General features: G+C 40.5%; 56 protein-coding genes, 1 tRNA gene and 2 pseudogenes (1 of these 59 cut by a window edge). 28 read left to right on the plus strand and 31 right to left on the minus strand.

All coding sequences use genetic code 11. The features are described 5' to 3' along the window. Nucleotides 1-1,610 carry the 5' portion of a sensor histidine kinase gene (locus tag NIES592_RS17445; protein ID WP_073556420.1) on the minus strand. It extends 385 nt beyond the left edge of the window, so only the first 1,610 of its 1,995 coding nucleotides appear in the window; its start codon is at nucleotides 1,608-1,610; the stop codon falls past the left edge of the window. A 291-nt stretch (nucleotides 1,611-1,901) separates the two neighbouring features. On the opposite strand from NIES592_RS17445, the gene NIES592_RS17455 reads away from it, so the two are divergent. From NIES592_RS17455 to NIES592_RS17465, 3 genes are all read left to right on the plus strand, one after another. Next, entirely contained in the window at nucleotides 1,902-2,585 is a 684-nt protein-coding gene (locus tag NIES592_RS17455) for a RibD family protein (protein WP_073556421.1), read from the plus strand. A gap of 246 nt (nucleotides 2,586-2,831) precedes the next feature. After that, on the plus strand, nucleotides 2,832-4,013 hold the full coding sequence (locus tag NIES592_RS17460) for a GNAT family N-acetyltransferase (RefSeq protein WP_073556422.1): 1,182 nt from the start codon (nucleotides 2,832-2,834) through the stop codon (nucleotides 4,011-4,013). A gap of 100 nt (nucleotides 4,014-4,113) precedes the next feature. Beyond that, nucleotides 4,114-4,497, plus strand: coding sequence for a DUF4346 domain-containing protein (locus NIES592_RS17465; RefSeq protein ID WP_009457998.1), 384 nt, complete (start codon nucleotides 4,114-4,116; stop codon nucleotides 4,495-4,497). Between the two features lie 69 nt (nucleotides 4,498-4,566). Here the strand turns inward: NIES592_RS17465 and psb32 are convergent, their stop codons facing one another. Next, the gene (psb32, locus tag NIES592_RS17470; protein ID WP_062245310.1) at nucleotides 4,567-5,331 is read right to left on the minus strand and encodes a photosystem II repair protein Psb32; all 765 of its coding nucleotides are present in this window, start codon (nucleotides 5,329-5,331) and stop codon (nucleotides 4,567-4,569) included. A gap of 1,067 nt (nucleotides 5,332-6,398) precedes the next feature. Between psb32 and NIES592_RS17475 the strand changes: the two genes are divergently transcribed. Then, nucleotides 6,399-7,499, plus strand: coding sequence for a hybrid sensor histidine kinase/response regulator (locus NIES592_RS17475; RefSeq protein ID WP_062245307.1), 1,101 nt, complete (start codon nucleotides 6,399-6,401; stop codon nucleotides 7,497-7,499). Between the two features lie 501 nt (nucleotides 7,500-8,000). After that, nucleotides 8,001-9,386, plus strand: a complete 1,386-nt coding sequence (locus NIES592_RS17480) for an aldehyde dehydrogenase (protein ID WP_073556423.1) — start codon at nucleotides 8,001-8,003, stop codon at nucleotides 9,384-9,386. A 3-nt stretch (nucleotides 9,387-9,389) separates the two neighbouring features. Here the strand turns inward: NIES592_RS17480 and NIES592_RS17485 are convergent, their stop codons facing one another. The 4 genes from NIES592_RS17485 to NIES592_RS17500 form a co-directional block, all read right to left on the minus strand. Then, complete coding sequence (locus tag NIES592_RS17485; RefSeq protein ID WP_009457990.1) at nucleotides 9,390-9,929, minus strand: GAF domain-containing protein; 540 nt, start codon at nucleotides 9,927-9,929, stop codon at nucleotides 9,390-9,392. A 295-nt stretch (nucleotides 9,930-10,224) separates the two neighbouring features. Beyond that, nucleotides 10,225-10,821, minus strand: coding sequence for a sulfite oxidase-like oxidoreductase (locus NIES592_RS17490; protein WP_062245298.1), 597 nt, complete (start codon nucleotides 10,819-10,821; stop codon nucleotides 10,225-10,227). A gap of 130 nt (nucleotides 10,822-10,951) precedes the next feature. Beyond that, nucleotides 10,952-11,128 (minus strand): 50S ribosomal protein L32, encoded by a 177-nt coding sequence (rpmF, locus tag NIES592_RS17495; RefSeq protein WP_009457986.1) that lies wholly within the window; start codon nucleotides 11,126-11,128, stop codon nucleotides 10,952-10,954. 195 nt (nucleotides 11,129-11,323) lie between these two features. Next, entirely contained in the window at nucleotides 11,324-11,764 is a 441-nt protein-coding gene (locus tag NIES592_RS17500) for a hypothetical protein (protein ID WP_073556424.1), read from the minus strand. Between the two features lie 338 nt (nucleotides 11,765-12,102). On the opposite strand from NIES592_RS17500, the gene NIES592_RS17505 reads away from it, so the two are divergent. Next, on the plus strand, nucleotides 12,103-13,947 hold the full coding sequence (locus tag NIES592_RS17505) for a caspase family protein (protein WP_073556425.1): 1,845 nt from the start codon (nucleotides 12,103-12,105) through the stop codon (nucleotides 13,945-13,947). Nucleotides 13,948-14,014: 67 nt separating this feature from the next. Here the strand turns inward: NIES592_RS17505 and NIES592_RS17510 are convergent, their stop codons facing one another. After that, entirely contained in the window at nucleotides 14,015-14,392 is a 378-nt protein-coding gene (locus NIES592_RS17510) for a Mo-dependent nitrogenase C-terminal domain-containing protein (RefSeq protein ID WP_062245288.1), read from the minus strand. A gap of 489 nt (nucleotides 14,393-14,881) precedes the next feature. Here NIES592_RS17510 and NIES592_RS17515 point away from each other — a divergent pair, with 489 nt between their 5' ends. Further along, nucleotides 14,882-16,084 carry an anion transporter gene (locus NIES592_RS17515; protein ID WP_073556426.1) on the plus strand — a complete coding sequence of 401 codons (1,203 nt, stop codon included), beginning with the start codon at nucleotides 14,882-14,884 and terminating at the stop codon, nucleotides 16,082-16,084. Beyond that, the gene (locus NIES592_RS25320; protein ID WP_178379576.1) at nucleotides 16,072-16,209 is read left to right on the plus strand and encodes a hypothetical protein; all 138 of its coding nucleotides are present in this window, start codon (nucleotides 16,072-16,074) and stop codon (nucleotides 16,207-16,209) included. Before NIES592_RS17515 ends, NIES592_RS25320 begins: the two co-directional genes overlap by 13 nt. Before the next feature lie 154 nt (nucleotides 16,210-16,363). Here NIES592_RS25320 and NIES592_RS17520 read toward each other — a convergent pair whose 3' ends face one another. The 3 genes from NIES592_RS17520 to NIES592_RS17530 form a co-directional block, all read right to left on the minus strand. Further along, nucleotides 16,364-18,136 (minus strand): ribonuclease J, encoded by a 1,773-nt coding sequence (locus NIES592_RS17520; RefSeq protein ID WP_073556427.1) that lies wholly within the window; start codon nucleotides 18,134-18,136, stop codon nucleotides 16,364-16,366. A 389-nt stretch (nucleotides 18,137-18,525) separates the two neighbouring features. Continuing rightward, nucleotides 18,526-19,410, minus strand: a complete 885-nt coding sequence (gene dapA / locus NIES592_RS17525; protein WP_073556428.1) for a 4-hydroxy-tetrahydrodipicolinate synthase — start codon at nucleotides 19,408-19,410, stop codon at nucleotides 18,526-18,528. 139 nt (nucleotides 19,411-19,549) lie between these two features. Further along, nucleotides 19,550-20,593 (minus strand): aspartate-semialdehyde dehydrogenase, encoded by a 1,044-nt coding sequence (locus tag NIES592_RS17530; RefSeq protein ID WP_073556429.1) that lies wholly within the window; start codon nucleotides 20,591-20,593, stop codon nucleotides 19,550-19,552. 609 nt (nucleotides 20,594-21,202) lie between these two features. On the opposite strand from NIES592_RS17530, the gene tig reads away from it, so the two are divergent. The 4 genes from tig to NIES592_RS17550 all read left to right on the plus strand — a co-directional run bounded on the left by tig (nucleotide 21,203) and on the right by NIES592_RS17550 (nucleotide 25,922). Next, nucleotides 21,203-22,624, plus strand: a complete 1,422-nt coding sequence (tig, locus tag NIES592_RS17535) for a trigger factor (protein WP_073556430.1) — start codon at nucleotides 21,203-21,205, stop codon at nucleotides 22,622-22,624. 220 nt (nucleotides 22,625-22,844) lie between these two features. Beyond that, entirely contained in the window at nucleotides 22,845-23,540 is a 696-nt protein-coding gene (clpP, locus tag NIES592_RS17540; protein ID WP_009457966.1) for an ATP-dependent Clp endopeptidase proteolytic subunit ClpP, read from the plus strand. A gap of 9 nt (nucleotides 23,541-23,549) precedes the next feature. After that, on the plus strand, nucleotides 23,550-24,890 hold the full coding sequence (gene clpX / locus NIES592_RS17545) for an ATP-dependent protease ATP-binding subunit ClpX (RefSeq protein WP_062245271.1): 1,341 nt from the start codon (nucleotides 23,550-23,552) through the stop codon (nucleotides 24,888-24,890). Nucleotides 24,891-25,010: 120 nt separating this feature from the next. Continuing rightward, nucleotides 25,011-25,922, plus strand: coding sequence for an alpha/beta fold hydrolase (locus NIES592_RS17550; RefSeq protein ID WP_073556448.1), 912 nt, complete (start codon nucleotides 25,011-25,013; stop codon nucleotides 25,920-25,922). 73 nt (nucleotides 25,923-25,995) lie between these two features. Here the strand turns inward: NIES592_RS17550 and NIES592_RS17555 are convergent, their stop codons facing one another. Beyond that, on the minus strand, nucleotides 25,996-26,982 hold the full coding sequence (locus NIES592_RS17555; RefSeq protein ID WP_009457963.1) for a GntR family transcriptional regulator: 987 nt from the start codon (nucleotides 26,980-26,982) through the stop codon (nucleotides 25,996-25,998). Between the two features lie 310 nt (nucleotides 26,983-27,292). Between NIES592_RS17555 and NIES592_RS17560 the strand changes: the two genes are divergently transcribed. Beyond that, nucleotides 27,293-28,039 (plus strand): dienelactone hydrolase family protein, encoded by a 747-nt coding sequence (locus NIES592_RS17560; RefSeq protein ID WP_073556431.1) that lies wholly within the window; start codon nucleotides 27,293-27,295, stop codon nucleotides 28,037-28,039. 106 nt (nucleotides 28,040-28,145) lie between these two features. Continuing rightward, the gene (locus NIES592_RS17565; protein WP_062245261.1) at nucleotides 28,146-29,048 is read left to right on the plus strand and encodes a S1 RNA-binding domain-containing protein; all 903 of its coding nucleotides are present in this window, start codon (nucleotides 28,146-28,148) and stop codon (nucleotides 29,046-29,048) included. 112 nt (nucleotides 29,049-29,160) lie between these two features. On the opposite strand, the gene NIES592_RS17570 is transcribed toward NIES592_RS17565, so the two are convergent. Then, a complete protein-coding gene (locus NIES592_RS17570) occupies nucleotides 29,161-29,637 on the minus strand; it encodes a hypothetical protein (protein ID WP_062245258.1) in 477 nt (158 codons plus the stop codon). A 198-nt stretch (nucleotides 29,638-29,835) separates the two neighbouring features. Here NIES592_RS17570 and NIES592_RS17575 point away from each other — a divergent pair, with 198 nt between their 5' ends. The 6 genes and pseudogenes from NIES592_RS17575 to NIES592_RS17595 form a co-directional block, all read left to right on the plus strand. Continuing rightward, nucleotides 29,836-30,048 carry a helix-turn-helix domain-containing protein gene (locus NIES592_RS17575; RefSeq protein ID WP_009457959.1) on the plus strand — a complete coding sequence of 71 codons (213 nt, stop codon included), beginning with the start codon at nucleotides 29,836-29,838 and terminating at the stop codon, nucleotides 30,046-30,048. A gap of 11 nt (nucleotides 30,049-30,059) precedes the next feature. After that, nucleotides 30,060-30,269, plus strand: coding sequence for a hypothetical protein (locus tag NIES592_RS26310; RefSeq protein ID WP_371915106.1), 210 nt, complete (start codon nucleotides 30,060-30,062; stop codon nucleotides 30,267-30,269). Continuing rightward, nucleotides 30,244-30,735 (plus strand): phosphatase PAP2 family protein, encoded by a 492-nt coding sequence (locus NIES592_RS17580; protein WP_371915107.1) that lies wholly within the window; start codon nucleotides 30,244-30,246, stop codon nucleotides 30,733-30,735. Before NIES592_RS26310 ends, NIES592_RS17580 begins: the two co-directional genes overlap by 26 nt. 80 nt (nucleotides 30,736-30,815) lie before the next feature. After that, nucleotides 30,816-31,061, plus strand: coding sequence for a hypothetical protein (locus NIES592_RS17585; RefSeq protein ID WP_062245254.1), 246 nt, complete (start codon nucleotides 30,816-30,818; stop codon nucleotides 31,059-31,061). Nucleotides 31,062-31,080: 19 nt separating this feature from the next. Further along, nucleotides 31,081-31,410: a type II toxin-antitoxin system PemK/MazF family toxin gene (locus NIES592_RS17590; protein ID WP_062245251.1), complete on the plus strand. Its 330-nt coding sequence runs from the start codon at nucleotides 31,081-31,083 to the stop codon at nucleotides 31,408-31,410. A gap of 237 nt (nucleotides 31,411-31,647) precedes the next feature. After that, nucleotides 31,648-31,863: pseudogene (locus NIES592_RS17595) on the plus strand (four helix bundle protein); the annotation flags it as partial. A gap of 310 nt (nucleotides 31,864-32,173) precedes the next feature. Here the strand turns inward: NIES592_RS17595 and NIES592_RS17600 are convergent. From NIES592_RS17600 to NIES592_RS17615, 4 genes and pseudogenes are all read right to left on the minus strand, one after another. Continuing rightward, nucleotides 32,174-32,258: transfer RNA gene (locus NIES592_RS17600), tRNA-Ser, on the minus strand. Between the two features lie 73 nt (nucleotides 32,259-32,331). Next, on the minus strand, nucleotides 32,332-33,288 hold the full coding sequence (locus NIES592_RS17605) for a TIGR04168 family protein (protein WP_073556432.1): 957 nt from the start codon (nucleotides 33,286-33,288) through the stop codon (nucleotides 32,332-32,334). Nucleotides 33,289-33,363: 75 nt separating this feature from the next. Beyond that, nucleotides 33,364-34,104 (minus strand): annotated as a pseudogene (locus tag NIES592_RS17610) (hypothetical protein); the annotation flags it as partial. Nucleotides 34,105-34,234: 130 nt separating this feature from the next. Beyond that, the gene (locus tag NIES592_RS17615) at nucleotides 34,235-35,809 is read right to left on the minus strand and encodes a phytoene desaturase family protein (protein WP_073556433.1); all 1,575 of its coding nucleotides are present in this window, start codon (nucleotides 35,807-35,809) and stop codon (nucleotides 34,235-34,237) included. 97 nt (nucleotides 35,810-35,906) lie between these two features. On the opposite strand from NIES592_RS17615, the gene NIES592_RS17620 reads away from it, so the two are divergent. Continuing rightward, nucleotides 35,907-36,695, plus strand: coding sequence for an ABC transporter ATP-binding protein (locus NIES592_RS17620; RefSeq protein ID WP_062245240.1), 789 nt, complete (start codon nucleotides 35,907-35,909; stop codon nucleotides 36,693-36,695). Between the two features lie 260 nt (nucleotides 36,696-36,955). Next, nucleotides 36,956-38,380, plus strand: coding sequence for an MlaD family protein (locus tag NIES592_RS17625; RefSeq protein ID WP_062245236.1), 1,425 nt, complete (start codon nucleotides 36,956-36,958; stop codon nucleotides 38,378-38,380). Nucleotides 38,381-38,390: 10 nt separating this feature from the next. On the opposite strand, the gene NIES592_RS17630 is transcribed toward NIES592_RS17625, so the two are convergent. After that, nucleotides 38,391-38,999, minus strand: a complete 609-nt coding sequence (locus NIES592_RS17630) for a YdcF family protein (protein ID WP_062245233.1) — start codon at nucleotides 38,997-38,999, stop codon at nucleotides 38,391-38,393. A gap of 372 nt (nucleotides 39,000-39,371) precedes the next feature. Here NIES592_RS17630 and yidD point away from each other — a divergent pair, with 372 nt between their 5' ends. Together yidD and NIES592_RS17640 are read left to right on the plus strand one after the other, a co-directional pair. Next, nucleotides 39,372-39,962 (plus strand): membrane protein insertion efficiency factor YidD, encoded by a 591-nt coding sequence (gene yidD, locus NIES592_RS17635; RefSeq protein ID WP_073556434.1) that lies wholly within the window; start codon nucleotides 39,372-39,374, stop codon nucleotides 39,960-39,962. A gap of 187 nt (nucleotides 39,963-40,149) precedes the next feature. Further along, nucleotides 40,150-41,166, plus strand: coding sequence for a sulfate/molybdate ABC transporter ATP-binding protein (locus NIES592_RS17640; protein WP_062245227.1), 1,017 nt, complete (start codon nucleotides 40,150-40,152; stop codon nucleotides 41,164-41,166). Nucleotides 41,167-41,244: 78 nt separating this feature from the next. Here NIES592_RS17640 and purT read toward each other — a convergent pair whose 3' ends face one another. Genes purT through NIES592_RS17655 form a run of 3 tightly spaced genes read right to left on the minus strand, consistent with a single transcriptional unit; the run spans nucleotide 41,245 to nucleotide 42,918 of the window. Continuing rightward, the gene (gene purT, locus NIES592_RS17645; protein WP_073556435.1) at nucleotides 41,245-42,444 is read right to left on the minus strand and encodes a formate-dependent phosphoribosylglycinamide formyltransferase; all 1,200 of its coding nucleotides are present in this window, start codon (nucleotides 42,442-42,444) and stop codon (nucleotides 41,245-41,247) included. Between the two features lie 42 nt (nucleotides 42,445-42,486). After that, on the minus strand, nucleotides 42,487-42,690 hold the full coding sequence (locus NIES592_RS17650) for a pentapeptide repeat-containing protein (RefSeq protein ID WP_073556436.1): 204 nt from the start codon (nucleotides 42,688-42,690) through the stop codon (nucleotides 42,487-42,489). Nucleotides 42,691-42,702: 12 nt separating this feature from the next. After that, nucleotides 42,703-42,918 carry a hypothetical protein gene (locus NIES592_RS17655; protein ID WP_073556437.1) on the minus strand — a complete coding sequence of 72 codons (216 nt, stop codon included), beginning with the start codon at nucleotides 42,916-42,918 and terminating at the stop codon, nucleotides 42,703-42,705. A gap of 234 nt (nucleotides 42,919-43,152) precedes the next feature. On the opposite strand from NIES592_RS17655, the gene NIES592_RS17660 reads away from it, so the two are divergent. Beyond that, the gene (locus NIES592_RS17660; RefSeq protein ID WP_073556438.1) at nucleotides 43,153-43,716 is read left to right on the plus strand and encodes a hypothetical protein; all 564 of its coding nucleotides are present in this window, start codon (nucleotides 43,153-43,155) and stop codon (nucleotides 43,714-43,716) included. 100 nt (nucleotides 43,717-43,816) lie between these two features. Here NIES592_RS17660 and NIES592_RS17665 read toward each other — a convergent pair whose 3' ends face one another. The 3 genes from NIES592_RS17665 to NIES592_RS17680 all read right to left on the minus strand — a co-directional run bounded on the left by NIES592_RS17665 (nucleotide 43,817) and on the right by NIES592_RS17680 (nucleotide 48,430). Then, on the minus strand, nucleotides 43,817-45,394 hold the full coding sequence (locus NIES592_RS17665; protein WP_062245215.1) for a hybrid sensor histidine kinase/response regulator: 1,578 nt from the start codon (nucleotides 45,392-45,394) through the stop codon (nucleotides 43,817-43,819). Nucleotides 45,395-45,672: 278 nt separating this feature from the next. After that, the gene (locus NIES592_RS17675; protein ID WP_009457938.1) at nucleotides 45,673-46,116 is read right to left on the minus strand and encodes a response regulator; all 444 of its coding nucleotides are present in this window, start codon (nucleotides 46,114-46,116) and stop codon (nucleotides 45,673-45,675) included. Nucleotides 46,117-46,180: 64 nt separating this feature from the next. Further along, nucleotides 46,181-48,430 (minus strand): ATP-binding protein, encoded by a 2,250-nt coding sequence (locus tag NIES592_RS17680; protein WP_073556440.1) that lies wholly within the window; start codon nucleotides 48,428-48,430, stop codon nucleotides 46,181-46,183. Between the two features lie 1,147 nt (nucleotides 48,431-49,577). Between NIES592_RS17680 and NIES592_RS17690 the strand changes: the two genes are divergently transcribed. Further along, on the plus strand, nucleotides 49,578-49,796 hold the full coding sequence (locus NIES592_RS17690) for a Nif11-like leader peptide family natural product precursor (RefSeq protein ID WP_062245210.1): 219 nt from the start codon (nucleotides 49,578-49,580) through the stop codon (nucleotides 49,794-49,796). Between the two features lie 16 nt (nucleotides 49,797-49,812). Here NIES592_RS17690 and NIES592_RS17695 read toward each other — a convergent pair whose 3' ends face one another. The 5 genes from NIES592_RS17695 to NIES592_RS17715 all read right to left on the minus strand — a co-directional run bounded on the left by NIES592_RS17695 (nucleotide 49,813) and on the right by NIES592_RS17715 (nucleotide 53,915). Then, nucleotides 49,813-50,967, minus strand: coding sequence for a CapA family protein (locus NIES592_RS17695; RefSeq protein WP_073556441.1), 1,155 nt, complete (start codon nucleotides 50,965-50,967; stop codon nucleotides 49,813-49,815). Between the two features lie 108 nt (nucleotides 50,968-51,075). After that, entirely contained in the window at nucleotides 51,076-52,047 is a 972-nt protein-coding gene (locus NIES592_RS17700; protein ID WP_073556442.1) for a glutathione S-transferase family protein, read from the minus strand. A 185-nt stretch (nucleotides 52,048-52,232) separates the two neighbouring features. Beyond that, nucleotides 52,233-52,523, minus strand: a complete 291-nt coding sequence (gene gatC, locus NIES592_RS17705) for an Asp-tRNA(Asn)/Glu-tRNA(Gln) amidotransferase subunit GatC (RefSeq protein WP_009457928.1) — start codon at nucleotides 52,521-52,523, stop codon at nucleotides 52,233-52,235. A gap of 82 nt (nucleotides 52,524-52,605) precedes the next feature. After that, entirely contained in the window at nucleotides 52,606-53,127 is a 522-nt protein-coding gene (locus NIES592_RS17710) for a photosystem I assembly protein Ycf3 (protein WP_009457927.1), read from the minus strand. Between the two features lie 113 nt (nucleotides 53,128-53,240). Beyond that, a complete protein-coding gene (locus tag NIES592_RS17715) occupies nucleotides 53,241-53,915 on the minus strand; it encodes an SOS response-associated peptidase (protein WP_073556443.1) in 675 nt (224 codons plus the stop codon). Between the two features lie 203 nt (nucleotides 53,916-54,118). Here NIES592_RS17715 and NIES592_RS17720 point away from each other — a divergent pair, with 203 nt between their 5' ends. Further along, nucleotides 54,119-54,739, plus strand: coding sequence for a glutathione S-transferase family protein (locus NIES592_RS17720; protein ID WP_062245198.1), 621 nt, complete (start codon nucleotides 54,119-54,121; stop codon nucleotides 54,737-54,739). A 244-nt stretch (nucleotides 54,740-54,983) separates the two neighbouring features. Here the strand turns inward: NIES592_RS17720 and NIES592_RS17725 are convergent, their stop codons facing one another. The 3 genes from NIES592_RS17725 to NIES592_RS17735 form a co-directional block, all read right to left on the minus strand. Continuing rightward, nucleotides 54,984-55,211: a DUF167 domain-containing protein gene (locus NIES592_RS17725; protein ID WP_073556444.1), complete on the minus strand. Its 228-nt coding sequence runs from the start codon at nucleotides 55,209-55,211 to the stop codon at nucleotides 54,984-54,986. Further along, nucleotides 55,189-55,602: a ribosomal maturation YjgA family protein gene (locus tag NIES592_RS17730; RefSeq protein WP_062245194.1), complete on the minus strand. Its 414-nt coding sequence runs from the start codon at nucleotides 55,600-55,602 to the stop codon at nucleotides 55,189-55,191. Before NIES592_RS17730 ends, NIES592_RS17725 begins: the two co-directional genes overlap by 23 nt. Nucleotides 55,603-55,792: 190 nt before the next feature. Then, nucleotides 55,793-56,338 carry a DUF2231 domain-containing protein gene (locus NIES592_RS17735; protein WP_062245190.1) on the minus strand — a complete coding sequence of 182 codons (546 nt, stop codon included), beginning with the start codon at nucleotides 56,336-56,338 and terminating at the stop codon, nucleotides 55,793-55,795. A gap of 266 nt (nucleotides 56,339-56,604) precedes the next feature. On the opposite strand from NIES592_RS17735, the gene NIES592_RS17740 reads away from it, so the two are divergent. Further along, the gene (locus NIES592_RS17740) at nucleotides 56,605-57,639 is read left to right on the plus strand and encodes a hemerythrin domain-containing protein (RefSeq protein WP_073556445.1); all 1,035 of its coding nucleotides are present in this window, start codon (nucleotides 56,605-56,607) and stop codon (nucleotides 57,637-57,639) included. The last annotated feature ends 32 nt before the right edge of the window (nucleotides 57,640-57,671 follow it).

Below are 57,671 nucleotides of genomic sequence, written 5' to 3' on the forward strand. Positions count from 1 at the left end.
GATTTACCATCAATTTCTTGAATTTCTGTTGTGATTGTAATGCTGCCCTCATCAGTAAATTTAGTAGCATTACCGAGAATATTAATTAATACCTGCTTCAGTTTGGCTGAATCAGCATTCACCACTATCAACTCGCTCATCTGTTGAGGAATATTTAACTGCAAGCCTTTTTGTTGAATATTCACAGATTGCAAATTGATGACCTCTTTGAGTAATTTTTGCAGGTCAATTGGTTCTAAAGATACAGAGAGTTTACCAGCTTCTATTTTGGAAATATCAAGCAGTTCATTAATAATACCTAGTAAGTGAATTGCTGTGTCATCAGCACGCTTGAGGAACTCGAGTTCTTCTTCTCGGTCATCACACAAGTCATCTCGAACTAGGCGAATACAATTAATAATAATGTGTAATGGATTTCTCAATTCATGAGAAGTTGCTGCCAAAAACTGACTTTTACTCTGGTTAGCGGTTTTTGCTTCTTTCCAAGCTATTTCTACTTCTTCTGCCCAAGCTTTGAGACGTTCTAGCATCTGATCCAATGCTTGAGCCAGTTGATTGAATTCTCGGATTTTTAAGTTGCGCGGGACTGGTACTGTACTATGGTGACTGTGGAGATTCAGAGCATAGTCGCGCAATTCTTCTACAGGAAGAGCCAAGCAACGAGCTAAATATAAAGCTGCCAAAACACTGGCACCAATTAAGCCAAATGTCAAAACAATCAAAATTAGTTTGATTTGTCCTAAATCATACAAAGCATTGTCCAGACTAGTAACCGCTAAAATCACCCACTTTTGCTGTTTTCCTTGGATGATTGGACTGTCAATCGCAGTGTAACCAGCGAGTAATTCTTCTCCCTCTTTATCAAAAAATAAATGCAGAGTATCTTGCTTACCAGCAATGGCATTTTTCACGATCATTTGCAGACGTGAAGCATCTATATGCTGGGCAATATTAGTACCAATTCGACTAGCAATTGGATGTGCTAAAATTATTCCATTTTCGGCAATAACTACTGTTGATCCTGTCAGTAAGCCAGGTTTATTTTTGATTTTTTCGCGTAGAACCGTTGATTTGAAGACTAAATTGTAGCGCCATTGACCAGCAAGATCATAAACTGGTGCTGATAATAGTAACTTTAGTTTACTTTGTTCATCTTTATTTCCGGTAGTGTTCAATTTTGGTGATAATAACTTTACTTCTAATTCCTGATCAGAAAAAGAAGAATTTAATTGACTTATTGGTTCTTTACCGCACGTACTAGCACTAATCGTATCGCGATTAGAATCTACTAATTGTATGCATTCAATTTGCCGTGGTTGCTGTTGTGCTAGCTGATGCAAAAACTCTTCTATTTGGGGAAGTGTACCTGATTGAATTACCTGGGTTTTAGTAGCACTGAGCAAATTTGCTTTTAAAGCAGCGAATGTATCTGCAATCTTTTCTCCCTTGAGAACGGCACTTGCGGTTAAATTTTGACGGGCAGTTTCTAGCAGACTATAACGTGCTTTTTGATAGGCAACTATTTCACCTATCAATAATACTGGAACAGACAGGAGCAAAATCTTTGATACTAAAATCCTTCTAAAGGAGGATTGACGCTGCTTAGCCATCGGCACTCTCACTTGGCATTTGCAAACCACAACAGCAACCAAATGCAATTAGATTAACTAATATTATTAAGCAATGAATATTGGTTGTTGCCAAAAATTTTAAACCATCATATGACTGGATAGCAAAAAAATACATCTTACACAAACACTGAAAGCAACTAGTTGTGATTGCAACTTTAATTTTATGCAAATAAAGCAGTGAAATTAGTTGTAAACAGGAATGTGCCAGTATCATTATTTTTGAGAATCAAAAGTCAAAAATATTAGAGAAAAAATATACAAAAAAAATCAATGATCAAATATCGACCTTATACTACGGTGGTTTTAGCCATGAGTGCAGATGGCAAGATAGCTGATGTTATGCGATCGCCTGCTCGCTTTGGCTCCAATAGCGATAAAGCACATCTAGAAAGCAAAATCGCTGCTGCTGATGCAGTCTTATTTGGTGCTGATACTCTCCGCGCTTACGGCACAACACTGACAGTAACGAATCCACAACTGCTGCAAAATCGAACACAAGGGGGTAAACCCCTTCAACCAGTACAGATAGTAATTACACACACTGCCAACCTAAATCCGGAAATTCGCTTTTTTCAGCAGTCGATTAAACGTTGGTTGCTCACCACAACCACAGGGGCGGTTTTTTGGCATAAACGACCTGAATTTGAGCAGATTTTGGTATTTGAAACAGAAGAGGGAAAAATTGACATTGCAGCAGCCCTAGAGCATCTAGCAAAATTAGGTGTAGCACGATTAGCAATACTAGGTGGTGGTGAATTAGTCGCCTCTATGGTGGAATTAGATTTAATAGATGAACTCTGGCTGACCATTTGTCCCTTAATTTTAGGTGGTACTGGTGCGCCTACACCTGTAGGAGGCAAAGGATTTTCACCAAAATTAGCTCCCCAGCTAAAACTTCTAGAAGTTAATACTGTAGGACAAGAGGTTTTTCTTCATTATCAAGTTGTTCGTTAGTTAATGGTTGATAGTTGGTTGTTGGTAGTTAGTAGTTAGTGGTTAGTGGTTAGTGGTTAGTGGTTATTCCCACACTCCTCACACCCCACCCTTACGGGAAGCCGCTACGCGTCTACACACTCCTCACACCCCACCCTTACGGGAAGCCGCTACGCGTCTACACACCCCTCACACCCCATCTCCCCACCCCCAATCCCTCATCAATAGTTGTAAGATAATTATTAATTTTTGTATCGGAAGCTCGCGATGGTGGAACAACTAAAGCCTCGCTACTCTGTTGCTTGGATCAATAAAATTGCCGAAGTTCCCCAATCGATTTGGGATGCTTTAGCACTACCACTGACAACCCCATTTTTAGAGTGGAACTGGCTGAACAATTTGGAAACTTCAGGTAGCGCTACAGCTAAAACCGGTTGGTTACCTAATCACCTCACCTTGTGGCGAGACAGAACACTCATTGCTGCTGCTCCACTTTACTTAAAGGGACACAGTTATGGCGAATTTGTGTTTGATCACCAATGGGCTGATTTGGCGCAACGTATAGGTGTAGAATATTACCCAAAAATGTTGGGTATGTCACCGTTTACCCCTGCGGAAGGTTATCGATTTTTAATTGCGCCTGGGGAAGATGAAGATGAGATTACAGCAATTATGGTGCATGAAATTGATGCTTTTTGCTCAAAACATCGTATTTCTGGTTGCCATTTTCTCTATGTAGATCCCCAATGGCGTCCTGTTTTAGAACGCTGCGGTTTTACTGCTTGGCTGCATCATAGCTATATTTGGCAGAATCTTAGCTTTCAAACTTTTGATGATTATCTAGCAGTATTTAACGCTAACCAGCGCCGCAATATCAAGCGAGAACGCAAAGCGGTAGAGAAGGCTGGTTTGCGACTACAACCTTTGTGTGGAGAAGAAATTCCCAAGTCTTTATTTGGGTTAATGTACGAGTTTTATGCAGATACTTGCGATAAATTTGGCTGGTGGGGTAGTAAATATCTAACCAAGCGGTTTTTTGAGCAGCTACATGATAATTATCGCGATCGCGTTTTATTTTTCGCTGCATATAACGAACAAAATCAGCATCAACCAATGGGGATGTCTTTTTGTTTGTTCAAGGGCGATAGGATGTATGGGCGCTACTGGGGTAGCTTTCAAGAAATAGATTGTCTACATTTTAATGCTTGTTATTATGCCCCAATTGAATGGGCGATCGCTAACGGTATCCAAATTTTTGACCCTGGTGCAGGCGGACGCCACAAAAAACGCCGTGGTTTTCCAGCAATGGCAAACTATAGTTTGCATCGTTTTTACAACAATCGTTTGCGACAAATTTTGTGTTCTTACATCGCTGAAGTAAATGAACTCGAACAAGAAGAAATTGAAGCAATCAATGCAGAATTACCATTTTCTCAAAAATATAATTGAAGCCTAAAATTCTCAAATAACAGACTACTTAGAGGAAGATAAGAACTAAACTTGAGAAAGGGTAAAAAATCCTTGAGTCAAGTTTAGTTTTACGATACCTATGGGTTTGAAATTGGAAGATTTAGCGCAAATAGATGATAAACTTTCTCAGCGTCATATTGATCTTGATCCTGGTGGATATTTCATTATTTACTTAGAGCGAGAAACAGGGCTGATTTGTGCCAAGCATTTCACTAATGTAATTGATGAGCATGGTTTAGCAGTAGATCCAGAAACGGGAAAAGTAATTCCGGCACGAGGAAAAGTAGAACGAACTCACACAACAGTATTTACAGGGAGGACAGCAAAAGAATTATGTGTGCAAATATTTGAACAAACAAAGCCCTGTCCCGTGACTCAGCTAAACCATGCAGCTTATTTAGGTCGAGAATTTGTTCGTGCTGAGATTGCTTTGGTGACAGGACAAGAGTATGTTCAAGATTAGTTGGAATTTGTTAGTAGTTGGTAGTTAGTAGATAGTAGTTAATCACCACTAACCACTAACCACTAACCACTAACCATTACCATCAGAAGATGATGGTTGGACAGCTAGGTAAATGTAATAAGTCGCCATTGGGATGACAGTGGCAGCAATTAAAAGCCCCACTACCCAGGCGATCGCATTGCCTTTATCGGCTGCTTCTGTTTTCCCAAAGGTGCCTTCTACCTGCACTTTTTCCACTATTTGGGGTGGACCAGGATCCGGTTCACCAGAAAGTACAGCGACTAAGCGATCGCTAGCATCTAAAAATGCTTGATTATATTTGTCACCATCTCGCAAAGGTGCCATTAGGGTTTCATCTGCCACACTTTTGGCAATTTCGTCTGTCAGTAAAGACTTGACGCGATCGCCACTGATAATAGCAGCACCGTTAGTAACGGTATCAATCATTAATAAGGTTTGATTGGCTTGTGCTTCTGTTGTCGGAAACCATTTTTCAAATAATGCTTTCGTAAAGCTTTCCGGGGTTTCACCATAATCTAAACGACGTACGGTAACAAATCTGACTTCATTTCCAGTTTTCTTGGCTAAATCCTCTAAGGCACTACTAATTTTGCCTTCATTTACACGACTAAGGACTTCAGCTTGGTCTACAACCCAAGTATTGGGCGTGAAATTGGGCATTTCATATACACCTGTAGCAAAAGCTGGTGTAGCAAAAAATGCAGAAACCATAAGCAGAAGGCAGAAGGTAGAAATTCTCAATCCTTCTGATTTTGACATTATCCATTGGATATGTTTTTTCCAATTCAATAATTGGCAGAGGAGCTGTTTCATTGGAGTAATGTATGTATAAAGACGGGCTTTCACCAAAAATACTACATAACTATAGGACAAGTCTCATCTTTTGCCAGAGTCTTTAGCAGTTAGTAGTTATCAGTTATCTGGGAAAACACCACACCAATTGCTGTCAGGCTTTATGGGTAATGAGTCTGACCGCTTCCCCTTTAACCAAACCTCTCTATTTTCCTAAAGTTTGCCAAGACAAATGCGATCGCTTTGATTATTTTTACCCATAAAACCTGATTTAGTCACATATTGTATGACTTTTCAACTTGATTGTATTCATTTTCTGGGTGTGCGATCACTGCCGTTAGATCACAACTTGCTATCGTTCAATCACAAGATGATGTCGTTAGATCGCAACTTGCTGCTATTAAGAATACAGTTTGAGTCAGAATAAGATTGACCGCCAATCTAAGCTAAAATAAACTTCAGCATTGCATGAGGATTGTTAAATTACCCAAAAAATCCTTGAGCTAATGCCTTAGGGTTATGCGATTGAAAATCATTACGTTATGTTGCTTTACCAATATTAAAAAGTATGCAATTTATATCTTCAATTAAAGTTGAGTGAGTGGCTACATATAATCAAGTAAAGATAAACATTTCGATGCAAATTTATGGGCAGCAAAATTATCTTGTTCTCAAAGCTGTGTATAAATATTGGTCAGATGCCAGTTCATATAGGTAGGACAAATAGCTGGTAAACTACTAATTACTTGACTTTATATTAATATGTGGTTTTTGTTTCCTCTTCATTTGTTATAAATAGATAGACGTGGCCAAAAATATAATTTTATGTGAGCATAAATGATAGTTGTTTATTGCTTGATAAAAAACAGTAATTAGTATTTTTATTTTATGGACTTGATTTCTAACAATTTCTTGCATCAGCATACAAAAATATTTGCATTTTCGTGATTCATTGGCAAAATCATTTTATTATCGATCTATAAAAGTAATAAGAGAGCAAGTGAGAAAAAAGTAGTAAATTATAGATATCATTAATACTAATAAATTATTAAATATTAATTCAACATTACTCAAATTCCTAAAGGCCAATGATTACGCAATCTTGTAACTCAGACAATATTCTGGTAGTTGATGATTCACCTGATAACGTGTTTTTAATCAAAACCATTTTAGAAGAAGAAGGCTACACAGTTACTACAGCAGAAAATGGTGTTTCTGCATTGGCAAAAATTTCTGAAGCTAATTTTGATTTAGTGTTGCTAGATCTGATGATGCCAGGGATGGATGGTTATGAAGTAACTAAGCGGATGAGAGAAAATAGGAGTTTGCCATTTATCCCGATTTTACTGATTACAGCCCACGATTCACCCAATGTCGCCCAAGGTTTAGATTTAGGTGCTGATGATTTTATCCGTAAACCTGTGACAGTGGATGAGTTATTAGCAAGAGTGCGATCACTGCTGCGATTAAAGCATAGTATAGATGAAAGAGATGAAATTGCGCGCCAAAGAGAAGATTTTGTTTCTCGTCTCACCCACGACTTACGCACACCTCTAGTTGCAGCAGAACGAATGCTGACACTGCTTTCGGAAGGTGCGCTAGGGAGTTTATCAGCACCGATGCAGGAAGTGATCACCATCATGGCTCGTAGTAATACTAACCTGCTAGCGATGGTGAATACCTTATTGGAAGTATATCGTTTTGAAGCAGGTCGCAAAACCCTAGCCTTTCAACCAGTTAATTTAGAGCAATTACTCAAAGAAGTTGCAGGCGAACTAACTCCTTTGGCTCAAGCCAAGCAACTGGCAATAAATTTAGATATTGATCAGGATTCTAGTAAAAGTACAATTGTAGGCGATCGCTTAGAACTACATCGCCTATTCACCAACTTGATCGGTAACGCCATCAAGTTTACCGATAAAGGTTTTGTCACCATAAGTCTTGTACCAATTACCAGTAATGATGGCAGTATTACGATCAAAATAGCAGATACAGGACCTGGTATTCCTCCTGAAGAACAAGCAACTTTATTTGAACGATTTCGCCAAGGTAGTCACAAACGTTCTGGTAGTGGTTTAGGACTGTATCTTTCTCGCCGAATAGTAGAAGCACACAAAGGAAGTATTGAAGTAAGTTCAGAGGTAGGAAAAGGCAGCATATTTATTGTTAATTTACCCATCAAACAGTAATTTTATAATTTACATTTGATGTGAATTCGAGGTGCAAAAGATTTATTTTTTAGAAACCAAACACCGATGCACACGGATAACTTATCTGTGTTCATCTGTGTTCATCTGTGTTCGATATTCACCGATTTTTTTGTAGCTTGAATTCATCTCATCGTCCGATAATGTTTGGGAAGACGAACACCGATACACACCGATGCACACGGATAACTTATCTGTGTTCATCTGTGTTCATCTGTGTTCAATATTCACCGATTTTTTTGTAGCTTGAATTCATCTCATCGTCCGATAATGTTTGGGAAGACGAACACCGATACACACCGATGCACGCTGATGGATGCAGATAAATTACTCGTTAACAACAGCAGTGAATACACATTAGATATAAGTTATCCATTAAATTGAGATACATCTATTTATAACCAAAATGTATTAAAATTTACGAATGTGGGGATTTTCCCGTTATACTCATTTAAATTAAAATATATTTATTTGAGAGATTAAATGATTTCTGAAACGTCAATTCATGAAATTCTTGATCAACAACGAGTTTTTTTTCAATCTGGTAAAACTCAATCACTATCTTTTCGTATTTTCCAACTCAAACTTTTACAACAAAGCGTTAAGGAAAACGAAACAGTAATTTGTCAGGCTTTAAAAGCAGATTTAAATAAACCAGAATTTGAGGCTTTTTCTTCAGAAATAATATTAGTTATCAAAGAAATTGAATATTGTATCAAAAATCTTAAAAACTGGACTAAGCCTCAAAAAGCAAAAGTCCCTTGGCAATTACTTCCTGCTTCAGCAAAAATTTATCCAGAACCGTTAGGAGTTGTTTTAATTATTGGTAGTTGGAACTATCCTTTTCAGTTAGTAATCACACCATTGATCGGAGCGATCGCTGCTGGAAATTGTACTATTATTAAACCATCAGAATTAGCTCCGCATACATCCAGTGTTATTTCTAAGCTCATAGCTAAATATTTCCAGCCAGAATACATTACAGTTATTGAAGGAGGTGTGGAAACAAGTCAAAAATTATTGTCAGAAAAGTTTGATCACATATTTTTCACTGGCGGTACTGCTGTAGCTAAAATTATTATGGAAGCCGCAGCCAAAAATCTTACACCTGTGACCTTAGAATTGGGTGGCAAAAATCCTTGTATTGTTGATACAGATATTCATATTACACATACTGCTAGACGCATTACTTGGGGTAAGTTTATTAATGCTGGACAAACTTGCTTGGCACCAGATTATTTATTAGTACATACTAACATTAAAAAAAATTTAATATGTGCAGTTCAAAAATGTATCCAAGACTTTTATGGCAATAACCCTGCCATCAGTCCTGATTATGGCAGAATTATCAATCAAAAACAATTTGATAGAATCATAAGTCTTTTAAAGGGAAATAAAATTATTTTTGGTGGAGAGACAAACAGAGAACAACTTTATATTGCTCCTACATTAATAGAGAATGTTTCCTTGACAGATTCTATTATGCAAGAGGAAATTTTTGGGCCAGTTTTACCAATTATCGAATACACAGATATATCAGAAGCGATCGCTTTGATCAATTCCCTACCTAAAGCTTTAGCTTTATACTTATTTTCTAATAATAAAAATCTTCAACAAAGAGTTTTACAGACAACTTCATCAGGGACTGTGTGTCTCAATGAAACAGTCATGCATATTGGAGTCTCATCCTTACCATTTGGTGGCGTAGGTGATAGCGGTATCGGCAGTTATCACGGTAAATTTAGTTTTGACACATTTTCTCACTATAAAAGTGTATTACACAATCCCTTTTGGTTGGATTTAAAATGGCGATATGCTCCCTACACAAAGGGTAAATTATCTTTTTTAAAAAGATTGATTGGATACTAGTCCTTAACTCTCCCGAATACAAGGCGCTGCTGCTAGAACTTGCGCCTCTGTTTGCATCAGTTCAATATCTGATGACAACCACTGACGAGGTGCTTGACAGTGGTGAGCCACTAATAGTCCCCATAATCCTTTGGGAGTCAAGACTGGTACAACCAGGTTGGCGCGAACCTGCAATTGGCGCAGAAAATCTCGGTGACAAGTAGCAATTGCTTCTGATTCAATATCGGGGATTGCGCGTACCCGTCCTGCCAAATACATGGCAGCATACTCATCATTAAAACAATCATCAGGCCCTGTTGAACCTAAGATAGAAAATTCTTCAGAACTCAAGGCTTCAAATGTTACTTGTCCTTGCCATTGATAGTAAAAGTAATACAAAACCACGCGATCCACTTGCAACGTTTCTCTGAGACGGTTTGTTGTTTGTATGACTAAAGCGTCTCGTTCCATTGTTCCGATCAGGCGTTCAAGCACTTTTTGCAAACCGCGATCGCGATGCGCTGTGACACTAGGATTAAATTCTGGGTTGGGATGACTTTGCACTGGTCTGCAATAACGACTGATTGACAGTTATCCTTCCATGCTACACATGGCAGGTGATTCTCTTAACTTACCGTTATAAATTCCTGACTCGACAAGATGTTTTAAATTTTTAAGAATCTATCTAAGTACCATTTCACAAAATTATTGATACAAATTCTCTCCCTTATCCTCTTTGTCGCCCTTGTCCCTCTGGCTGCCAAATGCATCAAACTTATAGTGAAATGGGATAAGTAGCCGTCATGAGGTGCGAACCTCACCCCCTCCCTTCTCTTGACTGGGTGAGGTTTTCAAATCATTAAAAATTACTATAACGCTCCTCTGCCCAAGGTTCCCCTCTATGGTGATAACCATTGCGTTCCCAAAAGCCCAATTCTTCATTTTGGAGAAATTCTAAGCCATTTATCCACTTAGCGCTTTTCCAAGCATAAAGGTGAGGAACTACCAGTCGCATTGGTCCACCGTGTTCTGCTGGTAATGGTTCACCAAATAATTTAAAAGCAAAGAAATTTTCTTCTTTGAGAAAATCTTCCATAGAAATATTAGTGGTGTAACCGCCGTAACAGTGTTCCATCACATAGACTGCTTTGGGATCAACTTCAATTTGCTTCATGAAGTCTGTCACCTTAATACCAGTCCATTTAACATCGAGTTTAGACCAACGGGTTACACAGTGGAAGTCAGCAGTGAACTCGTGCTGGGGTAACGCCATGAAATCTGACCAAGTAAAAGACTTGGGTGTCACCAAACCCCATACCCGAAATTCCCATTCATCTGTGTTGACTTGGGGAGTATCACCATAGGTTAAGACAGGAAAACCCTTAGTCAAATATTGACCGGGTGGAACCCGTTCTTTTTCTTCCTGCGCCGGTTTATGAAAAAAATTTCCTAGCATGGCTACCAGAAAAATAGGTCTTCTGAAGACACTTTAATTTTGATATGAGTATTTGGTAATCGGTCATAGGTAATGGGTAATAGATAATGTATTGTCTCAATTACCAATTACCAATTACCAGTTAGCAGTTTTATGATTCCTCTTCTTCCTCTTCTTCCGCAGACGGGTAGACAAAGGTAGAGCGTCCAGTCAAAATCGACTTACCAAGGGAGAGAGCTTTTTGTGCTTCCAGGCTAGCTTTACGTCTCCAGGTAGCTCGACGCTTATCACGTTTGGATTTAGATGTTTTCTTCTTTGGAACAGCCATATTAGCGGATAACGCAATTTTTGACAACCTTATTATTCTAAGCCATCAAGGCATAATTGGTTGTTGGTTGTTAGTAGTTAGTAGTTAGTAGTTGGTTATTTACTAATTACCTCACCCCTCACACTCCTCACACTCCTCACACTCCCCCCACCTCCCCACCTCCCCATCCTCCCCACCTCCCCATTACCCCCCCTCCTAGTTCCCAGCTTGATTATTCGTTGCAGGAGCAGGGGTTGTGAAGTTGTCTCCAAAATATAGAAGCGATCGCGCTGTTTTGAAGTATTTTGCCCAGCGTCGTGGATCGGGACGCTGACGCCACTGGGGGCGAGTCACTGCTAATTCTAAAACTGGTGCGATCGCTCCATTGTTTTGTACGGAGACAAATATGGAAACATCTGTTACTAAGATATCTTGATCAAAACTACGTTGAGCAGCCGCTCTGGCAGCGGCTTCTGCTCTTTGCAGTAGGGTTTCGTAGTTTTCTTCTGGTAAGCGATCAATAAACAGGTCTACTCTGGCGGTGTAAGCTCGCACAATTTCGGGTGCGAGCGCGCCCATTGTCAGCCAAATCGGAACCGCAGTACCCAGCAAAACTACTGCCTGAGCTATCCGGATTCTCTTAGCAATTAATGGCATAAGTTGAATAAGTCTCCCAGGAATAATTCTATTTCCAAAGAGAATTCTGCATGATGACTGATGACTGTAACTCTTCATAACCTGTATACTCCTGACTATGAAAATTTTTGGTGAATCCAAGCACAGTATAATTTCGGTTAAGCAAGTAAGAAAAAATACATTTTTGTATTCTGTGTCTAAATGAAAATCAACCGGAATTGGGAATTCTGAACAGCGAACTCCCAACTCGCAATTGTTTTAGTCACCCAGACTATCAATAAAACACTAGGTTAGCTTTGTTTTTTCAGCAAAGACAACCGCGATTTTAAGTAAGCAAAACATAACCGGCAGAAAGTGCGATGGCAAATAACTGGGCGATCGCTATTGGCGTAAATCAATATCAATTCTTTCAACCGTTAGGATGTGCTCAAGCCGATGCCGAGGCGTTAAAAGATTTCTTGGTAGTAGAAGCAGGTTTTTTACAACAACAGTGTCTCTTAATGACAGACACTTCACCACCTCTCGGTGATAGATCTACTTATCCCACCAAGGAAAACATTCTGCTTTTATTAGAAGATTTAGCTGCGGCATGTTGGCAGCCCCAAGACAGACTGTGGTTTTTCTTTAGTGGTTATGGCATCAATCACAACGGACAAGATTACCTGATGCCTATAGAAGCAAACCCTGCTCACATTGAAGAAACTGGCATAGAATTGCGGGCGTTAATGCAAAATCTGCAACTTGCTAGGCTTGACACATTGATATTGCTGGACATCAACCGTGCTTATGCTAGTCAGGCTAATACTCTCATTGGTCAAGAAGCAATTGAATTAGCACAAGAATTACAAATTCCTACTATTATTTCTTGCCAACCAGAACAATTTTCTCACGAAAGTACCGAACTCGGTCATGGATTCTTTACAGCAGCAGTATTGGAAGCTTTGCGTTCTGGCAATGGCAAGACTTTGGATGATTTAGAAAGATACTTGAGTCTGCGCACTCCAGAACTATGTCAACACTACTGGCGTCCAACGCAAAATCCTGTTACTATCATTCCCTCCAGGCAACAAGGAATCTTACCGACATCACAAACAAATCATCGCATCAAAAATACAACTGCCCTCAGTTCTAAAGAAATCTTAGCTGCTGCTGTGCCCACACCTTCGCTGCATTCTAATTCCCATCAATTAACAGCACATACCACTACCTGGAATGGAGTGGGGGAAGTAGGGGGAATGGAGGAAGAAATTTCCAATTATTCATCACTTTCACCCCCAGCAACAACAAACTACTCACAAGCAAAACAAATAGCCACAGCCAGCACCTCTATTTGGAAACCACTGCTGTGGTGGGGTGTAAGTACAATGATGGTTATTGGCTTGCTGGCAGTGGTTTTTCTTCGCAATCAGGCAGGTTTTAGAGCTGTAGAGATTTCCCCAGCTGCCACTAAAACTGCTACTGATGACAGTGACACAGAAATTCTGCCTGTACTACCAGAGGTTGCTAGAAATAACAAGATTGTCAAGATTTTGCCAACTGTTCCACCACCTCTACAAAATAATCAAATCAAACCACCGACTGTTCCTCTATCAGAATCAGCTAAGCGTCAGCAAGCGCTGTCGGACTTAGCGAAAATGTCACTGCAACCGAATCAAGCAAGCCATCTCAGCTTGGCGATCGCTAAAGCAAAAAAAATCAAACCTGGAACTCAAGGTTACGAACAAGCACAAACAAATATTAAAATTTGGAGTGGCATGATCTTAGACTTAGCTAAAAATCGTGCCAAACAGAGAAAGTATGCTACAGCTGTAGCTGCTGCTGAGTTAATTAATCAAGATCAGCCAAATTATCCACAAGCACAAGCAGCAATTCAACAGTGGCGTCAACAAGCCAAGCAATATGTGGCTAACACAACCCTTTTAGATGCTGCAAATGGCTTAATTCAGCCAGGACAAGCTTCTACTTACAACCGTGCGATCGAAGTCGCTAAGAAAGTTTCACCAGGAGAACCAGGTTCCGATCAAGCGCGAAAATCTATAAATAAGTGGAGCGAAATTATTTTGCAACTGGCTATGCGCCGTGCTTCTAGAGGAGAAACCAAAGCAGCAATTGCGACGGCTTCTTTAGTGCCAGAGGGAACATCAGCCTATAACAAGGCTCAGCAAGCCATTGAAAAGTGGCACAACAGAAAGCCGCAAAAGTGAGGTAAGGAGGACGCGGGAGACATGGGGGGGAATAAACACCAATTCCCAATCCCCGATCTCCGATTCCCTAGCAATACTGGGAAACATCCTCGCCGCATTCATCGGCTAGATAGCAAAGCGCTCGGAAACGTAAGCTCATAACTTCTTCGTATAAGGGGTTCAGCTTACACATTGGTGGGATGTGAAATAAGGTTTTACCAAATAGCTTAACATCGCGCTCAAAGGGACATTGAGCAGGAATTAGATGACACAAGCGATGTGCGAATTGGCGATCGCTTACTTTAACGTGGTCTAGCCACCGACGTAGAGGCTGGAGAATATCCAAATCAGGTTTAGAGGCTGGATGATGTGAGTGAATAGCGCTGGTATTGCTGGCTTCGGTTGGAGTTAGTGCTACCCAGCTAGCCAAAAAAATCTTTTTTGTGGTATTGTCAAATACCTTCATTACCTACTCCTCTTTTTGCTTGAGGGTCTTCACCACTTCGATGAAGATATACAATGTAACAATTGCATTTCCCGGAAAATTCTTGTCCCGACACACATGCTACTCGCTATTTCAGTAGTCACTTTGCTCAGAACTGTTCTAACTACGTCAAGTTAATCTCAATTTCCTGGGGATCGGAAGTGGGATTGTGATATTTTCTTAATAACTTGACATAGTTAAAATTTTAATAAATCATCTGTCTAAAGACAGATATTAATGTAGCATTTACGAAGTTTTTTTGCAGAAAATTTCTCACTAGAATTTTGCCCAAGTACATGTCTAGTGTGAAAGAAGACTTAGCATCCAGAAATGACTTTTTTGTCATCAGTTGCGATGCTTTTCACGCCGCACTGACTGGGGTTATGAGTCTTCTGGTCGCTGTTTATCGTTTTTTGACCCTGATTCAACAATTGTGCATTCCTAATTCAGAATTAGGATAACCAGCAAAAGATGCTAACACATATATTGAAATTTGCCACCTATATTTTTTTAGGGTTGACCTATTTAGGGTTAGCATTAGGCTACCTGCCTGGTTTACGCATGAATCGTGCTGCGATCGCCTTGGCAGGTTCTGCCTTTTTAATTGCTTTGGGTGTAGTAAATTTGCAGGAGGCTTGGCAAGCAATTGATCCCACCACGATTGTGTTTTTGTTGAGCATGATGGTGGTAAACGCTAACTTAACCTACGCAGGATTTTTCCCTGAAGCATTGTCGCTGCTTTTACGTTTTACTCGCAGTCCTTTAGGGATATTGATCGCTTTAACCTTTGGTAGTGGTATTCTTTCCGCTTTTTTTTTGAATGATACCTTGGCGCTAATTTTTACACCACTTGTCTTGAGCCTTACTCAAGCTTTGAGATTGAATCCCATACCCTACTTATTAGCGATCGCAGGTGCAACAAACATTGGTTCTGTCGCTACCTTGAGCGGTAATCCTCAAAACATCCTGATTGGCTCCTTTTCAGGTATCCATTACTTGGATTTTATGAGGGTGATGACTCCAATTGCTGTAACAGGGTTAGCAATTCAAGTAATTCTACTGTGTTTACTTTACCCAAATGTACGCTCAATTGTCCCCTGCGAACACTTACCCACAGGGAAAAAGCGCATCTTTAGACCTTTGTATAACAAAACCTTAATAATAACCACCGGATTGTTAATCGCTTTTGCTGTTGGTTTACCTTTAGCAGAGTCAGCTTTAGTAGCTGCTAGCTTATTACTTATCACTAGGCGAGTCAAACCACAACGCATTCTGCAAAAAGTAGATTGGAATCTATTGGTGATGTTCTCTGGACTATTTATATTGACTAAAGCGGCTCAAAAACTGAATTTACTACAACCCTTCACCTATGCAGTGAACTCTGCTGCTAGTTTACTGGGAGTGACAGCTATTTTGTCGAACTTAATTTCTAATGTTCCTGCGGTACTTCTGTTACATCCCCTGATTGCGAAAGATGATACCCAATCTTGGCTGTTGCTAGCAGCAGCATCAACTTTGGCAGGTAATTTGACTTTGTTTGGTGCAGTCGCCAACTTGATTGTCGTAGAAGCGACTGCGGAGTTGGGTTATAAGTTAACCTTTTGGGAGCATCTACGTTTTGGTGTGCCGGTGACGGTGTTAACTTTACTTGTGGTTTATTTGTGGATTCACTAGGTTTCTGGCAAAAAGTTTATAGCGATCGCTTAGGTCGCACAGGAGAGGGGGTATTTGGACTAACTGAAGACTTAGAAAATTATCCTGAATTTCTTGAGCGTGTTGGCAACAGTTCGGAACTATAAGATACCGCCCTCTAAGTTTGATTAATAAAAATCGAACACAGATACACACAGATACACACAGATGGATTATCCGTGTGTATTTATGTGTCTGTTGGTGTTCGCTTACTCAAAAGCAATTTAGAATTTTGCCAACAGATAGGCGATTTTCAATTTCCTACGATGCTACCTGAGCAGCTGTGCGAGTCCGCCGTCTTCTACCATCGGCAACTTTTACAGGCGGTTCATCAGGAATTTGCATCAGCAATGTCAGTGATGGTTGACATTGCAATTCACGACGAATGGAACGTGCTAGTTCCCGTTCTAATACTTCTTGCAATCCACCCCAGTCTACTTCTGGTTGATCACTCTCGAAACCTTGGGCAAATTCTGACCAACGCACACTGAGGATTTCTTCAATTCGCTGTTTTACCCATTTTTGGAGGAGCGATCGCTCGATACTTGTGACTACACCGCGTAGGTGAATTTCTGGTTTTACCATCAGTTTGCCAGTCCAATCTATTGCTGCGGCAATGGTAACAATACCTTCTTCTGCCATTTTCTGCCGTTCTTGCAAGACTTTGGCGCTGACCATACCAGAACTAGAAGTATCCACTAGTTCTAAACCAGATGGGACTTTTCCGACAGCACGAATTGATTCTTCTGTCAACTCTACAATATCACCATTCTGGATAATCACCATGTTCTCGGCAGGAAGACCCATACTCTGGGCTGTTTCGGCGTGCTTCACCAACATCCGATGTTCACCATGAACTGGTAAGAAGAACTTGGGACGAGTTAAGGCTAGCATGAGTTTTTGGTCTTCTTGACAACCGTGACCGGAAACGTGAATGCCTTTTTCCCGCCCGTAGACTACATTTGCGCCCTGCATCATCAATTTATCGATGACGTTGACAACAGCGATCGTATTCCCAGGAATCGGGTTGGCAGAAAATACGACTGTGTCCCCTGGACGAATTTTGATATGGGGGTGTTCTTTGTTAGCAATGCGTGTCATGGCTGACATCGGTTCGCCTTGAGAACCTGTTGTCAGAATCAAGACGTTTTCATCGGGCAGATTGCGGATGGAATTTAAAGGCTGAAGCAAGTCGTCGTTACACTTGATATAACCCAGATTGCGGGCATGGGCAATCAAATTCAGCATCGAACGTCCAACGACTGTAACGACACGGTTATGCTTCTGTGCTAACTGCAAAATTATGTTGATGCGGTGGACGCTAGAAGCAAAGGTTGTCACAAACAGTCGTCCTGGTGCTTGGGAAAAAACCCGATCTAGATTAGGAAAAACTGAGCTTTCTGAAGGCGTGAATCCAGGTACCTCAGAATTAGTCGAATCACTCATCAAACACAGAACGCCTTTTTCCCCATGTTCGGCTAAGCGTTGGATATCAAACCGTTCACCATCTACGGGTGTGTGGTCAAATTTAAAGTCTCCTGTGTGGATCAGGACACCGAGGGGGGTATGGATAGCAACGGTGAAACTGTCAGCAATGGAGTGGGTGTTGCGAATATATTCCACAAAAAAGTGTTTACCAATTCGCACGACGTCGCGGGGAAGGACACTTCTTAATTCTGTGCGATCGCGTACTCCTGCTTCTTCCAATTTACCCTCTAGCATGGCCATGGCTAAGCGAGGGCCATAAATCACAGGAATTTCAAATTGTTTCAGGTGAAAGGCTATACCACCGATATGGTCTTCATGACCGTGGGTAACAATCATGCCTTTGATTTTATGGCGATTTTCCCGCACGTAGGTCATGTCTGGCAGAACAATATTGACTCCGTGCATTCCATCTGTGGGAAATGCCAAACCTGCATCTAAGAGGACAATTTCATCTTCGTACTCAAAAACGCAAGTGTTTTTACCAATTTCATGTAAGCCACCCAATGGAATAATTTTGAGGGCGGAATTAGTTTGGTTTTTAGTCATTTTCTCCTGAGATTATTTTGTCGTTAGAATATGAGAATTTATCGGTCTTTGAAGACAGTTCAAAGTATCTGTCTATTAAAAGTTCAGCGAGAAGGTGATTGAGTATGGCAGAAAAAATAAGTAACAAATTGATAATTTTTAATGTTTTATGAAATTAACTTTTTTCCTCCAACATAGTCATCTTCTGCTTTCTTGTAGTCCTGTTTTTATGAGCTTGTTTATTGCTTAGATATTTTTGATAAAAATAACTCTACACCAAAGAATTTATTAGTAATTTTTCTGTGGTAACATAGGCTTTTTGTATGCCACACTTTCAAAATTACTGAGAATTATTATTAAATTCTTCTAATGTATCTTTGAGTGCCAAAGTAGGTTAGATGCCAGTTTTATTAGATAAGATTAAGTTCCTTCATCACAACTTCCAACTTCTGAGTAACTTTTGCGTCAGCTTCGCACAAAGGCGGACGCGTTGAACCAACTTGCCAGTTTTGAAGTTGTAATGCTTTTTTAACTGGAATGGGATTTGTGGTTACAAACAAAGCTTTAAATATTGGAAAAAGCCGCAGATGAATGTCTATAGCGACCTTCATTTGACCCGAATTAAAGGCCTGAATCATCTGTTGTAGTTCATTACCTACAAGATGAGAAGCTACACTAACAACACCCTTAGCGCCAACTGCTAACAGTGGCAATGTTAAAGAATCATCTCCAGAGTAAATCTGAAATTCTGTTGGTGTCAAGCGACGGATTTCACTTGCTTGATCCAGATTTCCACTTGCTTCTTTTATACCAACAATGTTTTTAATTTCAGCTAACCGAGCAACTGTTTCCGAACTGAGGTTTTGAGCTGTACGACCCGGTACATTGTATAACAAAATCGGCAAGTCACCAGCTGCTTGAGCTATGGCTTGAAAATGTTGGTAAAGTCCCTCTTGTGGTGGCTTATTGTAGTACGGAACAACTTGTAAAGCACCGTGTACTCCTATTTTAGCTGCTTTTTGAGTAGCGGCGATCGCTTCTTTGGTGGAATTGGAACCGCATCCTGCTATTACAAGTGCTTTTCCTGCTACCGCTTCTAACACAACGGAAAATAGCTGATATTCTTCCTCCCAACTTAATGTAGGAGATTCTCCAGTTGTGCCACACACCACCACTGTATCAGTACCGTTATTTGCTAGATGCTCTGCTAGTTTCGCTGCTACATCATAGTTAACACTGCCGTCTTCTTTAAACGGCGTAATCATTGCGGTTAAAACTCTACCAAAATCTACCACCCTATTTTTACTCCTGATTTTTTGTTTTTGTGTTTTGGTGGTTCTTTATTGTAATAACCTATTTGCAAATTACTTTCAAGGGTAGATTATTGTTTGTTGGTTGTCGGTTGGTTACCAATTACCAATTACGAATTACCCGTTACCCATTCACCAATGAAGGAATTGGTTTAAGTAAACTTTTTTCTACTAATAATTCCGCAATTTGTACAGCATTCAATGCAGCTCCTTTGCGGATTTGATCACCACATAACCACAGTTCCAAACCGCAAGCATGGGAAATATCCTGACGTATTCTACCAACTAAAACTTCATCAATTCCGGTGGCATCAAAGGGCATGGGAAAGTAATTTTTCTGCCAATCTTCCATCAATTTTATACCAGGAGATTTACTTAAAATTTCTCTGGCTTCATCTGGAGTAAATGGACTTTCAAATTCTAGATTAATCGCTTCTGAGTGAGCGCGCAGTACGGGAACCCGTACACAGGTAGCAGTAATTCTTATCTGTTGATCACCGAAGATTTTCCGTGTTTCGTTGACCATCTTCATTTCTTCTTCGCAGTATCCCCAATCATTTAATGGGGAATTGTGCGGAAATAAATTGAAAGCCAAGGGATAAGGAAAGACTTCCGCAGTTGGTTGTTTGCCTTCTAATATAGCTCTAGCTTGAGCTTGGACTTCTGCCATTGCTTTTGCACCCGCACCACTGGCAGATTGATATGTAGCTGCAACAATACGTTTGATGGGTTTGATTTGGTGTAGAGGCCACACTGCTACCGCCATTAAAATTGTGGTGCAGTTGGGGTTAGCAATAATACCTTTGTGGTTTGCTGCTGCTTGGGGGTTAACCTCAGGAACAACTAAAGGTACTTCTTCCTTCATGCGAAACGCACTGGAATTATCGATAACAATTGCACCTTTTTCTGTGGCTATCGGCGCCCAAGTTTTGGAGGTGGAACCTCCAGCACTCGCTAGCACTATATCGACATTTTCAAAGGCGCGATCGCTAACTGGCTCTACTAATAAATCTTCTCCTTTAAACGTTAGTTTTTGCCCTGCACTACGTTCTGATGCTAATAACTTTAATTCTGAAACCGGGAAATTACGACTTTCTAATAATTCCAACAACTCCCTGCCGACAGCACCAGTCGCACCCAAAATAGCTACACAATAGGAATTAGACAAACTGGCTTCCTCCTTGAAGTTTCTTTTTGAATTTTTGAGTCAATTTACAATTTACGCATCTATTAAAACTAGAGACTCTTAATAATTTTACGGAGCTTGATGATTTACCTTAATAAAGTTTATTTATTAATTTAATACATTTGTTTTTTACTGTTACAAAACCTATATTGTACTTTACAACAATTAATAACTATTAATTTCTTTAATATTTTATAGATCGTATATTATACAGCAAGATCCCTTTTTAGTGTTAGTCATTTTACTATGGCTCGATATTAACTGAGCAAAATGCTTATAAGCAGCCATTATTAACTGTGTATACAGGATAAATAAAAATATGACTCTGACGACACCCCAATACCCTCACTTCCCTACACCCCTTTGTTAGGGTTATAGATACGTAAACTGAATTTGCGCTAAAGTGTCAAGAGCTTTCGCATTAGCAGTAAACTGGATCTCTGTTCATCAACATAGATTCAATAAAGCTGATCAAGCCTTGTGGGTAGATTTTCTGCCAATGAGGAACAGCCGAGCAAACGAGAAGTTTGACGTCTGTTGTAGAAGCAATAAGTAAAAAAATACTAGCAGAAAGCAAATAGAGACTAAAGCATGAAAGTTACCCAGGAAAAACTTCCCTCCAGTCAAATTGGTCTGGAAATAGAGATTACACCAGAAAAAACCAAGCAAACCTACGAACAAGTCATCCAAAATTTAAGCCGTTCTGCCAACATTCCTGGGTTTCGTAAAGGCAAGGTGCCACGGCAGATACTGCTACAGCGCCTAGGGACAACTCGAATTAAGGCAGCAGCGCTAGAAGAACTTATTCAAGATGGCATTACAGAAGCCGTCAAACAAGAAGATATCAAGGCGATCGGACAACCACAATTACGTTCATCGTTTGATGACTTGATTAATAATTATGAACCAGGTAAGCCCTTGACTTTTTCGGCGACTGTCGATGTGCCACCAGAAGTCAAGTTGAATCAGTACACTGATTTACATATCAAAGCTGAAGAAATCACCTACGACCCCGCCAAAGTGGATCAAGTCCTGGAAAATGAACGCCAACAAATGGCGACATTGATTCCTGTAGAAGGACGCCCAGCACAGTTGGGTGATATTGTCGTAGTTGATTTTAAAGGCGTACTAGCCAAAGCTGAAGGTGAAGACGAAGCAGCAGAACCAGAAGCAATACCTGGCGGTGAAGCCACTGATTTTCAAGTAGAGTTACAGGAAGACAAGTTTATCCCTGGTTTTGTCACAGGCATAGTGGGAATGAAGCCCACAGAAACCAAGGAAATTTCTGCAACTTTTCCAGAACCCTATGCCAATGAAGATTTAGCTGGAAAACCAGCTATTTTTACCGTAACGCTCAAAGAAATCAAAGAAAAAGAACTGCCAGAGTTGAATGATGACTTCGCCAAAGATGTCAGTGAAAAAGAGACTTTGGCTGAATTACGCACTGACCTAGAACATAAATTCCAAAAAGAAGCGGAACAAAAAACTAAAGAGAACAAGCAGGAAGCCCTGTTAAAGGAACTGCTCAAGCATGTAGAAATTGACTTGCCAGAAACAATGATTGAACGGGAAGTCGATAACATGCTCACACAAACAGCTATGCGTCTTGCACAGCAAGGGCTAGATGTTAAGAGGTTTTTTACTGCCGATGTGATTCCGCAATTACGTCAGCGTTCTCGTGATGAAGCCATAGAACGCCTCAAGCGAACCCTAGCCCTCGAAGAAATCGGCAAACGCGAGTCTATTCAAGTTACTGATGAAGAGATCGCCACCAAAGTCAAAGAACTTACCGAACAGTTATCTGGGCAAGATTATGACCCAGACCGACTGCAAGAATACGTCAAAGACGAACTGCTGACCGAAAAAACAATCGACTGGCTGCTGGAACATGCAACAGTTGAACTCGTACCCGAAGGTTCTTTGAGTGCAGAAGAAGAATCACCAGCCCCAACAGCCGAAAGCGAGGAACAGAACACCACAGATGCTGAGGAAATAGCACAAGAGACAGAATAAATTTGGGATAGGGGATCAGGGATTGGTGTTTATTCTCCCCCTTGTCTCCCTTCCCTTATCCGCTATTCCCTATCACCTATATTCATACTGTATTCACACGATAAGAAATTATATGAGGCATAATGGTTAACACATACCCAAAATAAAAAACCATTCGCTCATCACAGGCAGCATATGCTGTCTCACCCACTGTTAAATTAAAAGTCAAACATTTGTCTGTATGCTTGTATCGCAGTCGGGGAATTACCCAATTAGCAGTTTGAGTCCTTTTGAAATTCGCGCCCAGAACGGCCCGAGTAACATCGTGCCGATGGTGGTAGAGCAATCTGGCATGGGAGAACGGGCTTTTGATATCTACTCCCGCCTACTGCGAGAACGAATTATTTTCTTGGGAACGCCAATAGATGATACCGTTGCTAACTCCATCGTTGCTCAGTTATTGTTCCTAGACGCTGAAGATCCTGAAAAAGATATTCAGCTATACATTAATTCTCCTGGTGGCTCAGTATATGCAGGGATGGCGATATATGATACAATCCAGCAAATTCGCCCGGATGTTGTGACCATTTGCTTTGGATTAGCCGCTAGCATGGGAGCATTTTTACTAGCAGCAGGAACTGCGGGTAAACGTATGTCTTTACCTGATTCACGGATAATGATTCACCAACCCCTTGGTGGCGCTCAAGGGCAAGCAATTGACATAGAAATTCAAGCAAGGGAAATTCTTTACATTAAGGGCAAATTGAATCAGTTACTGGCACACCATACTGGTCAACCATTAGAAAGAATAGAAGCTGATACTGACCGGGACTTTTTCATGTCGGCTGAAGAAGCAAAAAATTATGGACTGATCGATCAGGTCATCACCAGGCAAAATCTTCCCGCAGCAGGGGAAAACGTCACCATTCTGAAATAAGAGGCTGGTATGTCTAAGTACGACTCCCATTTAAAATGTTCGTTTTGTGGTAAGTCTCAGGAGCAGGTGCGTAAATTAATCGCTGGACCGGGAGTCTATATCTGCGATGAATGCGTTGACTTGTGTAATGAAATTCTAGATGAAGAGTTGCTTGACACAAACAGTGCTGCGTCGCAACCAGCACAACGGTCAGAAGCTCCTCAGAAACGCCGTGCCCGCTCCACGAGTCTCTCGTTCAACCAAATCCCTAAACCACGAGAGATTAAAAAGTATCTAGACGAACATGTAATCGGGCAAGACGAAGCCAAAAAAGTATTATCAGTAGCAGTTTACAATCACTATAAGCGACTGGCGATCGTTCAGTCTAAAAACAACGGCAAGGGAACAACCGATGATGCCGTTGAACTGCAAAAGTCCAATATTCTTCTAATTGGCCCTACAGGTTGTGGCAAAACTCTTCTTGCCCAAACTCTGGCAAAAATTCTGGATGTACCCTTTGCTGTGGCTGACGCTACTACCCTAACAGAAGCAGGGTATGTGGGCGAAGATGTGGAAAATATTTTGTTGCGACTGCTGCAAGTAGCAGATTTGGATGTCGAAGAAGCGCAACGGGGAATTATCTACATCGACGAAATCGATAAAATTGCTCGCAAGAGTGAAAATCCCTCGATTACACGGGATGTATCTGGTGAAGGCGTACAGCAAGCTTTGTTGAAAATGCTGGAAGGGACAGTTGCCAACGTACCCCCCCAAGGCGGACGTAAGCACCCCTACCAAGACTGCATCCAGATTGACACTAGCAATATCTTGTTCATCTGCGGTGGTGCTTTTGTTGGCTTAGAGAAGGTTGTAGAGCAGAGAACTGGTAAAAAGTCAATAGGCTTTGTGCAACCAGGGGAAGGTCAAACAAAAGAAAAGCGGGCAGCAGATACTCTGCGGCATCTAGAACCAGATGATCTAGTCAAATTTGGCATGATACCCGAATTCATTGGGCGTGTGCCAATGGTGGCAGTGGTAGATCCGCTGGATGAAGAAGCACTGATGGCGATATTGACTCAACCACGTAGTGCCTTAGTCAAGCAGTACCAAAAACTGCTGAAGATGGATAACGTCCAGTTAGAGTTTAAACCGGAAGCTTTACGAGCGATCGCTCAAGAAGCCTACCGTCGTAAAACTGGTGCAAGGGCATTACGGGGTATTGTCGAAGAGCTGATGCTGGAAGTGATGTATGAGTTGCCGTCTCGTAAAGACGTCAGTCGCTGTACAGTCACACGGGAAATGGTAGAGAAGCGTTCCACTGCTGAGCTATTAGTGCATCCTTCTTCCCTACCCAAGCCAGAATCAGCATAAACTAAAGATACGGGGACACGGCAACAAGGTGACACAGGGAAAAAAGATTCTGAGCCTCCCCATTTCCCAATGCCCCTAAGTTCCCCACCTGTGACTACTCCTCACCACCTCCTCTTGGAGATGTCTTACATTAATGTCCGTGGCGTAGAGCATTATTACGAGTGGATACGAAAACCATCCATTATTTCTCAACCTAAACCAGTGATGGTTTTTGTACACGGTTGGGCTGGTTCCGCTAGGTACTGGCAAAGTACTGCAACAGCTTTATTGGAAGAATTTGATTGTCTGCTTTATGATTTACGAGGGTTTGGACGTTCGAGTGGTAAGCCGACTGCTGTCACTAAAGCTAGTGAAGTCGTTGCTGAGTCCGATTCTCCCCAGGAAGAATTACAAGCACTTGCACAATTAACCTACGAATTAGAAGAATACGCCCACGACTTAGCAGCGTTGTTGAATGAATTACAAATTCGACGTGCTTACATTCATGCCCATTCTATGGGTGCTTCCATCGCTACTCTATTTATTAACCGCTACCCAGAACGAGTAGAAAAAGCAATTCTCACCTGTAGTGGTGTTTTTGAGTACGACGAAAAAGCCTTTGCAGCCTTTCATAAATTCGGTAGCTACGTCGTCAAATTTCGTCCCCAATGGTTAGCAAAAATACCTTTAGTAGATAGAATGTTTATGGCACGGTTTCTGCATCGCCCTATACCAACAGCAGAAAGGCGTGCTTTCTTACAAGATTTTCTCCTCGCTGATTACGATGCAGCTTTAGGCACAATTTTTACTTCTGTCAGTAAAGCTGCTGCTGAATTAATGCCCCAGGAATTTACTAAAATCACTGTGCCGACGCTGCTAGTGTCAGGAGAATATGACAAAATTATTCCTGCCGAAATGGGACGTCAGGCAGCAAAACTGAATCAAGCAGTTGAATATGTGATGATTCCTGGAACTGCTCATTTTCCAATGTTGGAAGATGCACCAACTTACCTGCAACGGGTGCGGGAATTTTTGTCAAGGGTTAATGGTTAATAGTATTTTATGTGTTTTTATGTGTTTGGTTGTTGTTTATTGGTAGTTGGTTGGAACAAACAACAAACAACTATTAACCCAATCCTAATTCTCTTTTCAGCAAATTAATCGATGTAGTACCGATATAATTTTCACCACACATGAGTTTGGGTGGACGAATAATATCTTCAACACAGTTGTGTAAAGCTGCTTGTGCCGCAGCAAAACTAGGTTTGTCTGTGCTAAAAATTACCTGCGCCCGCTTGACCATTGCTTGAAGTTTATAACTATCTTTTGGTTGTGAAGTCATCACGAGTATTTCATCTCCCCGTAGACCGTGGAGAATAACTTCTGCGGCTCGAAGCCAGCCAGAACTTAAACTGACTATACCAATACAGCTGTCTTTTGGTAGGTTTTTCAAAAGATTGAACTCTTTAGCGTAGTCTTGGATATCTAAGGGAATTACCCGCACCGCTTTCGGGGCAGCAATCACTTCTACTTCACCGATAAAATATCGACTGGTGACAACTGTAGCAGAGGAAGTTTTATCAAGTACAGCAGGTAATTCTTCCATTGTGACTAGCTGTACTGGTATTTTGAGGCTTTGTTCTAATTCATACACCATTAATTCTCCAGCACCAATATCACCAGCTGGAACAGCTACTAATACTCGGGCGCTACAACGCAAGCGCCAGTCTATTTCCGCCAAAAAGATCTCTCGTGCTTGATTGAGTGAACAGCCGTGAGACAGCAACTCATCAAGTGCTTGTTGCACAACCTTGTATGCTTGGGGATTTTCTTTGAGAATCGGTGATTGCAGTTTACTACCACCTTCATGGCCTTGGGCGCGGACGTAAATACCTGAACCAGCAAGACTTTCTACCAGTCCGTCATCTTCGAGTTGGCGGTAAACCTTGCTAATGGTATTACGGTGTAGCCCAGTTTGCATAGCCAGCGCCCGTGTACTCGGCAATTTATAACCAGGGGGATATTGCCGAGAGGCGATCGCAAACCTAATTTGATTAAACAGTTGAGTAGATGCGGGAATTTCACTGTCTGGCTGAATACGGAACTGAATCATCACCGAGCCTCCCAAGATGCTGGTATAAGAAGGCAGCTAGGCTGCAAGCAGAAAGCTACAAAGCTTATATAATTTGGTTTTTTAGCCTTTTTGACTGCATAGTTATTTTTGCCACACTGCATGAGAGCATACTGTAACCAGCTACAAATTTTACTTGTTAAATATTTTATTTATATATTCAAATTATTCGAGGGAAATTTATAGTACGATAGTGCGTTCATTACCAGTAGTTGATAATTTGATTTGGAATAACCTAGAGATACTTGCATAGGTATATCTAAAATAATACATAGTACTGGTAAAATTTGTGATGGCACAAGCAATCAATACCGCAACAGTTAATCTCTCACAAGCGGATTTGGAAATAGCTGCTTACTTAGCCCAGCCCCAAGAACCGGGTTCTTACCCAGGAATTATAGTATTGCAGGAAATTTTTGGCGTTAACTCCCACATCCGGGATGTTACAGAACGTATCGCTCGTGAAGGTTATGTAGCGATCGCACCGGCACTGTTTCAACGTGTCGCCCCCGGTTTTGAAACAGGTTACACACCAGCAGATATAGAAGTGGGTAGAGTCTATGCTTGGGGACAAAGCCAAGCATCGGAATTATTAAGTGATATTCAAAGTGCGATCGACTACCTCAAAACTTTACCGCACGTAAAAAAAGATGGTTTCGGCTGTATAGGTTTCTGTTTTGGTGGCCATGTCGCCTATCTAGCAGCCACTCTGCCAGATATTAAAGCTACTGCTTCCTTCTACGGCGCACGCATTACTAACGCCACACCAGGAGGGGGCGAGCCCACCATTACCCGTACAAAAGACATTTCCGGCACTCTCTATGCTTTCTTTGGTATGGAGGACGCTAGCATTCCTGCTGAACAGGTAGACCAAATTGAAGCAGAGTTAGAAAAATATAAAATTCCTCATCGCGTGTTTCGCTACGATGGAGCTGATCACGGATTTTTCTGTGACCAGCGTGGCAGCTATAATCCTAAAGCCGCCGCCGATGCTTGGGAACAGGTAAAACAACTGTTTGCACAGCAACTACAAAAATAGTCAATTGTCAAGGGTCAATTGTCAATTGTCAGAGTCATCAAAAACTCTTGACAATAAACAATATACTCTGGACTCTGGACTAATTAACAATTTGTCTTCACAGGTCATGAATTCTGAAACTAAACTTTCTCACAAAGCCGATTCATCGTTTTCACTAGATGATTTTGCCAAAGCACTGGAAAAACACGACTACCAGTTTCAAAAAGGACAGGTAGTACATGGGAAAGTATTCCAGTTAGATCCTGATGGTGCTTATGTGGATATTGGTGGCAAATCGTCTGCCTTTATTCCTCGTGAAGAGGCTGCTTTGAGAAATGTCACAGATTTGTCTGAGGTGCTACCGCTAAATGAGGAATTAGAATTTTTAATCATTCGCGAACAAGACGCCGAAGGTCAAGTCACTCTCTCACGGCGACAGTTGGAAATTAAATACATTTGGGAACGATTAGCCCAAATGCGGGAGAATTCTCAGACCGTAGAAGTGCGGGTATTAAACGTCAATAAAGGTGGTGTTACTGTTGATCTGCAAGGTTTACGGGGATTTATTCCGCGATCGCACCTGCTAGAACGTGATAATTTAGAATCTCTCAAAGGACAAACTCTGACTGTTAGTTTTTTAGAAATTGATCGCAATAACAAAAAACTTATACTTTCTCAGCGTTTAGCAACTCGTTCCGCTAGCTTCAGTACCTTTGAACTAGGCCAGTTGGTAGAAGGAAAAATTAGTGGTATCAGACCTTTTGGTGTATTTGTAGATATAGATGGCGTGAGTGCTTTACTTCATATCAAGCAGATCACTCAAAAATTTATTGACAATTTGGAAAAAGTATTCCAAGTTGGCCAGTCAATTAAAGCTGTAATTATTGATTTAGATGAGGGAAAAAATCGGGTTGCTGTCTCTACCAGAGTCTTAGAAAACTTCCCTGGTGAAGTATTGGAGAATATGGCCGAAGTGATGGCAAGTGCCGAAGCACGTGCAGAAAGAGCCAGGAAGAAGATTACTGAATAGTTTTAGTTAGTGGTTAGTGGTTAGTGGTTAGTGGTTAGTTGTTGGTTATTTCCAATGCCCAATTATTCATTAGCCATTACCAATTACCGACAAGGACGGATAATATAAATATTCAAGCGGAAATATATAACAACTCTTTTCGTAATTTCTGCAAACTTTCTTCATTAAATGCAAATTTAATTGACTCTAATAAATCACGCCAACTTTGCAGTGCAGGCTCTCCTGGAGCTTGCCAAAATTCCTCAGCAAAAAACTCTGTCCACCATTTAGGAGCTTGCTTTCTGTATTCTGGGTTTAACTGCTTTCGCCAACGCCTGCGCCATTTGGCCCTTTCTGCTTGAGTTGGTGGGCGGACTCCCACAATCGGCGGAAAATCTGCATAACTGACAAACTTACTCACACCCTTGGCATGGACGTAAACCATGTAGCGCCAGCATTCTATAACATAAATACTTTCTGGCTTGAGATTGAACATCAAGCAAACAGCTTCTTCTGTGACAAATCTGGCTAATGGGTTGATAGTTAGGGATTTGTGGACAATTTTTGATTCACGGATGACAATCGCTTTTGGTGTGGGTAATGATAACATATAGACAAATCCTTTTGAGATGGATACATCCAAATCCCTTCGCGGATAGCTTTTTACGGATGCTGTATCCGTTGAAAAAAGAGATTTGATTGAATGCGAATGCGATCGCCCTTCAGTTTCCTACACCGGGGGGAGATCGTTTTTTAATTTAAAGTGTAATAATTAAACGATAGAATTTCATCATTTGTCAAGATTAAGATGGGGTTGATTAGGCTACGAATTAGGGAATTTGCAGGTGAAAAAGGCTGGACGTTAAAAGATGTCTCTGACCGTTCGGGAGTAGCCTATAGTTCAGTGAGAGCTTACGCGCGATCGCCAGGGCTAGCAATGGTAGATTTTACCTCAATTTTGAAAATGGCGCGGGCATTGGATGTCATGATTGAAGACTTGGTTGAAGTAGTAGAAGAGTAGTTTGGTATTAGATGCGATGGCGGATTTTTTCCTTGATATTCAGCATTCGGTTGATGGGGCTGTTACTATCAGCCCTAGCTTTGTGGGTATTTGCTCAAATCGCCGACGAAGTTCTAGAACAAGAAACTCAAACGTTCGACCAAAGCATTTTACTGGCAATTCGGCAGATGCATACACCCATAGGCGATCGTAATAATGCTGGGTATCACTTTTCTGGGTGAACCAGTATTTTTGCTGCTGATTTGTTTGGGAATAGGGATAAGATTACTCTATTATCACCGTCGTTCGCAAGCAACCACTTTAGGTATAGCCGCAGTTGGTGCGATCGGCTTAAATTATTTAATAAAAGTACTATTTGGTAGAGCGCGCCCGCAACTGTGGAATCGTATCGTTGACGTCGGTCAATACAGCTTTCCTAGCGGTCATGCGATGATTTCATTAGTGATTTATGGTTTCATTGGCTATTTGATCGCAAAGCGATATCCTCGTTGGCGAGCATGGATTTTTACACTCACTATTATATTAATTATAGCAATTGGTTTTAGTCGGCTTTACTTAGGCGTACATTGGCCTACTGATGTCGTAGCTGGTTATGCGGCGGGTGTCGTCTGGTTGATGACCTGTATTCTGAGTTTGGAAATGTGGCGAATATACAGGAGTTCGGGTAGAAATTCACAATCTGATTAGCAAAGTCAAAATGATCGCCATCAAACAAGAACTTATAGATACACTGTAATTACACATTCGCAATGTGGAGTTGATGGTGTATGTATCGCCGCATTAATGTAACCTTACCCGATAAAACTTTAGAATTGCTAGACCAGTTTGCACCAAAAGGAGATAGAAGTCGCTTCACAGACGAAGCTATTCAAAATTACATTGCTCAAATTCACAGAGACAGACTACAACAGCAATTAAAAGAAGGTGCTATTCGTCGTGCAGAACGCGATCGCAATCTTGCAGAAGACTGGTTTGCTCTAGAGGAACAAGCATGGCAGCAAAACGCACAATAATTATCCTAAGCGTGGAGAAATCTATCTTGTAAGTTTTGACCCTACTTTTGGTGCTGAAATCCAAAAAACTCGTCCGGCGTTAGTGCTGCAAAATGATATAGCTAACGAGTACAGCCCAATCACGATTGTAGCTGCCATGACATCTCAATTTGATGAGACGCTCTATCCAACGGAAGTGTTGATTAAACCTCCAGAGGGCGCTGTAACAATAAATTCTGTTGTGTTGTTAAATCAAATCCGCTCTATTGATAAACAAAGATTAGTGAGGCAATTGGGTGAACTAAATCAAGAGACGATGGAACAAGTTAATCAGGCGATTCAGATTAGTTTGGGGTTAGTTGAAGTTTGATGATATCAGGTAAATTGGTATTCACCCTTGTCATAGCTTGACTTTTCACAAGAATTTACTGGTAATAGTAGCACGTTGATAGGAGAGAGGAGGAGCTATGGCGTTTATAAAAAATGATTACTCTACTGTCAGTTTTATGTAAGTAGGAGAACCGTAAAATTTCTTTAATTGATGTATTCTGTTTATAATATATGGATGTGTTTGAAAAATCTCAGACAGTTTTGATACGTCACTTGCATCAATATCTTTTTTTTGCTCCAAAAGAATGACAAACCAGGAGTAGCGCGAACCCTTGCTCAACAATTGTTAAGGTCAGGAACATCTATCGGAGCCAATGTAGAAGAAGCGCAAGCTGCACAAAGTAAAGCAGATTTTATTGGCAAAATGATGATTGCGCTCAAACAATCGCGTGAAACTCGGTATTGGCTAAGATTACTTGTTGCATCCGAAATAGCCCTGTTCTGTCACTCTCGGAAAACAATAATCTCAGCCAACTTCTGAGACTTTGATTTAATAAGGGTTTGAGGCTTTATTTTGTAACAGAAACTAAAATTTATAGACGAAAAGTGGAAACTAAAGCCCCGTAACTATTTGAGCGATTGGATTCTCCCAAAGTGACAAATGAGGGATAGTATCCCAAGAAAGGATTAGCCAACTCCAAACCGAAGCCGAAGAACTCACACGTATTCTTGGTGCAATCATAGTCTCCACTAAAGACTCCAAGTAGTGAGGTTCTGCCAATTTTTAATTTTTAATTGTTAAGCGGAGAGGGTGGGATTCGAACCCACGGATGCTTTCACATCACTCGATTTCAAGTCGAGCGCATTCGACCACTCTGCCACCTCTCCAAAAAAAGCTGCCGAAATATATTCGTCAGCCGTCAGCTAAAAAAGCTGACCAGTAAACCATTATAACTCAGATTCATGCAGTTTGCACTACTGAACGGGATTTTTCATACAAAATTTCTTCAGCCACTTTGTAGTCGTTGCCAACCCAGATACTAGAGGCTTGGGAAACTACACCATCTTCCAGTAGCACAATTGAAAAATTCCGCAATTTTTGACCATCAGTATCCACAATTCTTGGCACAGCTGCTGCATTCAAGTAAACTGTCCCCTCTGGACTTCTAAACACGCGCTTGCGCAACACTTTTTTGGTGTGTCGTAACGTGTGGTGCATATGACCAAATGTCACCAAAGGAACTGTTTTACCAGCAGTGAGAGTCAGAGAAATCGCCTCAGCTAAATCTGGATCGCCAAAATCACCACCGATAGGATGCCAATCTTTACCACAGGGATCTTCGGGGCGATCGCCTAACCCAGAAGGGCCATTATGACCAACAAAAATAATTGTCTCATAAGCAGCCTTTTTGACTGCGGCAAAAATCCGGGCGGCGGACTCATCCAGATCCGTGACACCATATCGTTCTTTGCAGATATCAGCGAATCGCCATTCTGGCCCACCCCAGCTAAAGGGACGTCCCCCCACCACTGTCAAGTTAAAAGCAGGAATATCCAGTTTCCCATAACCAACATGGGCTGCACCTAATAAATCTAACTGTTCCTGCACCCAATCTTCTTGAGAACGGTCGTAGGGACACTTTTTCCGTCCCCATTCTGTGGCAGTGTACCATGCATCGTGGTTTCCCATCACTGCTGCCTTGGGAATATCAAGGGATGCGATCGCTCTTACCACTTCTACCGACTCGTTACCAAAGTCTCCGACAAACAGCACTAAGTCAACACCAAGATGCTTGAGTGCATTAGCATCCTCCACTTCCCATTGATCGTGAACATCTCCAACTACAGCGATTTTCAATGTTTTTAAACTAGTTGTCTGACTGGTCATGCCACTTTCCTTGCCATATGCTTCCAGCATAGGCAATTCATAACGATTTTGGCACAACTCCCAAAATTGTCTTACAATCTCACCTGAATAATTGTATAGACGTGATTAGTCGTGTCTGTTCACACCATCATTATCAATTGCACTATAAACATCATCGGGTGCGAGTCCCAACCAAGGATCAGAACTGGGAGTTAAAAACAGTTCGGCGTAAACTTTTTCATTCAATGTGTCTAAATTACTTGTTTGATTACCCTGCACAAACCATTGATGAATTTGTCTGTGTAGCATGTATTCATTTCTCACTGTATCCAGAGCGATCGCAGTTTCAAAGTTACTTACCAGTCTCGCTAAACCGTCTTTTTGAGGATTAGCAGACTGAAACTTTTTCGCTCGCATTAAAGCAATACTGTTCTGATCTAGTTTGGCATCACTTGTATAAAGTCGGGCGATTCTATTCCAAGTTGCTTGATCAGTAATTTCTGAAGGATTGTTTTGTCCTGGTTGGAGTGTGTTCAGCAAGGGGCTTTCCACTCTCATTTTAGTTACTGCCAGTGATCCTGCAACAGTAGCATTGGGAGGTTCACTAGAATTACTGGGAAGTTCTACTAATTTTGGTGGCGACTGGATACCCAACTTTGATAAATCTGCTGTCCATTGGGTTTGGATCGCGTTAAGGCGATCGCGATGGTATTTTTGTAAAAAGGCCTCTTGTTGTGATTTGCCAAGCTTGCTATATTGTTTTGTCGCCACTTCCGCCTGCTGAAGTTGACGCAGAAAAGCTTTCGGTCCATACAATCCTGGAATAGCATCTATTGGACGACCGGAACTATCCAAGACGCAATAAATTTAATCGTTATTTGCGATCGCTTTCACGTTTGTGGTGAATATTGTTTCATTCATAAGTAAAATTCTAATGTTTGTCACAAATGTTTCAATGTTTTCTATGGATGAAACAATTTTTGTGATGAACATTAATTTAGTAAGTGCGTAGAGCCAACAATTCCTGCATTTGCTTTACTCCCACCAACGTATTCGCACACAAAATCCCAGATGCGGCTACCGCAGGGACACCAATTCCTGGCATAGTGCTATCACCTACACGATACAAACCCTGGATGGGTGTGTGGGTTCCTGGAAACATGCCCTTACCTGCTGCGATCGCAGGGCCGTAGGTTCCCTGATATCTTCGTAAATAATAAGCATGGGTTAGGGGTGTACCAATCAGTTCTAACACCACACGGTGTTTGATATCTGGGATTATTTTTTCTAGGGCGCGGTATAAAGTTTCTGCTTTCTGCCGTTTCTTCTGTTCATATCCATCACTGCGTTCCCATCCAGTATAAGGTTCTAGAGTGTAAGCGTGGACTACATGATGTCCTTGGGGGGCAAGTTTTGCATCCCAGACGCTGGGAATTGATACCATACAGGTATTTCCTGGTGTAGTGATATCTTGATTAGCTTCGTGAATTACTACGTGATGTCCCGTTAAATTTTCTAAACCATCGGCACGTATACCTAAGTGTAAATGCATAAAGCTATCGACAGTTGGTGTAGCTAAAGCTGCTTGACGTTCAGATGCAGGTAAATGATCAGGATCTAATAGCTGAGTATAGGTATCCCAAATACTGGCATTAGAAATTACTATAGGCGCTTTCAGAATAGAAGACTTGGATAAATCAAGACTGCTCTGTTGTCCTTTTGTCTCATTATCCTTCCTTCGCGATCGCAACCGTACACCTACAACTTTTCTCGATTCCACCAAAATTTGCTCAACATGACACCCCAATAGCAACTTACCACCCCAGCGTTCTAATCCCCGCACTAAGGCGTTCACAATTCCTCCACTGCCACCCACAGGGTACTCAACGCCAGTACGAGAACGCTCACCTAACATAAAAGCTACTTCGGGGGCAATTGTTCCATGTGCTTTTAAACCCGATAATAAAAAGCATTCTAGGTCAATCAACCGTCTTACCCAAGGGTCTTTGACAGTAGCATCCATGACATTACCCACAGAAGCCTGGACAAGGGGCAAATTAGGTAACATCTTTAACAAAGAGGGTAAATAACGCCCCAGCAGCACAGGTAGTAATTGCCAATCTGCTCTCAGTGCCAGGGCGGGGATACCTTTGATGGCATCATATAAAGGCAACAGACGCTGTTCAAACTGTTCTAATTCCCCGGCACCAACAGGAGTAATTTTAGCTACTTCTTGCCGATAGCGATCGCCATCACTGTAAACTGCCAGAGTTCCTTCAGGAAAATGGTAATGTCCTAATGGGTCATAGCGAACCGCTGCCACAGATTCGCCGATTACATCCAGAACTTGTTTCAGGGGATTTAAACTCTGGATATCTGTCAAACCACAATAAAATGAAGGCCCAGAATCAAATTCAAATCCCCGACATCTGAAATTATGAGCTGCACCACCAGCAATTGTGTGACTTTCGCAGACAATTACGCGTTTACCATAACGCGCCAGTAAGGCCGCAGCACACAACCCACCAATACCGCTACCGATGACGATGACATCATATTTATTCTTTGTCATTTGTCATTTGTCCTTTGTCTCTTGTCTAATACTAATAACAAATGTTCAATTACCCTTGAGTATTGACCATTGACCCTTGAGTATTGACCATTAACCAATGACCCATGACGAACCATTAATTGAATTAAAAGGTGTTTCCAAGTCCTTTGGTGACAATAAGGTTTTAGATAACATGGATTTGAGGATTTACCGAGGAGAAGCATTAGGGATAATTGGTCCTAGTGGTACTGGTAAATCAACTATTTTACGTGTGATTGCAGGTTTAATTGCTCCAGATACTGGAGAAATTATTGTACAAGGCGTACGCCGAAAAGGATTGATAGAGGATGGTGCTGATCCGGTTGGCATTGGTATGGTGTTTCAGCAGGCAGCATTATTTGATTCACTCACAGTTGATGAAAATGTCGGGTTCTTTCTCTATCAGCACTCAAAACTGTCGCGATCGCGAGTTCGCGAGTTAGTTGAGGAAAAATTAGAAATGGTGGGTTTGCCAGGAATAGGCGATCGCTATCCTGCGGAACTATCTGGAGGAATGCGAAAACGGGTAAGTTTTGCGCGTGCAATTATGTCTAATCCCGAAAATCCCAAAGAAGGACCAGAGGTTTTACTATACGATGAACCTACTGCTGGACTCGACCCCATCGCCTCAACCGTGATCGAAGATTTAATTCGACGGTTGCGATTTACACAAGGAGTCTGTAGCACCTACGCAATTGTGACTCACCAAGAGAGTACCATCCGTCGCACAGCTGATAGGCTAGTATTCCTGTATCAGGGTAAAGTACAGTGGCAAGGTACAGTTGCTGAACTAGACCATACAGATAATCCTTTAATCAGGCAATTTATGAGTGGTAGTATATCTGGACCAATTCAAGTAGCAGGATGAGGAGTGTGGGGAGTGTGGGGTGATGGGGAGTGTGTAGACGAGGCAGTGCGGTGGACGGGTTTCCCGGCATAAAGCACGTGGCGTCACCTGCCGTGCGCTTTGCGCGGCTTCCCGCAGGGTGGGGTATCGGGGGTTAATAATAAATAAATTAATTACTGACTAAATAACTGCTAACCACCAACAACCAACAACCAACAACCAGCCACCAACAAACCACAGCCTAATCTAAAATCTAAAAATCTAAGACGGAGGATAAAAAAATGCGATCGCGCACATTTCGAGAAGGTTCTGTGGGTTTACTACTGCTCTTAGGAGTGGGTGTGTTTGGAATGATTATCCTCTGGTTAACAAGATTTACGGCTGCTGCAAGTTCATACAAAGCTTTTGTGGAATTTGCCAATGCTGGCGGGATGCAAAAAGGAGCAATAGTTCGCTTTCGCGGCGTCAAAGTAGGCAATATTGCTGCAATCCGACCAGGGCCAAATAATGTAGAAGTAGAAATCGAAATTGCCAATCCGAACCTAATTATTCCCCGTGATGTCAAGGTAGAAGCGAATCAATCGGGTCTGATTAGCGAAAGTATTATTGACATTACGCCTAAATCACCATTACCAAGTGGTGTGAATGTAGCTAAACCATTAGACAGAGATTGCGATCCAAGTCTCATCGTTTGTAATGGTTCACGGTTAAAAGGTCAAATTGGTATCAGTTTGGATGAGTTAATTCGTAGCAGTACTGTTTTTGCCAACATTTATACTCAGCCTCAAATCTACGATAACCTCAACAATACATTAGTAAACGCCTCTAAGGCAGCAGCTCAAGTCGTTGTTCTTAGCCGCGACCTTTCCAACTTGACTAAAACTACGCAAAAGCAATTAAGTGGTTTGTCAACTGCCACAAATTCAGTTGCAAATGCAGCAGAGCAAATCAGTGCATCTACTGCCAAAACAAGTAATCAATTTAGTAATACAGCGAATGCTTTTAGTTCCACAGCAAAGGACTTGAGTCTCACAGCAAATCAAGCAAGTCAACTGATTAAAAATTTGGATACCTTGCTAACAAGTAATCGCTCTTCTTTGGTTGGCACTTTAAATAATATTACGGCAACCACCACTGAACTCAGAACAACAGTTAGTAGTTTATCACCAACTCTCAATCGCTTGACCCAAGGAGAGTTAATTAAAAACCTAGAAACCCTCTCCGCCAATGCTGCACAAGCTTCAGCTAATTTGCGGGACGCCAGCCAAGCACTCAACAATCCTAATAACTTGTTGGTGTTACAACAAACCCTGGATTCTGCCAGGGTAACATTTGAAAACGCCCAGAAAATTACATCAGATTTAGACGAGTTGACCGGTGATCCAACTTTTCGAGAAAATGTTAGGCAGTTGGTAAATGGTCTAGGTCAATTGCTGTCTTCCACTCAACAAATGGAACAACAAATTGAAGTCGCATCTACACTCAATGCAGTCAAAACAGCAGTGAAAAATCCCAACGCCACAACATTCACAACAAACAATCAATCACAGTTGAAATTTAATATTCCACCTACAAATTTCAAAAGTGCAACTCAAGAAATTCAACCAACAGCTATTGAATTTACTACCTCGCCCTCACAAGAAAAACTATTGCAGAAATTACGTGAATACGGGAAACAACAGCAGGAGGAAGGAGCAGCAAAATAGAACACTACTATCACAGTCTCAATAAAAGATAGATGAAATAACCACACGTTTCTCTAAGAAGAAACTTAAGCTTACTTGTGAAACTTCGATAACGAGTTGTTGGTGTTGCAGATGGATGTGCATCCATTCCTAAGTCTTGCGCCATCAATACTGCTCGTTTCAAATGCAAGGGATCGCTAACAATGAGAAACTTGGATAAATGCTGAGACAATGCAATTTTATTTGCATACATGAGGTTCTGGTGAGTGTTTTGAGAAGCAGTTTCGGTTAGGATATTTGCTTTTTGGACCCCATGTGCCATTGCATAGCGTTTGCCAACAATTGCCTCGGCAATTTCTTTGTTTTTGCCAATTCCACCAGTAAAAATGATATTGTGAACTTTACCACGTTTGTAGAGATTAATTGCGTGGTTAATTCTTTCTCGAAAAACTGGTGAAGGTTTTTCTCCCCACACTTCAGCCCCTAAAACAATAGCTGCATCAGCACTAGTAACTTTGGTTTTACTGCTATAAACATAGATGCTTAATGCAATTGTTGCGAGTATTGGCAGAACTCCAGGCACAAGACTAAGTAAAACGATCGCTAGACATGTCTTTTTAATTTTGTCACTGATCAACATAATTCGTTAACTGAAATCTTCTGCTGTCTGTCCTTTGCTTTTGATATCAAACATTAAAGTTTATTGATTTATATTCCCTCTTTGGGGTTATGCTTGTCATCCTGCTTTCAGGTGACTCTGCTGGTGTATTTATCATCGTCGGTTGCGCAGCATGAAGTAGTAGTGTTCTGTCCTATTAGTTCTGAGGGATTGCAAGATCCCGACTTTTTAGAAAAGTCGGGGATCTGACCACCCGTAAGCCTTGAAAATTAATGAAACATACTACTAGTGGATTAGACTGAATATCTTGATATAGCAATGTATAAAATTAATTTGCTATTCAAGAAGTAAATTTAGTTGCGATCGCTACTACCCTACTACCCATTTCCAAATATGCAAATATCCCCGTTAGACTCTCTCAGTAGAAAAATTATTGTTGTTGCAATTACCGCATATCAAAAATATATTTCTCCTCACAAAGGCTTTGCTTGCACTCATCGAGTACTCTACGGTGGTGAGTCTTGTTCTGGGTACATCAAGCGGGTAATTGCCACTGAAGGGTTACAAGCAGGACTTTTGATATCTCGCGATCGCTTTGCTGCTTGTAAAGAGGCTAGCCAAATTTTGCTCTCTTGTCAAAGAGTGAAGACGGCAAGAGCAAAAATGCAATTTGTTAACTGTAAGTCTGGGGAAGAAGATGAAGAAGAGGAAGAAGTATTAGAAAATACAAATAAATCTAAATATAAATCCTCATCTACAGGAAAATACTGTTATAATAAAAGTTACAATAGACACAAAAATTGTGATAATGTAGACTGCGGTAACAGCTTACAAGACTGTAGTTCGTGTCCTGAGATGAGCTGTGACTTTGACAATGCTATTGGTGGTTTAGGGAATTGTGATTGTAATTTACCTGACTGCGGTTCTTTTGATTGTAGCGGGGCTGATTGTGGTTCTCTCGATTGCGGTAGCTGTGGGAACTAGTACAAGCAGGCAGGAAATTATAAAAATATTTTGTATAAAATTTAATTTCTTTTCCTATGTTGATATTGATTTTATGCTGCCCTAGAGCAAAATTTTTACATTCATAAAAGTGCTTCACTTTTATGATATATATGAAATACACAAACCCTATCAAACAACCGTAGATTAGTTGTAGAGGTTCCTAGCAGTGGGCATAGTAGTTGAAAACGTATCTAAGCAGTTTGGCAGTTTCCAAGCGGTTGATCGGGTAAGTCTCGAAATTAAAAGTGGCTCTCTGGTCGCTTTATTGGGACCATCAGGTTCTGGTAAATCAACATTGCTACGGCTCATAGCTGGTTTGGAAATACCAGATAGTGGCAAAATAATTTTGACTGGCAAAGATGCCACCAATCAAAGTGTGCAGGAACGCAATATTGGGTTTGTGTTTCAGCACTATGCTTTATTTAAGCACATGACAGTGCGGCAAAATGTTGCTTTTGGTATGGAGATTCGCAAGTTGCCAAGAGCAAAAGTGAAAGCGCGGGTAGAACAATTATTAGAATTGGTACAGCTGAGTGGACTAGGCGATCGCTATCCATCGCAGCTATCCGGTGGACAACGCCAAAGGGTAGCCTTAGCTAGAGCGCTAGCAGCAGAACCGAATGTATTGTTATTAGATGAACCTTTTGGAGCATTGGATGCGAAAGTCCGTAAAGACCTACGCGCTTGGTTACGACGCTTGCATGATGAAGTACATGTAACAACTGTTTTCGTTACCCACGACCAAGAAGAAGCAATGGAAGTTTCTGATGAAATCGTGGTGATGAATAAAGGGCGTGTAGAACAAGTTGGAACACCTGCGGAGATTTACGATCATCCCGCCACAGCATTTGTAATGAGTTTTATCGGGCCTGTAAACGTATTACCGAGTACTTCAAATATTTTCCAAAATAATGGGTTTGATTCGGCACATCCGGAAATGTTCCTGCGCCCCCAAGATGTGATTATCGAAACATCCCCTAACGGCACTACTGTAGCTGCAAGGGTGAGTCGGTTGATACATCTAGGTTGGGAAATTCAAGCAGAATTGACTTTAGATGATGGACAAGTGGTAACAGCACATTTGACACGTGATCGCTTTGATGAATTGAATTTAGAACCGCAGCAAAAAGTGTATGTGAAGCCGAAGGATGCGAAGTCTTTTCCGCTTTATTATTCGATTTGAAAAACTAATAATCGACCACATAGATCCCCGACTTTCTTAAAAAAGTCGGGGATCTGGCAAACCTTAGTTCTTCTGACCTTAGCACAGCTGCCTTGGTTTAATCAACTTGACTTTGCTGGCGGCTGTTGTAGCTTTTTCCCGTGCTTGTTGAATATTGCTGCCTTTCGCTAAAGCTACTCCCATGCGACGATAAGGATGGGCAGTTGGTTTACCAAATATTCTAATGTCTACATCTTTTTCTGATAAAGCCTCAGCTACACCTGTATAAGCGATCGCATCTAATTTTTCTGGAGCTAAGATAACAGCACTTGCCGAAGCCCCTAACTGTTCTATACAAGGAATTGGTAAGCCTAAAATTGCTCGCAGATGCAGTTCAAATTCATTCAAATTTTGCGAAATTAATGTTACCATTCCCGTATCATGGGGTCTAGGTGAAAGTTCTGAAAATATTACTTCATCTTGAGTAATAAAAAATTCCACACCAAAAATTCCCGCACCCCCCAAAGCATCAGTAACTTTTTTGGCTATCTCCTGCGCTTGTGCTGTCATGTGTTCGGAAATTCCAGCTGGTTGCCAAGATTCTTGATAATCTCCTCTTTCTTGGCGATGACCGATAGGAGAACAGAAAATTGTGGGTGCATTCCATTGCTTAATGGTAAGCAAAGTAATCTCAATTTCAAAATTAATAAATTCTTCTACGATTACCTTTTGAGTGTCACCTCTAGAACCTGCAATCGCATAATTCCACGCTTTTTCTACTTCCGCTTTTTCTTTGACAACTGACTGACCTTTACCAGAAGAAGACATTACAGGTTTGATCACGTTGGGAAAACCAATTTCATCAGAAATCGCAATTAATTCTTCTAGAGTAGAAGCATAACCATATTTTGCAGTTCTGATGCCTAATTCTTGGTGTGCCAGTTCCCGGATGTGATCGCGATTCATCGTATAGTTAGTCGCTGCTGCTGTTGGGATAACTGTAATTCCCCTTGCTTCAAATTCTAGTAACTTTTCTGTTCTAATTGCTTCAATTTCCGGTATGATGAAATCTGGTTGATATTTTTCAACAATTCTTTCCAAATCATCAGCACTCAGCATCGAAATTACTTCTGCACAATCAGCAATTTGCATTGCTGGAGCATTTTCGTAACGATCAACAGCAATGACATAATTACCAAGACGTTGAGCAGCAATTACAAATTCTTTTCCTAGTTCTCCCGAACCCAGCAACATTAATTTTTGTGGTAGTTGGATCGAATTACCTATAAATTTATTCATTGTCTATCTCTGCATATTCTACGCTTGGTGCGGTTAACCATTTTAATCTAATTTTGAAGAGCTAAATATTACACCACCCAAAAGTAAATCTTGACGTTGTTGATTGCTTAAACCAATTCCTTCACCAAACTCACATTTATTAACTAAAGCATTTATCCATATAGTTTCATTAAGTGTAGCTCCTCGTAAATCTGCTTTTGTGATGTCTGCACCTGTAAAATTGGCAAAAATTAGATCTGCATCCACTAAACTACTTCCTTATAAATTTTCGCGGATGAGGTTTACCCCTTCTAAATCTAAGCCAGATAAATCTGCTCCCACCAAATTAGGAAACTTTAGTTGATTAGGATACTCAAAAAATCGGCTAACACAAATGATATTTGCTTCATTGAAGTGCATTTTAGTTAAAAAATCATAACGTGCTATTCCTAGTTGTTTGAGAATTTTGTTCCCAGAAATAAATGGTTGGCTCACGGTATTTGAGATTTGTGATATTCAGCATTCTTATTTTAAATTGAAAAAGCTTTTGATTTTCAAATAAATTACAACATATCACGAAAATTACTCAATATACCTGGTATTCATAACTATGATTTAGACTGAATTACATTAAGACTGTGGCAATTGGTAATTGTTAGTTTTATTATCTATGACCTATTACCAGTCGAGGGCTAAGTAAATTAATGTTGTATTGATTAAATAACTAGTATGAAAACAAAAAAAATACTTGTTGATTTTCAAGGACGTTTACTGATATTAACTACATTCTTCTTGATAGGTTTGATCAGTGGAATAACTTTCTTTTCAGTTGGTATTTTTAGAGCTAGAGTCATAGACATTGATAAAGCAAATCAACTTTTAGAAGCAAAAAAACAAAAAGAAAATAATTCTTTTGGGGTTACTAAAGTACTTTTTTCCCAAGGATTTAGTGATAAAGGAATAGATTTGAGATGTCTATCTTGGTCTTCAAAAATTTTGAACAGTGGTTGGAGCAACAATCCGAAAGACCATGATTTTTTTATTGATCATTACGTACCTGCTGGTAAACAAGCTATTATCTGTGCAACACCTGCATTATCAGCTGCATTAGCCGTACATCCTCGCAAAAAATTTCTCTATGAAGTGTCAAAAATTGACTTAGATGATGGGTTATATGTTCGGGTTGTAGTTGGGGTATCAGAGGCAAGAGAACCTTGTAAATTATTTACAGGCAGCGTAGATTGCGTGAATTCTATTTTGGCACGGCAAGCTGTAGTTAAATATGAACGGTAATTGGGGTGTGAGGAGTAGTGAATAACTACTAACTACTAACCAATGTACCAGACCTGCCATGGCACGTCTGGTACAATCACCAACAACCATCAACCAACAATCAACTACTTTCTTGTATATGTTGTTTTGGTAGACACACTGTAACTTTAGTGCCTTGATCGGGTTGGCTTTCTAAGGTAATTTTACCACCATGTAATTCTACGCAAGCTTTTGTAATTGCCAATCCTAGACCTGTTCCAGGAATCGTGTCCACGTTACTTCCACGACAGAATGGTTGAAACAGGTTGGTTTGATCTTCTATTGGTATACCTATACCTTGGTCTTGAATACAAAATACAATTTTAGACTCTTGACCCATCAAGTGCAGTTCGACTTTACCTCCTTCGGGAGAATATTTAATTGCATTAGAAATCAAATTACTGAAAATAAGCCTTAACAGTCCTTGATCGCCCGAGAAGCCTTTATGATTTCCACCGCTCTTAAAAATAAATTCGTGGCGATCGCCAAAGAATTGTTGCTGTTCGCTAATCAGAACAGAGAAAAATTGCTCTAAGTCGAGGGGAGTAGTTTTAAATTTAGTTTTATTGAGTTCAAATTGATTCATCACAAGCATGTCATCTATCAGTTTGGACATGTGTCGTGATTTTTGCTCAATGATGTGTAGAAACTTTTGTTTTTTAAATTCATCTAAATGATCGCCATGTTGCTTGAGTGTAGATGCAGCAGCTAAAATTGAAGCCAACGGTGTGCGGTACTCATGGGAAATAGTCGCGACGATTTGAGATTTAAATGCGTTGAGCTGTTTTTCTTTTTCTAGAGCAGCTTTTGTCTGTGCTAGTAATTCTGCTTGTTGAATTGCGATCGCTAACTGCACAGATACTTCATAAAGTATTTCTAGTTCATCAGATTGCCACTCGCGTTTTCCTGTACACTGGTGAGCAATCAAAAAGCCCCAAGGTTTTGATACTACTTCTTTATGACTCAAAGTAATGGGAACCACCAGATTTGCTTTACTATCTAATGGTTCTAACAGGTTTAAATTGCAATCATCTGAGCCAGCCCAATAACATAGTAAATTTTGGTCTGTAGTGTGATTTTGCCAAGTTTGTTGATCATCAATTTTTGGATGTGACTGACATACCATGACGCGATCGCACTTGAGCAATTGCTGTACTTCCCTAACAGCCGTGTATAAAATTTCCTCCAAATCAAGAGACTGACGAATGCGTAGCAACATAGTAGCAATCAAGCGCTGTCGTTCCTGAGTCCTTTGTAACTGAGTTTGCAGACATAATTGCTTGATCACATTACGAACTGCTAGCTGCAATACATCCGCTTTCAAGTGTTGCTTAACTAGATAATCTTGGACACCCCTTTTCATCGCTTGCACAGCAATCTCTTCATCACCACGCCCAGTAAGCATGATCACGGGTACGGAAGAACCAAAGGTTTTCTGTCTCAGCTCATCTAAAAATTCGATTCCGCTCATATCTGGTAAGCAAAAATCTAGCAAAATCAGATCACAGGGCATGTGTTGACACAAGCCAAGCCCAACTTCTGCTGAGTCTGCCTCCAGAATTTGGTAATAGTGGTGAGGATCTTTCAAAAGAAAGCGACGATAGATTTTCCGATCCGTTGCACAATCATCAATGATGAGTAGCTTCCAGGCATTCGGCATAACAAAATGGGGCAGAGGTCTAATACTCTTCCTCAAGATTGTCATAAATTACGAAAACATTAAGAAAAACTAAAAAAATTGTAAAAAAAATACAAATGTTGATTGTTGATTGTTGATTGTTGTACAGGCCTGCCATGGCACGTCTCTACATTGGTTAGTGGTTATACTACTCCACCCTACGGCAAGCCCTCCGGGTACCTTACGGGAAGCCGAAGAAGGCGCGTCTACACACCCCTCACACTCCCCATCACCCCACCACCCCATCTCTTTGCTCCCCATTACCCAGAAGCTGGCGGAACATTCACTTCCAACCAATAATCCACAAACGCTTGAATGGTCTTTTGCAGTTCTTGGACATCCATTGGCTTGACGAGATAGCCATTTGCACCTTTTTGATAACAAAATTCAATATCTTTGGGGTTAGATGAAGTGGTAAAGATTACTATGGGAATTTCTTTAAAACTTTGGTCTTGCTTAAGTTGCTCTAAGATATCACGACCATCAATACCTGGTAGATTCAGGTCTAGTAAAATCACAGAAGGTCGGGATGAGCCATCGGGGTTTTTTCCTTCTTGATATAAGTAGTCTAAAACTTCATCCCCACTAGTACAGCGATGTATGGGGTTTTGGACAGCCATACGCCGCATCAAGCGCTGAAGCATCCGAAAGTCTTCGTTGCTGTCCTCAACAACCAATAGTGGTTCGTTAAGTTTCGTTGCCATTAGTGAAGTTATGCTAAAAATGTATTGTTTATTAAAAATGAAAGTTTTTTTAATATATCTTAACTTATTCCAGTGTCAAGTAAAACGTTGATCCTTCGCCTGGGGTAGACTCTACCCAAATTTGACCACCGTGGCGTTCAACTATTTTCTTGGCAATAGCAAGTCCTGCACCTGTACCACCGCCGTATTTTTCTTGAGTATGCAGCCGTTTGAAAAGTTTGAAGATGGTTTGGTGGTGATGGGGTGGAATGCCAATACCGTTATCTCGTACGTAGAAAGTGATTGGGGAGTGGGAATCGGGAGAAGACAAAGTAGAAAAATTACTTCCTTGTCCTCCTTGTTGATCCAAATACCCAATCTCCACCCATCGTTCTGCTTTATCGTTGTATTTAAAAGCATTAGTGATGAGGTTACTAAAGACCTCGTTCATCAGAACTGGGTCACACCGAATTGTGGGTAGAGTTCTGGGAATGCGAAGTTCGAGATTATGTTGTTGACGGCTAGCATGAAAGACATTCATAACTTGATCAAGCAATTCATTTAAATTAACCGCTTGTAATTGTAGTGCTGCTTGTCCTAATTGCGACAGTCGCAGCAAACCATTAATCAAGGCTTCCATACGTACCGACAAGGAAATTACAGTCTGTAAAAACTCTGTAGCATTTTCATCGAGTGCGGATGCATAATCTTCTAGGAGAATAACTGAGTAATTATATATACCACGCAACGGTTCTTTGAGGTCGTGGGAAGCTGCATAGGCAAAGGAAGCTAATTCGCAGTTACTGCGTTCTAACTCTTGGTTAATCTTGGCTAATTCTTCTGCTTTTTTGAGGACAATCCCAACGATCGCATTTCGCAAACTCAAGGCGCTATCAATTTCGCATTCTTGCCAAGGTGCAGATGTCAATCTGACAATTTCCTGCCATTGTTCAAAGGATTTTCTGGGACAAAGGGTGACACTACCATCTAAGTGAACCTGGATTGATTCATGAGGATTACCAGCCCAGGTAACTGTGCGAATGACTTCGGGGCGAAACCACACAATGTAATAGTGTCGTAATTTAGAAATCCGCAACAGCAACAGACCACTGGTGGTGTCTTTAAATGTTTCAGCCTCTGGGTAAAGCTTTGGCAGAGAATCAGTACAAAATATATTATCGTTCACCTGAGTATCTGCCCAGGTAATTAGCGATCGCACGTCCTCTAAATCCGGTGTTGTCCCCACTAGGGAAATTTCACCATCCAGACAAACCGCCGCCCCTGTCGCACCGACAAGACCTAACAAACGGGGTTCAGGCTGGATTAATGCATCTTTTAAATTATCTGCTTGGGAAATAGATTCTACAACACCAGACCGCAGAGATTCTAATCTGGCTTTATAATCCACTTCCTCCTGAATAACTTTACTAGCTAACTCCGAGGACACAATCTGTCCTAAAAATTCACACCCACTTCGGATTTCATAAGGCACATATTTGGGAGTTTGATGATGACAGGAAATTAATCCCCATAGGTTACCATTCTTAATTAAGGGAATAACCATCAAAGCTGCTACACCCATATTTTGATGAAATTCCACACAACAAGGATGAACACTCCGCAGCACAGATAGACTCAAATCCAGGGGAGTATCATCTGTGGTAGCAATCAATTCCGCAGGCTGGGCATTGATTCTAGGTATAATTCGCAACCAATTGCGTCTGTATAACTCCCTAGCTGGTTCTGGGATATCTGTGGCTGGATAATGAAGTCCCAAATAAGGTGACAACTCTTGTGTTTTTGCTTCAGCAATTACTTCCCCCGCCCCTTGGTGGTCAAATTGGTAGACCATAACTCGATCAAACCCTGTAATTTCGCGGACTTGTTGGGCTGCAAGTTGTAAGAAATCTATCAGGTTATTTGTGCGTTTCAGTTTGGCGATCGCTCTTTTAATTAAGGCGTGGATGTTGAAGAAATTTACTTGGGCTGGCGATTCTGTTGATTCTAACTCCAGAATAATTTTGTCACCTACGCGATGCACAAAAGCATCAAATTCTCGCTTACCTTCCTTTGTACAGACTGATAGCTTCAGGTAATTGAGAGTATCAATTTCTTCTGTTGGAAGTTGAGCGATCGCTTCTAAATCCAAAGCATCAATTAGATAACTGAGGGGTTGACCCAGCAACTCCCCTGGTTGTTTACCTAGATAATCTTGAGTATTGCTGCTAACCTGTAGTATCTCCAACTGGGTACTCAGCGCTAGTAGTACACCATGAGGCTGGATTGATCCAGGGTTAAGAGTGAGTTCGTTGTGACTGTTTGATAGCAACTCCAAATAATGAGATTTTGAATACAGTGTTTGTTAAACTACATTTTTGGGGTTGGTATTTTCCATACCCCAATATAAACAATTTTTCTCTATTTTAATATTTTTTAAAGATTTTGGATAGATAGAAATCTAAATAGAATAAATAAGCTTTGGATATATATGATAACGATGAAGTCGCGATCGCCTACAGATTTGAGTTTGAAACCGTAAAATAACGAACAGTCTAGGTTTTCTGTGCTATTTTTCTTGGTGTCTTAGTGTCTTGGTGTTTAATAAAATAATTTTTTACCACCAAGGCTCTAAGACACAAAGGTGAAAAGACCAAAATTCGGGAAAATTTTTGAGGTTTTTTACCCACCACCAAAGGGCTTGTTTTCTGTACCAACACAGTTGAAACAAATTACAGATTATTGGCTCTGTGAGCAAAACAAATTCCCTCTTTCAACAGATTGAATAAACGAATGTCATGCTATTGCGATCACAATCATCTGCACCTCTGATTGTGATTGTCCTACCTAACTTCTATAACTACACTCTTGCGCTCAATAAAATGTTATATTTTTAACTTAAATTTTATATCTTCTCAGTATTATCATGGACTAATACTGTAGACAATCAAACCATTATGGCGTAAAGTAGAGATATTCAAAAAAAATTACATGATTATCATTAAATATTTTGACACATATAGTCGATTATTTTCAGTAAAATAACGGTTAACTGAGTAATCATTAGATCTGTCCTCAAGGTGATACTGAATCTACAAATAATTTCACAATCTACCGTACTAGTGAATGTGGACAGCACACAATTAACAACCCAAACTCATCGTACAGCTACTTTGACTCTACAAGCAGGTAGCAATATCATTCTAAATGCTGCTTTTACTATGTAGAACCATGGCTGTTGTGCCGAAGGGGCATGTTTATCGATAAAGATACAAAAAATTAATATACATCTTGATTGGGTGTAAGAACAAAATAATTAGGAATTGATTAGCAAATGAAAAACTTATACTAATTTTAAATTTTGGAGCTTGGAGTAGGGATATAAAACAATACTGCCTATCCCGATATATATTTTCTTCAAATTTTTGCACTTCACTTACAAATTCTATTTACTAATGACTAAATTTAGAAATCTTAGAAGAGCTATGTCCAAACAAGAAGTTATTAGACTATTTAGAGCTGCTCAAACTAATCCTAATTTAAGGGAAATACTTAATTCGGCATCAGACCTAGAAACTTTTGTACAAATGGCGCAACAACAAGGCTATAATTTCACTGTTGATGAATGGCAAAAAGCTACAGGCTTAGTAATGGAAGAGTCAGAATCTCAGGTATCTGAAATTCAGGGAAAGTGTCAAGGGTGAAGGATGAAGAATGAATTTAATTTGTGACTGTAATTTCTCCTTTTTTATTAATCTTAACTGGTGTTTTGGGAAAATCTTTTGCAATCAAGTTGCGTACAAGTTTTACAGTTCGTAATTGCTTATCAAGATGGGGAATTCCCTGCCGATCCATATGTACAGGAATAATTTTACCTCCTACTAAATCTCCTTGGGAATTTAACTTAACTTCTAAAATCATTGAGTAACCAGTCTCGCCTTGTGTAGATAAAGTTCGATATCCTAAAAAATTTCCTAAAGAGTAAGCAATCAGTTTTCCTTGATAAACTTCTATGGCTCTGGGAACATGTGGACCATGACCAAGCACTACATCTGCTCCAGCATCAATCATTGTCCTAGCAAACTTTACCACATTACCGCGATTTTCCCCGTAAAAAGTTTCTGTCCGATTTTTCACTCGCAATGCTTTTGTTCCCTCTGCTCCTGCGTGCATTGATACAATTACTACATCTGCACGTTTTCTGGCTTGTTGTACAAGGGCTTTGGCTGTTTGGAAATCGTGAATCGAGTTGTAACGTTCATAGGGTGCAAACCCGATCATTGCAACTGGAATATTTTTAGCTTGCAGCAAAAGTATTTGATTTTTATGCCCTAGTGTTTTGATACCAACCGCAGAGAGATTCTTGATCGTATCTGCAAATCCCACTAAACCAAAATCCATCGCATGATTGTTAGCTATATTGAATACATCAAAGCCGACGTCAGCAAATAACTGAGCATAGGAAGGTGGAGAGCGAAATGCAAACACCTGTCTACGACTGATGTCTTTGGTAGTGTAGGGATGCTTTGTTAAACTGGTTTCCAAGTTACCAAATAAGATATCAGCTTTTTTAAGGTGTGTCCTTACGGACTTTGGGATTAATTGGTTGCGATCGCGTGGCAATCTGTAGTTAGGAAAATTTGTACCAGGAATCACATCTCCAACTGCTTGAATGGTAATAGTGTCTATATAACTAGGCTCTTTAATCAGTGGAGGTGAGTTCGACTCAGGGACAACTTCACTGGGTAGGTTGTTCGTATCTGTGGCTTGCGATCGCTTCGAGCGGATACCCAATCCTATACTAATGCCTATACAAAAACATACACCGACAAAAGCCAAAGAAAGTAATCTTACCCCTGGTCGTGGATTAGCCATATTCCCACTCCTCACACCATGAGATTAGTCTACTCCATAAGTTAGAGCTTGTCGGTAGCAATGCTGGTGCAATATGGCAAATTTAGCTGAATTAATGAAAATTTTGATTTATTTTGCAAACAGGCGATCGCGATCATGCGGAGCATCATAATCAATCATCGGCCCTTTTGGAACAATCCGAGTCGGGTTAACTTTGGGATGACTGCGGTAATAATGTCGCTTAATGTGGTCTAAGTTACAAGTCTGTTTGACACCAGGTTGTTGGTACAAGTCTTTGAGATAATTCCACAAGTTAGGATAATCTACAATCCGGCGTAAGTTGCATTTGAAATGCACATAATAAACTGGGTCAAAGCGATACAAAGTTGTGAACATACACCAGTCTGCTTCAGTAATTTGCTCTCCACACAGATAGCGTTGCTCCCCTAAGACTTTTTCCCAATGCTCAAGAGCATCAAATAGTTCTGTTACTGCTTGATTATAGGCTGCTTGCTTGGTTGCAAAGCCCGCCCGATACACACCATTGTTAATCGGTTGGTAAATAGAATCTATCGTCTCGTCAATCATCTTTTGTAAATTTTCTGGATAAAAATTTACATTATTCTGAGCAAGATGATGAAACTCAGTATCAAACATCCGCATGATTTCGCGGGATTCGTTATTGACAATTGTATTGGTTTGTGTATCCCATAAAACTGGAACTGTGACACGCCCGCTATAGTTGGGATCAGCTTTCAGATAAATTTGCCAGAGGTAATCAGCGCCATTGACAGTATCCGGAATGCAGCCTGGTTCATCTGCAAATTCCCAGCCGTTGTCGTGAATTTCGGGAGAAACCACAGATATCCCAACAATATCTTGTAATCCTTTGAGTTGGCGCATAATCGCAGTGCGACACGCCCAAGGACAAGCCCAGGAAATATACAGGTAATAACGCCCTGCTTCAGCCTTGAATCCACTTGCACCATCGGCGGTAATCTGATTATGGAAAGTGGTTGAAGGACGGATAAATTTACCTTCTGCATCTTCCTGTTCCCGTTCAGATAACCATTTACCATCCTTGAGAATTCCCAAACCCATAGTTATCCTCCTTTGATGATGTTAGTGGTTAGTGGTTAGTGGATAGTAATTGATGGCTAATAACAATTACGCACTAGCAGTTACCCATTACCTACTAACTACTAATGTACAGACGCGAGGAACATCGCGTCTGTACCCACTAACTACTAACTACTAACTACTAACTACTAACTACTAACTACTAACTATTCCTCATTGAGAATTTTTGGCACTTTGAAAAATTCGCCTTCTTGTTCTGGCGCACTCTGAAGAATAGCTTCGCGATCGCTATAAGGTTGTAGATCGTCAGGGCGTGTCACGTTGCTAACATCAATAGCCCGTGTTGTGGGTGGTACATCACTAACATCCAATTCACTGAGTTGCTCAAAGTAATCTAGAATGCTTGCCAATTGAGTAGTGAATTGCTCTTCTTCTTCTGGTGTCAATTCTAAACGGGCGAGATGGGCTACTTTACGGACTTGTTCGCGATCGAGCATAAAAAGTTATTGGTCAATGGTCAATGGTCAATGGTCAATGGTCATTGGTAAAAACTCTGGACAATTGACAATTGACCCTGGACTAAAAGAATACATCAATTTGCATTCTGCCTGTGGTTTTTAGCCAGTTTTGGGCCTCAATGTAGTTATTGGGAGCAAGGCGAATGGCTCTAATCCAATAGTCAGCAGCTTTGTCAAACAGTGCTTCGCCACCGTCCTCGTCTCCTGCTTCTTTGGCTTTTTCACCCAAATAGTGGTAAATTACCGCAATGTTATTTAAGGCTTGTGGTAAGCGGGGATTGTACTCCAGTGCTTGGTGATATAACTCTAGAGCCTTTTCGTGTTCGCCGTTACTAGCGTAGATTAATCCCATGTTGTAGAGTATGTAACCGCGATCGAGGGAATCATCTTCTAGTTCTAAGGCTTGTTTATAGTTATCTAAAGCTTCGGCGTATTCTCCTTCTGACTGCGCCGACATTCCATCTCTGTAATAAACAAAGGCTTCTTTGGCTCTTTTGTTAGCCGGCAAAATCTTCAGGATCAGATCTGCCATGACTGTAAAAGATTTATCGATAAAATTATCGTTTTTCTGAGTTCTTGGCATATGACGCCTCTATTGAGGTTGGGCTACTGGCTGGGCTTTTTTTAACTATTAGCTAATTTAACAGTTATCAGTTGTCAGCTGTCAGTTGTCGGTTGTGTGACTATTGATTAGACTCAAATTTTGACTGGGGTAACGCACTCAGCGCTATTATTTTTAGGGCTGTTCACCAAGGTTGTTACAGGATAGCTAGTCATCGCTTCTGATGGGTAGGGGTGCAGTGGTGGTTGTAGCAATTCCACGTCATGAACTTGGGGATCTAGCCATAAATCATAACTTTCCTGTTGGAGAATTACTGGCATACGATCATGAACCATTTGCAGTAATTCGTTAGCTTGGGTTGTCAAAATTGTACAAGATTTTATTCGTTCTTGTTCTGGAGATTGCCATTCCTCCCATAATCCTGCAAAACCAAAAGGTTTTCCATTCGACAGACGAAAATAATATGGCTGTTTTTTACCGTCTTGTTGTTGCCATTCGTAAAAGCCATCTGCTACCACTAAACAGCGTTGGCGCTTGAAAGCACGACGAAACGCTGGTTTTTCGGCTACGGTTTCTGCTCTAGCATTGATCAGCCTTGCTCCCATGCTCTGATCTTTCGCCCATGAGGGTATTAAACCCCAACGTAATCGCTGAATTTCGCGCTTATGACCTTCAGAATTATACAAAACCACCAAAACCATTTGCGTAGGTGCAATGTTATATTGCGGCTTGAAATCAGGAATTTTTTCGACCTCAAATATTTGGGTTAAAACTTCTGGAAATACGCTTAAAGTAAATCTTCCACACATTGTTTGATCCTTAATGACTGACTCGAATTAAACATTTCAATGATAAAAATAATACTTAAATAAAATTTGTTTTTCAGAGAATTTATTTCGTCTAGAATTGCAGCATTTATAAAAATTTTCTTCTGTTTATTAGTTTTTTTGAAAAACCATTGTATTTTGCTGCATCATAAATAATCAAAACCTTCATCTCACAATATATTGGCATGGAAACGCTAAGATTGTACGATTTTTTACCTTCAGGAAATGGCTACAAGATACGTCTTTTATTATCACAAATTGGTATGCCATTTGAGAGGGTAGAGGTGAATATCTTGAAAAATGAGACCCGAACACCAGAGTTTTTAAGTAAAAATCCGAATGGTAAAATTCCATTATTGGAGGTGAAACCAGATAAATATTTGGCAGAATCAAATGCCATATTAGTTTATTTGAGTGAAGGCACAGAATTTTTACCTTATGACCGCTTTTTACGAGCGCAAGTAATGCAATGGTTGTTTTTTGAACAGTGTAGCCTCAAGCCTTTTATTGAGCCATTGAGATTTTGGATTTCTATACTAGGTAAAGCAGAAGAATACAAGGAAGCCATAGAGCAAAAACGTGAATCTGGTTATGCAGCCTTAAAACTGATGGAAAATCATTTACAGAGTCGTAACTTTTTTGTTGGCGAACGTTATACTATTGCCGATATTGCATTGTTTGCTTACACTCATGTAGCTGATGAAGGTGGATACGATTTGAAACAATTTCCTGCTATCCAAGCATGGATTGAAAGAGTAAAAGCACAACCAAGATATATCTCAATTAAAGAAGAATTACAGCATTGATTTGTTCATATAATTTGCATCTACCAACTCGTTTTCTAGCATCAGCAGAGAAAACGAGTTTGTTGTATTTCAGAGTAATTTTAATTGTTTATTGGGTTGTTGTGATGAGCATCATATCTGGTGAATGTCAATCATAGCGGGTATTGCCGAGCTTATAAAGCAATTTTGGTTTACTCCCATTCTATCATTGAAATTTTTCACCGATTCTAATTCTTGCTTAACTTTGTTTAAATCTTATGTGGCTTTATAAATCAGTGTCTATTTCAACTAGTTTTTGTCTTGATGATAACCCAGACTTAATTCTAATCCTAGATTGTGGGACATGAAAATTTTCAGATAAAACTTTTATTAATTCTTCATTTGCTTTACCATCAACAGGTGGTGATTTTAAATAAACAATCAGACTGCGATCGGCAGCTTCTTCTATTTTTTGCATCTTTGAGTTTGGTTTAACTTTGGCCTTTATTTGCATAACTCTTTCCTTGTAATTGTCGCAGCCACAACCAACCTAAAAAACAGCCTACTACGTAATGAGGAAAATCCCACCAAGCAAAGGTTGTACCTAGAAGTAGTTTACCTACCAAAGTAGCGCGAATTTGCTCTAAAAAGGGAGGATGCCATAGTTGTAGAAACTCTAATATACAGGTAATGATAAAGACCCATAAAGGAATTTGAATAATAGCTTTTGAACTCCGTAAAAATAGAAATGCAAACAAGCACCAAAATATTTCGTAGAAAACAGCAGCCCCATAATCATTGAACCATTTTTGAGCAAAACCAGTATAGTATTTAAATAAAAAGCCCATCCCTGTAACGATGAGCAAAGAAATTATTATATAAAGGCTTTGTGTTTTTTTTGACACGCTTTTCTCAGGGTTCGGGACAAGTCAATTAAAAATTAAAAATTGAAAATTAAAAATATAAACTTTACAATTTTTAATTTTTTTAGCCCCTCCTATGAAAGTGGATGTAGGCACAGAAACTCTGCGTTCCTTTGCGTTGACTCTGCGTCCCTCTGCGTTTAAAAACGCTATGATTTTAGGCAAAGCTGCACTAAGGTTGGTTTGGATTCCCGTTGCCAATCACAGAAATTTTATGTCGGTATACTAACTCACCGCCGTACCAACCGGAAATGCCAAGAAGTGTAGCTACAAGTACTGAGATTACGAGTCCCCAAGGTAGTACAGCAGATATGGGGTTATTCCAACGTAATACTAGGTTGATAATCGTCAGCACCAAAGCACTCACGTTTAGGATTAAGTGCGCCCAACCAGCAGTACGCTTACGGACTCGTCCGATTCTTAAAAAGTCCATAAGCCCGGTTAGGGCTGCTGCTACACCACCCACCAAGCCAGCAGCAATTAACCAAAAAGAATCCCTTGCCCAAAAACTATCATCTGTGAACCAGAAGACTGCATCAGTTAACAAGGCCCCTACAAGAAAAGCAATTGGGAATTGTACAAGAATAGGATGGATGGGATGACCTGCAACTGCTACAGTACTAGGTACACCAGTGTCACGAAATTCTCTATCGTCACTTTCCAAAAAGGCTGGAATATTAGGATAGGGTGTAGAGCTTCTTTCTTGAGTTTCAGACATTACAAATCAATCTCCAGTTCAACTATCCTTGAGTCAATCTAGAAAAGTGAAAAAGGAATTTTATCTATCTGGCGGTGGAGGTATAGTTTTCGTAGTTATCTATCTCAATGTATAGATATATTTTTATTTTTAAAATTATCCTAAAAATGAAATTTTTATCTCCTTGGTTTTGAGGTTATCGTTCAAAAGAAAGATGGTACTATCTGAAACCTTTATGTAACCTAAGAAAAGTAAGGAGACAAATTTATTTTAGAGGGGAGTACAAAATGGTTGTCGCTCTGGATGATGCTAAGCGTTCTGCTATTGCCATGAAACTGGCGGATATGAAAACAATTCAAGAGTTGCTAATTCAAAATGAAGAACAGTTTTTAAAGGAAATTAACGATAAAGAAATTGCCGATCGCTTCCGGAAAATGCTCGAAGATGATCGCAAAAATAAGGGCGTTCTGGAAACAGTTAATGTGCAATATGGCATTCAAGCCGAGCCAGAAAAAACAGTTACAGAAATGATTAATAAGGTTCGGCAATTGATGCAAGGCTCTGAATTAAGCTTGTATGAAAAAGTATTTCAGCATGAATTATTAAAGCATCAACAAGTAATGTCCGGCTTGACAATTCACAAAGCAGCACAAAAAGTTGGTGCGGATGTGATGATGGCGATTGGGCCTTTAAATACTGTTAACTTTGAGAACCGCGCTCACCAAGAACAACTCAAAGGTATCTTGGAAATCTTAGGTGTTCGTGAACTCACTGGACAAGACGCAGACCAAGGTATTTGGGGACGCGTACAAGATGCTATGGCAGCATTAAGCGGTGTTGTGGGTAGTGCTGTTACCCAAAGTAGTGATAAAAGCGATATGAACATCCAAGATGTTATTCGCTTGGATCACAACAAAGTTAACACCTTGTTCACTGAATTATTGGCAAGTAATAATCCTCAAAAAATCCAAGAATACTTCGGTCAAATTTACAAAGACTTGAGCGCTCATGCTGTAGCTGAAGAAGAAGTGGTCTACCCAAGAGTACGTTCTTTCTACGGTGCAAGTGACACTCAAGAATTGTATGACGAACAAGCCGATATGAAGCGGAGATTAGAGGAAATTAAAGCTATTGATCCCTCTTCTTCTCAATTCAAAGATAAAATTAGACAGATCATGGATGTTGTCGGCGACCACATTCGTCAAGAAGAAAGCACAATGTTTGCTGCTATTCGCAATAACTTGAGTAGCGATGAAAGTGAGCAATTAGCTACCCAATTCAAAGCTGCTAAGCAAAGAATCCAAGAGAAAGCAGCTAAGTAGTTAGAGGTCTATTTTGCTAGTAGCAAAATAGT

The organism is Fischerella major NIES-592 (genome assembly GCF_001904645.1).
Lineage (GTDB): Bacteria > Cyanobacteriota > Cyanobacteriia > Cyanobacteriales > Nostocaceae > Fischerella > Fischerella thermalis.

Bases quoted from the DNA above. Each gene is read 5' to 3' on its own strand.
- NIES592_RS17565 (WP_062245261.1), top strand. From the start codon at position 28,146: ATGAATTCTGAAACTAAACTTTCTCACAAAGCCGATTCATCGTTTTCA.
- NIES592_RS17620 (WP_062245240.1), top strand. From the start codon at position 35,907: ATGACCCATGACGAACCATTAATTGAATTAAAAGGTGTTTCCAAGTCC.
- NIES592_RS17585 (WP_062245254.1), top strand. From the start codon at position 30,816: ATGTATCGCCGCATTAATGTAACCTTACCCGATAAAACTTTAGAATTG.
- NIES592_RS17740 (WP_073556445.1), top strand. From the start codon at position 56,605: ATGGTTGTCGCTCTGGATGATGCTAAGCGTTCTGCTATTGCCATGAAA.
- NIES592_RS17720 (WP_062245198.1), top strand. From the start codon at position 54,119: ATGGAAACGCTAAGATTGTACGATTTTTTACCTTCAGGAAATGGCTAC.
- NIES592_RS17465 (WP_009457998.1), top strand. From the start codon at position 4,114: ATGGGTTTGAAATTGGAAGATTTAGCGCAAATAGATGATAAACTTTCT.
- NIES592_RS17575 (WP_009457959.1), top strand. From the start codon at position 29,836: ATGGGGTTGATTAGGCTACGAATTAGGGAATTTGCAGGTGAAAAAGGC.
- NIES592_RS26310 (WP_371915106.1), top strand. From the start codon at position 30,060: ATGCGATGGCGGATTTTTTCCTTGATATTCAGCATTCGGTTGATGGGG.
- NIES592_RS17725 (WP_073556444.1), bottom strand. From the start codon at position 55,211: ATGCAAATAAAGGCCAAAGTTAAACCAAACTCAAAGATGCAAAAAATA.
- NIES592_RS17630 (WP_062245233.1), bottom strand. From the start codon at position 38,999: ATGTTGATCAGTGACAAAATTAAAAAGACATGTCTAGCGATCGTTTTA.
- NIES592_RS17560 (WP_073556431.1), top strand. From the start codon at position 27,293: ATGGCACAAGCAATCAATACCGCAACAGTTAATCTCTCACAAGCGGAT.
- NIES592_RS17605 (WP_073556432.1), bottom strand. From the start codon at position 33,288: ATGCTGGAAGCATATGGCAAGGAAAGTGGCATGACCAGTCAGACAACT.
- clpX (WP_062245271.1), top strand. From the start codon at position 23,550: ATGTCTAAGTACGACTCCCATTTAAAATGTTCGTTTTGTGGTAAGTCT.
- NIES592_RS17480 (WP_073556423.1), top strand. From the start codon at position 8,001: ATGATTTCTGAAACGTCAATTCATGAAATTCTTGATCAACAACGAGTT.
- NIES592_RS17500 (WP_073556424.1), bottom strand. From the start codon at position 11,764: ATGCCATTAATTGCTAAGAGAATCCGGATAGCTCAGGCAGTAGTTTTG.
- NIES592_RS17520 (WP_073556427.1), bottom strand. From the start codon at position 18,136: ATGACTAAAAACCAAACTAATTCCGCCCTCAAAATTATTCCATTGGGT.
- yidD (WP_073556434.1), top strand. From the start codon at position 39,372: ATGCAAATATCCCCGTTAGACTCTCTCAGTAGAAAAATTATTGTTGTT.
- NIES592_RS17690 (WP_062245210.1), top strand. From the start codon at position 49,578: ATGTCCAAACAAGAAGTTATTAGACTATTTAGAGCTGCTCAAACTAAT.
- purT (WP_073556435.1), bottom strand. From the start codon at position 42,444: ATGAATAAATTTATAGGTAATTCGATCCAACTACCACAAAAATTAATG.
- NIES592_RS17675 (WP_009457938.1), bottom strand. From the start codon at position 46,116: ATGGCAACGAAACTTAACGAACCACTATTGGTTGTTGAGGACAGCAAC.
- NIES592_RS17660 (WP_073556438.1), top strand. From the start codon at position 43,153: ATGAAAACAAAAAAAATACTTGTTGATTTTCAAGGACGTTTACTGATA.
- NIES592_RS17695 (WP_073556441.1), bottom strand. From the start codon at position 50,967: ATGGCTAATCCACGACCAGGGGTAAGATTACTTTCTTTGGCTTTTGTC.
- NIES592_RS17700 (WP_073556442.1), bottom strand. From the start codon at position 52,047: ATGGGTTTGGGAATTCTCAAGGATGGTAAATGGTTATCTGAACGGGAA.
- NIES592_RS17570 (WP_062245258.1), bottom strand. From the start codon at position 29,637: ATGTTATCATTACCCACACCAAAAGCGATTGTCATCCGTGAATCAAAA.
- NIES592_RS17505 (WP_073556425.1), top strand. From the start codon at position 12,103: ATGGCAAATAACTGGGCGATCGCTATTGGCGTAAATCAATATCAATTC.
- NIES592_RS17550 (WP_073556448.1), top strand. From the start codon at position 25,011: ATGTCTTACATTAATGTCCGTGGCGTAGAGCATTATTACGAGTGGATA.
- tig (WP_073556430.1), top strand. From the start codon at position 21,203: ATGAAAGTTACCCAGGAAAAACTTCCCTCCAGTCAAATTGGTCTGGAA.
- NIES592_RS17615 (WP_073556433.1), bottom strand. From the start codon at position 35,809: ATGACAAAGAATAAATATGATGTCATCGTCATCGGTAGCGGTATTGGT.
- NIES592_RS17580 (WP_371915107.1), top strand. From the start codon at position 30,244: ATGCTGGGTATCACTTTTCTGGGTGAACCAGTATTTTTGCTGCTGATT.
- NIES592_RS17490 (WP_062245298.1), bottom strand. From the start codon at position 10,821: ATGCTAGGAAATTTTTTTCATAAACCGGCGCAGGAAGAAAAAGAACGG.
- NIES592_RS17665 (WP_062245215.1), bottom strand. From the start codon at position 45,394: ATGCCGAATGCCTGGAAGCTACTCATCATTGATGATTGTGCAACGGAT.
- clpP (WP_009457966.1), top strand. From the start codon at position 22,845: ATGCTTGTATCGCAGTCGGGGAATTACCCAATTAGCAGTTTGAGTCCT.
- NIES592_RS17625 (WP_062245236.1), top strand. From the start codon at position 36,956: ATGCGATCGCGCACATTTCGAGAAGGTTCTGTGGGTTTACTACTGCTC.
- NIES592_RS17455 (WP_073556421.1), top strand. From the start codon at position 1,902: ATGATCAAATATCGACCTTATACTACGGTGGTTTTAGCCATGAGTGCA.
- rpmF (WP_009457986.1), bottom strand. From the start codon at position 11,128: ATGGCTGTTCCAAAGAAGAAAACATCTAAATCCAAACGTGATAAGCGT.
- psb32 (WP_062245310.1), bottom strand. From the start codon at position 5,331: ATGAAACAGCTCCTCTGCCAATTATTGAATTGGAAAAAACATATCCAA.
- NIES592_RS17515 (WP_073556426.1), top strand. From the start codon at position 14,882: ATGCTAACACATATATTGAAATTTGCCACCTATATTTTTTTAGGGTTG.
- gatC (WP_009457928.1), bottom strand. From the start codon at position 52,523: ATGCTCGATCGCGAACAAGTCCGTAAAGTAGCCCATCTCGCCCGTTTA.
- NIES592_RS17710 (WP_009457927.1), bottom strand. From the start codon at position 53,127: ATGCCAAGAACTCAGAAAAACGATAATTTTATCGATAAATCTTTTACA.
- NIES592_RS17555 (WP_009457963.1), bottom strand. From the start codon at position 26,982: ATGATTCAGTTCCGTATTCAGCCAGACAGTGAAATTCCCGCATCTACT.
- NIES592_RS17715 (WP_073556443.1), bottom strand. From the start codon at position 53,915: ATGTGTGGAAGATTTACTTTAAGCGTATTTCCAGAAGTTTTAACCCAA.
- NIES592_RS17460 (WP_073556422.1), top strand. From the start codon at position 2,832: ATGGTGGAACAACTAAAGCCTCGCTACTCTGTTGCTTGGATCAATAAA.
- NIES592_RS17510 (WP_062245288.1), bottom strand. From the start codon at position 14,392: ATGAAGGTATTTGACAATACCACAAAAAAGATTTTTTTGGCTAGCTGG.
- NIES592_RS17735 (WP_062245190.1), bottom strand. From the start codon at position 56,338: ATGTCTGAAACTCAAGAAAGAAGCTCTACACCCTATCCTAATATTCCA.
- NIES592_RS17475 (WP_062245307.1), top strand. From the start codon at position 6,399: ATGATTACGCAATCTTGTAACTCAGACAATATTCTGGTAGTTGATGAT.